The sequence below is a fragment of the Paenibacillus sp. FSL H7-0331 genome, from assembly GCF_001956045.1.
The window spans coordinates 173,015-230,685 of record NZ_MRTH01000012.1 but is presented as its reverse complement, the minus strand read 5'-3'; the positions used below and the strand labels follow the sequence as shown (position 1 = coordinate 230,685).

Annotated in this window: 47 protein-coding genes (2 of these 47 running past the window's edge); 8 read left to right on the top strand and 39 right to left on the bottom strand. The window is 46.0% G+C overall.

Annotated features, from left to right (window positions below; translation table 11 throughout):
* From BK127_RS45555 to BK127_RS19575, 13 genes are all read right to left on the bottom strand, one after another.
* Positions 1–393: the start of an ABC transporter ATP-binding protein gene (locus BK127_RS45555; RefSeq protein ID WP_076233196.1), read on the bottom strand. The gene continues 1,647 nt to the left of window position 1, outside the view; the window shows 393 of its 2,040 coding nt (coding positions 1–393); the start codon lies at positions 391–393; the stop codon falls past the left edge of the window.
* 17 nt (positions 394–410) lie between these two features.
* Positions 411–1,295, bottom strand: coding sequence for an ABC transporter permease (locus tag BK127_RS19635; RefSeq protein WP_076233195.1), 885 nt, complete (start codon positions 1,293–1,295; stop codon positions 411–413).
* A 17-nt stretch (positions 1,296–1,312) separates the two neighbouring features.
* Complete coding sequence (locus BK127_RS19630) at positions 1,313–2,239, bottom strand: ABC transporter permease (RefSeq protein WP_076233194.1); 927 nt, start codon at positions 2,237–2,239, stop codon at positions 1,313–1,315.
* 20 nt (positions 2,240–2,259) lie between these two features.
* Entirely contained in the window at positions 2,260–3,906 is a 1,647-nt protein-coding gene (locus BK127_RS19625) for an ABC transporter substrate-binding protein (RefSeq protein WP_305954312.1), read from the bottom strand.
* Between the two features lie 56 nt (positions 3,907–3,962).
* The gene (locus BK127_RS19620; RefSeq protein ID WP_076233192.1) at positions 3,963–4,454 is read right to left on the bottom strand and encodes a DinB family protein; all 492 of its coding nucleotides are present in this window, start codon (positions 4,452–4,454) and stop codon (positions 3,963–3,965) included.
* A 279-nt stretch (positions 4,455–4,733) separates the two neighbouring features.
* On the bottom strand, positions 4,734–5,801 hold the full coding sequence (locus BK127_RS19615; RefSeq protein WP_076233191.1) for an LLM class flavin-dependent oxidoreductase: 1,068 nt from the start codon (positions 5,799–5,801) through the stop codon (positions 4,734–4,736).
* A 129-nt stretch (positions 5,802–5,930) separates the two neighbouring features.
* Positions 5,931–7,301, bottom strand: a complete 1,371-nt coding sequence (locus tag BK127_RS19610) for an LLM class flavin-dependent oxidoreductase (protein WP_144026505.1) — start codon at positions 7,299–7,301, stop codon at positions 5,931–5,933.
* Between the two features lie 33 nt (positions 7,302–7,334).
* On the bottom strand, positions 7,335–8,330 hold the full coding sequence (locus tag BK127_RS19605) for an LLM class flavin-dependent oxidoreductase (protein ID WP_305954311.1): 996 nt from the start codon (positions 8,328–8,330) through the stop codon (positions 7,335–7,337).
* Positions 8,331–8,495: 165 nt separating this feature from the next.
* A complete protein-coding gene (locus BK127_RS19600) occupies positions 8,496–9,386 on the bottom strand; it encodes a LysR family transcriptional regulator (protein WP_076233189.1) in 891 nt (296 codons plus the stop codon).
* A gap of 294 nt (positions 9,387–9,680) precedes the next feature.
* Positions 9,681–10,622 carry a malate dehydrogenase gene (gene mdh / locus BK127_RS19595; protein ID WP_076233188.1) on the bottom strand — a complete coding sequence of 314 codons (942 nt, stop codon included), beginning with the start codon at positions 10,620–10,622 and terminating at the stop codon, positions 9,681–9,683.
* Positions 10,623–11,424: 802 nt separating this feature from the next.
* Positions 11,425–12,723, bottom strand: coding sequence for an NADP-dependent isocitrate dehydrogenase (icd, locus tag BK127_RS19585; protein ID WP_076233186.1), 1,299 nt, complete (start codon positions 12,721–12,723; stop codon positions 11,425–11,427).
* 138 nt (positions 12,724–12,861) lie between these two features.
* Complete coding sequence (gene citZ, locus BK127_RS19580) at positions 12,862–13,974, bottom strand: citrate synthase (protein WP_076233185.1); 1,113 nt, start codon at positions 13,972–13,974, stop codon at positions 12,862–12,864.
* A gap of 255 nt (positions 13,975–14,229) precedes the next feature.
* Complete coding sequence (locus BK127_RS19575) at positions 14,230–15,072, bottom strand: ATP-dependent DNA ligase (protein ID WP_256711376.1); 843 nt, start codon at positions 15,070–15,072, stop codon at positions 14,230–14,232.
* 118 nt (positions 15,073–15,190) lie between these two features.
* Between BK127_RS19575 and BK127_RS19570 the strand changes: the two genes are divergently transcribed.
* Positions 15,191–15,415 carry an alpha/beta-type small acid-soluble spore protein gene (locus tag BK127_RS19570; RefSeq protein ID WP_076233183.1) on the top strand — a complete coding sequence of 75 codons (225 nt, stop codon included), beginning with the start codon at positions 15,191–15,193 and terminating at the stop codon, positions 15,413–15,415.
* Positions 15,416–15,488: 73 nt separating this feature from the next.
* On the opposite strand, the gene BK127_RS19565 is transcribed toward BK127_RS19570, so the two are convergent.
* Positions 15,489–16,139: a glycoside hydrolase family 73 protein gene (locus BK127_RS19565; protein WP_076233182.1), complete on the bottom strand. Its 651-nt coding sequence runs from the start codon at positions 16,137–16,139 to the stop codon at positions 15,489–15,491.
* Between the two features lie 209 nt (positions 16,140–16,348).
* On the opposite strand from BK127_RS19565, the gene BK127_RS19560 reads away from it, so the two are divergent.
* On the top strand, positions 16,349–17,881 hold the full coding sequence (locus BK127_RS19560) for a Ppx/GppA phosphatase family protein (protein WP_076233181.1): 1,533 nt from the start codon (positions 16,349–16,351) through the stop codon (positions 17,879–17,881).
* On the opposite strand, the gene ppk1 is transcribed toward BK127_RS19560, so the two are convergent.
* The 8 genes from ppk1 to BK127_RS19520 all read right to left on the bottom strand — a co-directional run bounded on the left by ppk1 (position 17,872) and on the right by BK127_RS19520 (position 30,503).
* Entirely contained in the window at positions 17,872–19,965 is a 2,094-nt protein-coding gene (ppk1, locus tag BK127_RS19555) for a polyphosphate kinase 1 (protein WP_076233180.1), read from the bottom strand. The genes BK127_RS19560 and ppk1 overlap by 10 nt on opposite strands.
* A gap of 146 nt (positions 19,966–20,111) precedes the next feature.
* A complete protein-coding gene (locus tag BK127_RS19550) occupies positions 20,112–20,540 on the bottom strand; it encodes an acyl-CoA thioesterase (RefSeq protein ID WP_076233179.1) in 429 nt (142 codons plus the stop codon).
* Positions 20,541–20,696: 156 nt separating this feature from the next.
* A complete protein-coding gene (pyk, locus tag BK127_RS19545) occupies positions 20,697–22,454 on the bottom strand; it encodes a pyruvate kinase (RefSeq protein ID WP_076233178.1) in 1,758 nt (585 codons plus the stop codon).
* The gene (gene accA / locus BK127_RS19540) at positions 22,447–23,427 is read right to left on the bottom strand and encodes an acetyl-CoA carboxylase carboxyl transferase subunit alpha (RefSeq protein WP_076233177.1); all 981 of its coding nucleotides are present in this window, start codon (positions 23,425–23,427) and stop codon (positions 22,447–22,449) included. Before accA ends, pyk begins: the two co-directional genes overlap by 8 nt.
* 1 nt (position 23,428) lies before the next feature.
* Positions 23,429–24,340, bottom strand: a complete 912-nt coding sequence (gene accD, locus BK127_RS19535) for an acetyl-CoA carboxylase, carboxyltransferase subunit beta (RefSeq protein ID WP_076233176.1) — start codon at positions 24,338–24,340, stop codon at positions 23,429–23,431.
* 51 nt (positions 24,341–24,391) lie between these two features.
* The gene (locus BK127_RS19530) at positions 24,392–24,583 is read right to left on the bottom strand and encodes a glutamate decarboxylase (RefSeq protein ID WP_076233175.1); all 192 of its coding nucleotides are present in this window, start codon (positions 24,581–24,583) and stop codon (positions 24,392–24,394) included.
* A 179-nt stretch (positions 24,584–24,762) separates the two neighbouring features.
* Positions 24,763–26,688 carry an S-layer homology domain-containing protein gene (locus BK127_RS19525; protein ID WP_076233235.1) on the bottom strand — a complete coding sequence of 642 codons (1,926 nt, stop codon included), beginning with the start codon at positions 26,686–26,688 and terminating at the stop codon, positions 24,763–24,765.
* Positions 26,689–26,879: 191 nt separating this feature from the next.
* Positions 26,880–30,503 carry a DNA polymerase III subunit alpha gene (locus BK127_RS19520; protein ID WP_076233174.1) on the bottom strand — a complete coding sequence of 1,208 codons (3,624 nt, stop codon included), beginning with the start codon at positions 30,501–30,503 and terminating at the stop codon, positions 26,880–26,882.
* Positions 30,504–30,629: 126 nt separating this feature from the next.
* Between BK127_RS19520 and BK127_RS19515 the strand changes: the two genes are divergently transcribed.
* Both BK127_RS19515 and BK127_RS19510 read left to right on the top strand, forming a co-directional pair.
* A complete protein-coding gene (locus BK127_RS19515) occupies positions 30,630–30,962 on the top strand; it encodes a YtrH family sporulation protein (RefSeq protein WP_076233234.1) in 333 nt (110 codons plus the stop codon).
* Positions 30,932–31,459, top strand: a complete 528-nt coding sequence (locus BK127_RS19510; protein ID WP_083689414.1) for a sporulation membrane protein YtrI — start codon at positions 30,932–30,934, stop codon at positions 31,457–31,459. The genes BK127_RS19515 and BK127_RS19510 overlap by 31 nt, the downstream gene beginning before the upstream one ends.
* Positions 31,460–31,491: 32 nt before the next feature.
* Here BK127_RS19510 and BK127_RS19505 read toward each other — a convergent pair whose 3' ends face one another.
* The 4 genes from BK127_RS19505 to BK127_RS19490 all read right to left on the bottom strand — a co-directional run bounded on the left by BK127_RS19505 (position 31,492) and on the right by BK127_RS19490 (position 36,635).
* Entirely contained in the window at positions 31,492–32,964 is a 1,473-nt protein-coding gene (locus BK127_RS19505; RefSeq protein WP_076233172.1) for a flagellar hook assembly protein FlgD, read from the bottom strand.
* A 108-nt stretch (positions 32,965–33,072) separates the two neighbouring features.
* On the bottom strand, positions 33,073–33,891 hold the full coding sequence (locus BK127_RS19500) for a VOC family protein (protein WP_256711375.1): 819 nt from the start codon (positions 33,889–33,891) through the stop codon (positions 33,073–33,075).
* Positions 33,892–33,953: 62 nt separating this feature from the next.
* Positions 33,954–35,696, bottom strand: a complete 1,743-nt coding sequence (gene cysI, locus BK127_RS19495) for an assimilatory sulfite reductase (NADPH) hemoprotein subunit (RefSeq protein ID WP_076233233.1) — start codon at positions 35,694–35,696, stop codon at positions 33,954–33,956.
* 111 nt (positions 35,697–35,807) lie between these two features.
* Positions 35,808–36,635, bottom strand: a complete 828-nt coding sequence (locus BK127_RS19490; RefSeq protein ID WP_076233170.1) for a uroporphyrinogen-III synthase — start codon at positions 36,633–36,635, stop codon at positions 35,808–35,810.
* A 284-nt stretch (positions 36,636–36,919) separates the two neighbouring features.
* On the opposite strand from BK127_RS19490, the gene pdxR reads away from it, so the two are divergent.
* Complete coding sequence (gene pdxR, locus BK127_RS19485) at positions 36,920–38,365, top strand: MocR-like pyridoxine biosynthesis transcription factor PdxR (protein ID WP_076233169.1); 1,446 nt, start codon at positions 36,920–36,922, stop codon at positions 38,363–38,365.
* Between the two features lie 129 nt (positions 38,366–38,494).
* Positions 38,495–39,586, top strand: a complete 1,092-nt coding sequence (serC, locus tag BK127_RS19480; protein WP_076233168.1) for a 3-phosphoserine/phosphohydroxythreonine transaminase — start codon at positions 38,495–38,497, stop codon at positions 39,584–39,586.
* A 56-nt stretch (positions 39,587–39,642) separates the two neighbouring features.
* Here the strand turns inward: serC and BK127_RS19475 are convergent, their stop codons facing one another.
* The 9 genes from BK127_RS19475 to BK127_RS19435 form a co-directional block, all read right to left on the bottom strand.
* Positions 39,643–40,218: an SCO family protein gene (locus BK127_RS19475; protein WP_076233167.1), complete on the bottom strand. Its 576-nt coding sequence runs from the start codon at positions 40,216–40,218 to the stop codon at positions 39,643–39,645.
* A 14-nt stretch (positions 40,219–40,232) separates the two neighbouring features.
* Entirely contained in the window at positions 40,233–40,559 is a 327-nt protein-coding gene (locus BK127_RS19470) for a c-type cytochrome (RefSeq protein ID WP_076233232.1), read from the bottom strand.
* A gap of 58 nt (positions 40,560–40,617) precedes the next feature.
* Positions 40,618–41,508 carry a heme o synthase gene (cyoE, locus tag BK127_RS19465; protein WP_076233166.1) on the bottom strand — a complete coding sequence of 297 codons (891 nt, stop codon included), beginning with the start codon at positions 41,506–41,508 and terminating at the stop codon, positions 40,618–40,620.
* Positions 41,505–41,831 carry a cytochrome o ubiquinol oxidase subunit IV gene (cyoD, locus tag BK127_RS19460; RefSeq protein ID WP_076233165.1) on the bottom strand — a complete coding sequence of 109 codons (327 nt, stop codon included), beginning with the start codon at positions 41,829–41,831 and terminating at the stop codon, positions 41,505–41,507. Before cyoD ends, cyoE begins: the two co-directional genes overlap by 4 nt.
* Complete coding sequence (cyoC, locus tag BK127_RS19455) at positions 41,832–42,458, bottom strand: cytochrome o ubiquinol oxidase subunit III (protein ID WP_076233164.1); 627 nt, start codon at positions 42,456–42,458, stop codon at positions 41,832–41,834.
* A complete protein-coding gene (locus BK127_RS19450) occupies positions 42,458–44,437 on the bottom strand; it encodes a cbb3-type cytochrome c oxidase subunit I (protein WP_076233163.1) in 1,980 nt (659 codons plus the stop codon). The genes cyoC and BK127_RS19450 overlap by 1 nt, the downstream gene beginning before the upstream one ends.
* Positions 44,438–44,473: 36 nt before the next feature.
* Positions 44,474–45,382, bottom strand: coding sequence for a ubiquinol oxidase subunit II (cyoA, locus tag BK127_RS19445; RefSeq protein WP_076233162.1), 909 nt, complete (start codon positions 45,380–45,382; stop codon positions 44,474–44,476).
* A gap of 171 nt (positions 45,383–45,553) precedes the next feature.
* The gene (locus BK127_RS19440) at positions 45,554–47,014 is read right to left on the bottom strand and encodes an aminotransferase class I/II-fold pyridoxal phosphate-dependent enzyme (RefSeq protein WP_179097535.1); all 1,461 of its coding nucleotides are present in this window, start codon (positions 47,012–47,014) and stop codon (positions 45,554–45,556) included.
* A gap of 58 nt (positions 47,015–47,072) precedes the next feature.
* Positions 47,073–47,702 carry a bifunctional 4-hydroxy-2-oxoglutarate aldolase/2-dehydro-3-deoxy-phosphogluconate aldolase gene (locus BK127_RS19435; protein WP_076233161.1) on the bottom strand — a complete coding sequence of 210 codons (630 nt, stop codon included), beginning with the start codon at positions 47,700–47,702 and terminating at the stop codon, positions 47,073–47,075.
* A gap of 246 nt (positions 47,703–47,948) precedes the next feature.
* Between BK127_RS19435 and hisC the strand changes: the two genes are divergently transcribed.
* Entirely contained in the window at positions 47,949–49,061 is a 1,113-nt protein-coding gene (hisC, locus tag BK127_RS19430; RefSeq protein ID WP_076233160.1) for a histidinol-phosphate transaminase, read from the top strand.
* 575 nt (positions 49,062–49,636) lie between these two features.
* Here the strand turns inward: hisC and BK127_RS19425 are convergent.
* The gene (locus BK127_RS19425) at positions 49,637–52,435 is read right to left on the bottom strand and encodes an alpha-L-rhamnosidase (protein ID WP_076233159.1); all 2,799 of its coding nucleotides are present in this window, start codon (positions 52,433–52,435) and stop codon (positions 49,637–49,639) included.
* A gap of 178 nt (positions 52,436–52,613) precedes the next feature.
* On the opposite strand from BK127_RS19425, the gene BK127_RS19420 reads away from it, so the two are divergent.
* Positions 52,614–53,591, top strand: a complete 978-nt coding sequence (locus BK127_RS19420) for an AraC family transcriptional regulator (protein WP_076233158.1) — start codon at positions 52,614–52,616, stop codon at positions 53,589–53,591.
* 51 nt (positions 53,592–53,642) lie between these two features.
* Here BK127_RS19420 and BK127_RS19415 read toward each other — a convergent pair whose 3' ends face one another.
* The 3 genes from BK127_RS19415 to BK127_RS19405 all read right to left on the bottom strand — a co-directional run.
* Positions 53,643–55,436, bottom strand: coding sequence for a cache domain-containing sensor histidine kinase (locus BK127_RS19415; RefSeq protein WP_076233157.1), 1,794 nt, complete (start codon positions 55,434–55,436; stop codon positions 53,643–53,645).
* A 26-nt stretch (positions 55,437–55,462) separates the two neighbouring features.
* On the bottom strand, positions 55,463–57,052 hold the full coding sequence (locus tag BK127_RS19410) for a response regulator (protein WP_076233156.1): 1,590 nt from the start codon (positions 57,050–57,052) through the stop codon (positions 55,463–55,465).
* 158 nt (positions 57,053–57,210) lie between these two features.
* A protein-coding gene (locus tag BK127_RS19405) for a sulfatase family protein (protein ID WP_076233155.1) crosses the window boundary here: on the bottom strand, positions 57,211–57,671 show its 3' portion. It continues 958 nt past the right edge of the window; the window shows 461 of its 1,419 coding nt (coding positions 959–1,419); the start codon falls outside the window, past its right edge — the gene reads right to left on this strand; its stop codon occupies positions 57,211–57,213.

Sequence of the window (57,671 nt, the reverse complement as noted above, 5' to 3'; positions counted from 1 at the left end):
ACGCGCCTCCTTATTGCTTCGCTTGTCATGACGGCGAATCGTTTCAACGAGCTGGGTACCGATTGTAAAGACCGGATCGAACGCAGCCATTGGCTCCTGAAAAATCATCGAAACCCTCTTGCCACGAATAGCCCGGAGTACACTCTGGGGCAGCGTTGTCAACTCTTCACCATCCAGCTTGACGCTGCCTGTGGCAATGCGGCCTTTATCAAACTCAATCAGCCTCATAATGGCTTTGGATGTTATCGTCTTGCCGCTGCCAGACTCCCCGACAAGGCATACGGTCTCGCCACGATCGATTTGAAAGCTTACGTCGGTAATCGGCGTAATGGAGCCGCCTGAGGACGGAAACTCCACTGTCAACCGATCGATTGTCAATAATGGTTGGCTCATAAGCCGCCTCCTGCGATTTAGCCGCCGCTTTTTTTCGGGTCCAATACGTCCCGAATATAATCACCTATGATGTTAACAGACAGTACGAACAAGGCAATGGTAAGACCCGGGAACGTGCATATCCACCAGGCAACCGTCAAATACCCTCGTCCCTGTGCCAGGACTGTCCCCCAATCTGGTATTTCCTTTATAACTCCTAGACCCAGGAAGCTAAGCCCGGATCCGGCTAGAATTGAAGTTCCAATACCAATCGTTGCCATAACCAGAAAAGGAGCCAGTGAATTAGGGAGCACATGCTTCCAGAATATTCGGATACCCGAGCTGCCGATCGAACGCGAGGCGAGCACAAATGGCCGGTTTTTGATGCTGAGAACCTGACCGCGCATCACTCTGGCGTACCGAGGAATTGTTGCTGCAGCTATGGCCAGCACAACATTGAACAAGCTCGGCCCGAGCGCGGCTGCTATGGCAAGTGCCAGCAGAATACCCGGTATCGTCATAAGCACCTCAATAATCCGCATGATGACTTGGTCAATCCATCCTCCGATATAGCCGGATAACGCCCCTAATGTGGCACCTGACAGCCCGCCAACCACGACGGATGCAAATCCGATCAGAAGTGAATCCTGGCTTCCATACACGACAAGACTGAAAACATCCCTTCCTAAATAATCTGTTCCTAACAAGTGACCCGCACCGGGCGGCTTCAGTAAATTAGCTACATCCATCTTGGTCGGGGAATAGGGCGCAATCCACTGCGGTGCGATCGCACACACGATCAGGAACAGCACAATCAGTCCCGCAGCATACAGAAACAGCTCCGATGTGCCAATATGCCATTTTCGCACAATCCTTTTACGTTCGATCTTCCACATCGGTTTAAGGGCTGCTGCTTCTTTCATTCCGGTTCCTCCTCATCTTATTGCGACCGCCTAATGCGCGGATCGACGAATGTATAGGATACATCCACAAGCAGATTAACAGCGACATAGATGATCGCCGTGAAAAAGACAACACCTTGTACAACAGGCATATCCTTCGCTATGATCGCATCGGCAAGGATTCGTCCGATTCCCTGCCTTGCAAACACGGTCTCAATCACGACAGTTCCACTCAATAGCTCACCGATCATGACGCCTATCATCGTAAGCGCAGGTATGAGCGAGTTTCGTAGGGCATGTCGATACATGACCGCACGTTCCGCCAACCCTTTTGCACGTAGCGTCAGTATGAATGGCTCTCCCAGCACTTCCAGCATTGTATTACGGACCATTCGGACAATAAAACCGGCTCCGACCAATCCCAGGGCAAGACCCGGAAGGACAAGCGTGTCCCAACCATCCGAGCCCATTGCCGGAAACCAACCCAGCTGAATGGAAAACAGCAGCAGCAATAAAATCCCCGTCCAGAACGAAGGCATCGAGATCCCGAACAATCCGACGAACCTCGCCATAATATCGATAATACCGTTGCGATGTATGGCAGAGAGGACGCCGAGCAGGATTCCGATTACGATGGACACTACCGCGCTGACGAGCGTCAAGGCCAACGTCGCCGGAACATGCGCCAAAATTTTGGGAAGCACCTCATCATGATTGATTCTTGATACCCCAAAGTTCCCATGAAGCAGCTCAACGAAGTAGTGTAAAAACTGGACATAGAACGGTTGATCCAGACCCATCTGATGACGCATGTCCGCGATCGCTTCCGGTGTTGTTGCATTCCCGTCCAGCATCTGAAGTACCGGGTCGCCGGGCAACACATACATAATGATAAAGACCAGCATCGACGAACCGACGACAACGAGCAAGGAGGTCAACAAGCGGGTTGCGATGGTTCCGGTCATGTAGCTTTCCTCCCTTTCAATTATTTACGGATACTGACATCATAGAACAGTGGGTAACCAAGCAGATCATATTTCAGTCCTTCTACTGTTTTGGGATGAGCTACCGTATAAGGAAATACGTAGATTGGAAGAATAATAGCCTTTTGGATCAAGTATTGCTGGATTTGCCCATAAATTGCCTTCCGTTTCTGCAGATCGGATTCCGCAGCGCCCTGATCGAGAAGCTTGTCGATTTCCGGATCAGCCAAACGTGCCCAATTCGTGCCTCCTTTAGAAAACTCCTTATCCGAACGGAAAATATTACGAATCACATCCGGATCGGCTTTGACCTGTGAATTGCCCCAAAGGTCATAAGAACCATCCAACAGCGGTGTATTCGTGTCCTTTGTGATATTCAATACGGTATTAATGCCGATTTGCTTGATCTGTTGTTGGACAATTGCGGCAATATCATTGCGCTTCTCACGGTTTGGCGATCCGTCCAGATAGCGAAGGGTCAACTTCTTGCCGTCCTTCTCGCGAATGCCATCGGCTCCCTTTTTCCAGCCCAGTTCGTCCAGCAGTTGGTTTGCCTTTGCTACATCCGGCTTAATGCGATTCTCCAGTGTCGCATCATATCCCAGTAAGCCAGGCGTAAACGAGGACCAGGCACGCTCATAGGTACCTAAATACAGCGTTTTGACAATCGTGTCTACATCTACCGCAAGCTGGACCGCTTGGCGTGCCTTGGGATCGTTCCACGGTTCATTATGTAAATTGAAGTAAAGCGAGAAAGCCGTTCCGTTCGTGGCCGCTTGATCCACCTTGATCTCGGCATCATTTTTGAGAGCTGCTATATTTTGCGGCGGTACAGCTTCGGCGGCAAGCAATTGTCCGCTTTGTACGCTGCCGATCCGGGTCGCTTCCTCCGGTACAATCTTAAATGTCAGCTTGTCGAGGTGAGATGGTCCTTTATTGTCAGCACCCGGTGGTCCCCAGTTATAATCCGGGTTCTTCTCAAGCGTAATCTCATCGTTCTCCGTCCACTTCACAAATTTGAACGGGCCCGTTCCGACGGGATGTTTTACATATTGATCACCAAATTGCTGAATAGCCGTCGGCGAAGAAATACCGAGGAATGCGGAGCTTAACCCACTAAGAAATGCTTCAAACGGCTGGGAAAGATTCACCTTGATCGTGTAATCGTCCACAACCTCCGAGGACGAGACAGGACCCAGCAATGAACGCGCTTGTCCTGTTACTGCTGCGACATGATCAAAATTTGCTTTGACCGCAGCGGCGTTAAACGGGGTACCGTCTTGAAATTTAACGTTTTGGCGAAGTTTGAACGTATACGTTTTACCATCATCTGATTTGGTCCAGCTGGTCGCCAGCCAAGGTTGAAACGAGCCGTCAGCCATTTGGAAAATCAAGCTGTCGAATATGTTCCGGAACACCCGATGTGATACGGCAAAACCACTGGCACCTGGGTCCAGTTTATCGGGCGAAGTTGCCAAAGCGAAGGTCAATGTACCGCCCTCGACTGGCTTGCTGACTTCCGTTTTGTCGCCGCTCGTCTTCTCGGCCTCCGTCCCCCCTTTGTTCGTCGAGCAGCCTGCCAATACTAAGGTTAAAGCCACGAAAAACGCTGTGGATTTGATCCATTTCGATCCCAAAATAGTCTTCATCATCTATCCCCTATTCGTGTTCGTCTTCTCGTCAATCCGTACTACGCAAACATATTCTACAAATGTACAGCCCCTGCATGATTGACAGCCGCCGATGCCTGCTTAATCCGATCTATCTGACCGATATGGTAATGCACGTGTTTGATAAATCCGGCTACGATATCGGTGATGCGTACGGTTTCACCCTTGAAATTGATGCCTGTTTTCTCCCAATCCTTCTCGGTCAATCGACCGAACAGCAAGCTGTTATATTGAAGCAGAGCCCGGAACGCTTCCAAGATTTCACTGATATCACTTTCGTTCGCTTTCTGTCCGCTAACCCAGGCGTCTTGATTAAAAGCGGGCAGTTGAGCTGTAGTATCCGCGAGAATATCACGAATACGAAACGAAACGACGATATTATGGTCCGTCAAATGATTAATGACCTCTGTTACGCTCCATGATTCCGGTGCCGCTTTCCATCTCACTTGCTCCTGACTAAGTCCATCAATCGCTTGAACCAATGAACGATGCGTGTCGAGGTATGCTGGTATTTGTTCTAAACTCATTCGGGTCCCTCCCAACAATTGTTTGTATAATGATTGCCTCATAATTACTACTTATCACATTGTTTTAGTTGGTATTAAGTTAATATTTAACATACCATGACTGTTTCCGACCGTCCAATAGAGTTCTTCTATTCATTAATAACAAATACCGATTGTAAATCGGGAACTTCGGCATCCACAGCCTAATGAAAGCAAACAAAAGACTTTCAGAACGCTGCTGCTGCAGCACCTAAAAGTCTCCGGTTGTCCGGCAGCCTCTTCTTGGTTTCAATTCTATCCTTAATGAGCAACTGGTTGCAGAGTCAACGGTTTGTTATCCCAAACCGTACTTGGAATTTCGCGTCTCAGAACCGGCATGACATCAGCGGCAAACCGTTCTACCTGCTCAAGCTGCTCGGCTTCAGTCAAGCCGTCCACACTGATGCTGAGCACTTGATGACCGTAAGCCTCGTGGTAATTTAGGATCTTTTCGATTACACGATCAGCGCTGCCCACGAGAGTAGGTCCATTCTGAATATTATCCTCAAGATCCTTGAAGGGCGATTGATTGTGCTTAGCCGATGCCGTATTGTGAAAAGCATCGTAATAAGGGCGGAAGCTTTTGATCGCTTCTTCGTTGGTATTCGCCAGATACAAACTCCCTCCACCTGCCCCCACAACTGCGTCTTTGGGATCTCGCCCGTAGTAGGCCCAGCGTTCGCGGTAGTTGTCGATCAGCGCTTTATATTTAGCCTGCGGATGAAAGCCGTTGGATGAGAAAATCGGCTCTCCGTATTTGGCTGCCAACTCAGTGGACAGTGGACTTGATGCGCTGCCATGCCACACCGGAATCGACTTCTGAAACGGTCTCGGCTGTGTAGTGACTTGGTTCAGCGGAGAGCGATAGCGTCCTTGCCAACTGACATTCTCCTCATTCCATAACTGCTTGAGCAGCGCATACCGTTCGGCAAGAGACTCCCACTGCTCTTCCTCGGTAATGCCAAAAAGCGGATAGTGCCGCGGGTCGTTCCCTTTGCCGATAATCATCTCGAAACGTCCTCCAGAGAGATGATCCAGTGTTGCATAGTCCTCGGCCACCCTTACAGGATCGAGTACGCTTAGCACCGTTACCGTCGTAAGCAGCCGAATCTTGGACGTATTGGCTGCGATAGCGGTCAATACCAACGGCGGTGAGGAGGACAGGAACGGTGCGCCATGCCGTTCACCCACACCATAAGCATCATAGCCAAGCTTTTCGGCAAGAGTTGCCTGCTTCAACACGTTCTGAAATTTTTGCTGTGAGGTTAAGGTTTCCCCGGTTACAGCGTTTGGGATATTCATCATCAGGCTAAATAAGGCAAATTTCATCTTTCATTTTCCTCCTTAATCATATGCAATAATTCGTATTGTTTTAGTATGAATTATTCGTTTAACCTACTCTATCACACGCCGCTGCAGACCGTCTAATAGGCTTTTTCTATTTTATAATTTAATAATTCAATTTATATGATGCTCCGCTACAGCTTCAACAGACTCCGTTTTATTCAATTTTGCCAAGGTGTATCGGTTTTGCGGGAAGGGCAAACCCAGGTTGCCACGCAGCGTATTCGCTTCGTATTCGGTTCGGAACAAACCTCTCTCTTGTAAGATAGGAACAACATGATCAATAAAATCATTTAATCCAGTCGGCAGAACGGCACTTCCGATCATAAACCCGTCCGCAGCTCCCTCCTCGAACCAACGTTGTATCGTATCGGCAATTTGTATGGGCGTTCCTGTAAACCCGCCTCTTGGCGAAGCTACTCGGATTGCCAATTGACGTAAGGTGAGGTTTTCTTCTTTTGCTAATTTTTTAATGAAATCGCTCGTGCTCTTAAATCCTTCACTCCCCAAATTCCCGAGATCCGGCAGCGGATCGTCCAGCGGAAACTGACTAAAATCAAAATGATTAAAAAACCGGCCCAAGTAATGTAAGGCGACGTTTATATCCACAAGATTGGCAATTTGCTCATACTTCGCTTTGGCTTCTTCCTCAGTAAACCCGACAATCGGGCTAATACCGGGGAATATCAGTACATCACCGGCAGAACGTCCGAATTTGACAGCCCTTCTTTTCACATCCTGATAAAAGCTTTTGGCATCCTCTATCGTTTCATGTCCGGTAAATATGGCATCGGCTTCTTTCGCAGCCAAATCTCTGCCCGCATCCGACGATCCCGCTTGAAAGATTAAAGGCTGCCCCTGCTTGGATCTGGCTATATTGAGCGGGCCCTGCACCGAATAAAATTCACCCTGATGGTTAACCCGATGCATTTTGGAAGGATCTATAAATTGACCGGATTGCTTATCGCGAACAAAAGCATCGTCCTCCCACGAGTCCCACAGCCCCTTTGTTAGCTGCAAATATTCCTCTGCGATTCGATAGCGCAGCTCATGAGAGGGATGCTCGGTTTTACTGTAATTTAAAGCTGATCCCTCCAAGGGAGAAGTGACTGCATTCCAACCCGCACGACCGCCGCTGATCATATCGATCGTTGCGAACTGTCTGGCAACCGTGTAAGGCTCGCTGTAAGAGGTGGAGAGTGTCCCGACTAGCCCTATGTGTGAGCTCACTCCTGCCAAAGCAGATAAAACGGCAACCGGCTCAAATCGATTCAAAAAATTCGGATGCGAGATTTCGTTAATATACAACCCGTCTGCCACAAAAACCAAATCCAGCTTACCCGCCTCGGCTTTGTGAACAAGCTGCTTATAAAAATCAAAATTTACACTTGCGTCCGCCACAGCATCGGGATGTCTCCAAGCTGCCATATGACCACCAGGTCCGTGCAGCATCGCTCCAATTTTCAACTTTCTTAAGTCTCCTATGGTAAGCACCTCGCAATCGTATAATAGGAATCATTAGACCTTTAATTGTGCAAAAGCCTCCTGCAGCTGCTCATAAGCATACAGCCGTTGTGCAAACTCATTTAATGCCACAGTCACAATAATCTCCCCGATTTGATATTCGTTGTGAATGGCTATCAGCTTCTGGCGCACTGTCTCTTTGGAACCATAGATGATATTTGCCTGCGTTTCCTGGATGGTGTAAGGCTCAGTTGTTTGCCGTCCGTATTCCTCGATCTGCTCCCTATTTTTCACCGTTAAGGTGCGTCCGCTTTCCAAATGAATTTTGAAAATCTTCGAATTAGCAGCGGCCAGCTGCTCTGCCTCCTCGTCGGAATCAGCTATAATGACGGATAACGCGAGAATTGCTTGGGGTTGCTTCAGGTATCCTGACTGAAAATGCGAACGGTATAGCCCGAACGCTTCAACTATCGTTTTTTTCTCTCCATTGATCGATTGCGAGAATACGTAAGGAATACCCAGACTTGCCGCCAGCTCAGCACTTTCTGCACTGGCACCGAGCAAGTATAAGTCGGCTGGCTGCTCTGGTAGAGGGGTTGCTCTGACACCATTCAAGGAATCCTCAGCATCTGGCTCATTAGCCAGCAATCGCTTTAATAATACGAGCTTATCTCCTAACGATGGACTGTTCCCGGATTCGTTCTGCTGAAGCGCTCGAGTGGAACGCGGCAAGCCCCCAGGTGCTCTGCCTATCCCAAGATCGACACGTCCTGGAGCAAGAGCAGCCAGAACATTAAAATTTTCTGCTACCTTATACGGGCTATAATGCTGCAGCATCACGCCCCCTGATCCAACACGAATCTGCTTCGTAACAGCAAATAAGTAAGCTATAAGTACTTCCGGCGAAGAACCTGCCAGTTTATCCGAATCATGATGCTCAGACACCCAGAACCGGTAATAGCCCAGCTCCTCTGCTTTTTGCGCAAGCCTAATCGTATTAAGAAACGCCTGATTTGCTGTCTCCCTTTCTCCTACCGGGCTTTGATCCAAGATACTTAACCTGAGTCCCATCCTCAACATCCTCTCAATCAAAATATTTCCTATAGGTTTTGTTGGTTTAATATCTTACTAAAACTGTATCATTGCCCATTAACAGCGTCAACCGGTAGGACAATAGGTTCTTTCTATCCAATCATTTAAACATTCTATTAAAGGTTAGCAAAGCGCCTTGAATTGGATTCCTTTGACCGTATCCTGAAACAAGGTGTGCCATTGCAGGCCTTCTCCATTTAGTGAGATCAGGTTGGTGCGAAGGGAAAGGCTGTTTAAGGTTGGAAGCTCTATCGGTACCAGCAGGTTTTCCTGAACTTCCTTTTGAACACACAGCTCCGGCAAGAAGCTGATCCCGACACCTTTTAACACCAGTTTTTTAGCCGTTTCCAAATTATCGATATGATACACAATGTTTGGCGGAAGGTGCAGCGATTCGAACAGCCTATGAATTTTCATCCAGTCGAGTGATCCGCATTCAAAAAAAACCATAGGTTCATTAACAACGTCCTCAACAGTAACGGATTCCATCCTGGCGAAGGCATGCTCTTGGCGAACAAAAAGACGAATAGGATCATCAAAAAATTTAACGGAATGAATATGGGGATGAGTAATATTGCGGACAAGCCCTAAGTCGATTTCCTTGCTTAGCAGCTTGTCTAATAAAGCTTCAGATGGAGCGGTGGTCAGCTTAATTTGCACATCCGGCATTCGCTCCTTCAGCACAGGGAGGATCTCGGGAATCAAATAATTTGCAACTGATACTGTGCAACCAATCCGTAACTCATCAAGTGATGTGCTCTTATGCTGCAGCTGCTGTTTACCTTTTTTATAAGATTGCAAGATTTGTTGGGCATATGGCAAAAACTGCTTTCCCTTATCCGTTAAGGTGAATTGTTTGCCTTCTCTTTCAAAAAGCAAAGCATTTAATTCCCTTTCCAGGGATTGAATTCGGGCGGAAATTGAAGGTTGAGATAAAAACAAGGCGTCAGCGGCTTTATTAAAGCTGTTGAAATGGATTACATAGACGAAAGCTTCCAGATTCTCAATATTCATAGCTAGTCCCCTTTCTTAATACCGAGCCTATAGAGCGGTCTTCCCCAAAAATAAACAGAGATACATCCACCTCCAATAGAGGAATGATGCATCTCCAGTTATTTCATTATAAAATAACTAATCCGATATGTTTAGTGTATTTTAAATATAGATTACCTTACCTGTTATGTCAATGCAGTATTTCTCACCATCATCGCAAGCCTGCATCCAGTTAAAGCACAAAAAAACAAGCTGATTCCGATTAAATATCGGAGCCAGCTTGCTGTGTTAAGTGTTATTCATCATCCATGAAAATTAAGCAGATACCACTTTGATTACGTTACGAACGGAATCTGCGGATTTATCAAGAGCTGTCTTTTCTTCAGGCAGAAGCTCCAATTCGAAAATCTTCTCGATGCCATCGCCACCCAACAAGGTAGGTACGCCCATGAACAGGTTGTCATAGCCATATTCGCCTTGCAGTAAGGCAATAGCAGGAATGATACGTTTTTTGTCCTTGATGATCGCTTCAGCCATTTGAACCAGGGAAGCTGCAGGTGCGTAGTACGCGCTGCCGTTACCCAACAGGTTCACGATCTCACCGCCGCCTGTACGTGTACGCTGTACAATAGCTTCGATACGATCAGCAGGAATCAGCTTCTCGATCGGAATACCGCCTACGTTGGAGTAACGAACCAATGGAACCATATCGTCGCCGTGGCCGCCCAATACGAAGCCGCGAACATCTTCAACCGATACGTTCAATTCTTGTGCGATAAATGTGCAGTAACGAGCTGTATCCAATACGCCGGATTGACCGATTACGCGGTTTTTCGGGAAACCCAAAGCCTCGTAAGCTACATATGTCATAGCATCAACCGGGTTGCTCAAAATGATGACGATGGAGTTAGGACTCGTTCTTTTTACATTTTCACAAACGGATCTTACGATACCTGCATTGGTGTTAACAAGGTCATCACGGCTCATACCTGGTTTACGAGCAATACCTGCTGTGATGATTACGATATCGGAGTTCGCTGTATCGTCGTAGTTGGAAGTGCCTACGATGTTGCTGTCAAAGCCTTGAACCGGGGAAGCTTCGAGCATATCCAAAGCTTTACCCTTTGTCGGGTTTTCTAATTGCGGGATGTCCAGCAGTACGACGTCTCCCAGTTCTTTCTGTGCTGCCAAGAATGCAGTTGTTGCCCCTGTGAAACCTGCGCCTACAACGGTAATTTTTTTACGTTGAATTGCCATAATAGTTAGCCTCCTGAAATGGTTTATTTGGGAGTGCGAGGTTAAAGATTAAAGATTTAGTGATTAAGGTCATAACGTCCAAAAGTAGGCTTTCAGGTTTTAGGGATGTGCCTCCAAGCATATGCTTCCGTAGCAAGTTTGCTGCGCAAACTCTTAGCTGTTGAAACTGTGTTCTTATTATTAGATGAAGCGGTGGGAACACAGTTTCAAAGGCGGCGCGTAAACTCTAAGGCACAATCCCTAACTCCTTATCGCACGATTTGGAGTTAAGTCAAGTTCACAAAGTCCATCAACCTTTTCACTCGTTGAGTGTAGAAAGATTCGCCTCAATTATACCCCAGGCGTAACAAAGTCATTAGCAAATCCAGATCAAAGCTATAACTAGCCAAGCACCTAAAAGCCACACACATCAATTCTGTAGGAGCATGAAATGGAAGTTCGTCAATGCGATGCTTCGCAAAGCTGAAGCTCTCATTGACGAACGTGTTTCACAGCTAAACTACCTTCGAGAAGCCGCGGCGCTTGGAAGCGTGTCTGTGGGATGCTTTGCGCAGCAAAGCCAACACAGACGGTCGCGTTCCCAACACCTCAACTTTCTCCACAACGAACTCCCGCATGATAGCGAGTCAGCAGCAAGCTTCGTGTAACGAATCTTGCTGCTGACAGTCGCGTTCCATGTACCCCAGACGCTCAAGAACACCCAATCCCCGAGATCACTCGCAGAAAGATGCTCTATCGTCGTCCAGGGGGCGAAACCCCTGGGGTCCCCCTTACAAAGGGGGATTTAGGGGGATGTTCCCTCTTAGGCCATATGTTTAATGATTTGGTTAGCGAACTCGGAGCATTTCACTTCAGTTGCGCCTTCCATCAAACGTGCGAAGTCATAAGTAACGGTTTTGTTGTGAATCGAAGTTTCCATGCCTTTGTAGATCAGCTCAGCTGCTTCCAACCAGCCCAAGTGCTCAAGCATCATAACGCCGGACAAAATAACGGAACCTGGGTTAACAACGTCCAAGCCAGCATATTTAGGAGCTGTACCATGTGTCGCTTCAAAGATAGCATGCCCAGTTACATAGTTGATATTAGCTCCTGGAGCAATACCGATTCCGCCAACTTGTGCTGCCAAAGCATCGGACAGGTAGTCACCGTTCAGGTTCAATGTTGCGATAACGTCAAAATCAGTAGGACGAGTCAATACTTGTTGAAGAGCGATGTCAGCGATAGCATCTTTAACGATGATTTTGCCAGCAGCTTCTGCTTCTTTTTGTGCCTGGTTAGCAGCGTCCGTACCTTTTTCTGCTTTAATTCTGTCGTATTGATTCCAAGTGAAGGTTTGATCACCAAATTCTTTTTCAGCCAGCTCATAACCCCAGTTTTTGAACGCGCCTTCTGTGTATTTCATGATGTTGCCTTTGTGTACCAATGTCAAAGTTTTGCGTTTGTGTTTGATTGCGTACTCGATAGCGCCGCGCACCAAACGCTCTGTACCTTCGGAGGAAACAGGTTTTACACCGATACCGGAAGTTTCCGGGAAGCGAATGTTTTTAACGCCCATTTCGTTTTGCAAGAAATCGATCACTTTTTTCACTTCAGCAGAACCGGCTTCCCACTCGATACCAGCATAAATATCTTCAGTATTTTCACGGAAAATGATCATATCTACTAGCTCAGGACGTTTAACCGGGGACGGTACGCCTGTGAAATAACGAACTGGACGGGAGCATACATACAGATCCAATTCTTGACGAAGTGCAACGTTCAAAGAACGGATACCGCCGCCAACCGGAGTCGTTAATGGCCCTTTAATAGCCACTATGTATTCACGAATTGCTGTTAAAGTATCGTTAGGCAACCAGCTTTCAAATTTATCGAATGCTTTTTGACCAGCAAATACTTCATACCAAGCGATTTTTTTCTCGCCATTATATGCTTTCTCAACTGCAGCATCCAATACGCGCTTGGAAGCAGCCCAAATATCAGGACCTGTGCCATCGCCTTCGATGAAAGGGATGATCGGGTTGTTAGGTACATTTAGAACACCATCAACGATAGTAATTTTTTCGCCTTCAGTTGGTAATGCGTATTTTTCGAATTTAGCCATGGGTATTAGTTCCTCCTTAGAATAGGTGCATAATTACACAAAATTGAACGGGAGCTACTGCGCTTGTCCTGATTCACACGAATAGGACAGAACAGCAGTAACAACCCGTTGATTGCAGTAATTCGGTCGATCAAAAGATTAACGATTTTCGATTGCAATATACTTTTGGCTCACAGGACCATTGTATTCAGCACGCGGACGGATCAAACGATTATTCTCGTATTGCTCCAAAATGTGCGCGGTCCATCCGGATGCACGGCTGATCGCAAAGATCGGTGTAAACAAGTCACGAGGAATTTCCAGGGAAGTATATACGGATGCTGAGTAAAAATCAACATTCGGCTTCAAGCCCTTCTCGCCAGTGACAATATCTTCGATCTTGATCGACATTTCGTACCACTTCAGGTTACCAGTAATTTTGCCCAGCTCCTGAGACATTTTTTGCAAATGCTTGGCACGTGGATCGCCATTTTTGTAAACGCGGTGTCCAAAGCCCATGATCTTCTGCTTGTTGTTCAGCTTGTCATGAACATAGCTGTCTACGTTGTCAAGCGAATCAATGTCTTCGAGCATCGCCATTACAGCTTCGTTTGCACCACCATGAAGAGGCCCCTTCAATGCACCGATTGCTGAAGTTACACCGGAATAAATATCCGATAATGTCGCAACAGTAACACGAGCGGCAAAAGTTGAAGCGTTCAATTCATGGTCAGCATGAAGCACCAACGCCGTGTCCAATGCCTGAATGGCTACTTTATCTGGTTCTGTACCAATCAGCATGTACAAAAAGCTCTCCGCGATGGATTGGCTCTGTTTAGGCGCAACAGGCTCCTTACCTTCACGAATACGGGCAAAAGCAGCGATGATTGTCGGAATCTGCGCTTGCAGCTTGATGGCTTTACGCAAATTCGACTCAGGTGACATATCGTTGGCTTCTTCATCGTACAAAGCCAAACAGGAAACCGCTGAACGAAGTGCTGCCATTGAATTGGCTTCCTTCGGATAAAGCTTCAGTTGCTCGATAACCTGAGCAGGGATGGGTGCAAACTTATTAAAATCTGCGATTAATTGCGCTAACTCAGAAGCATTCGGTAATTTACCATACCAGAGTAAATACGCAACCTCTTCAAATGTAGCATTCTCGGCCAAATCATCGATGTCGATCCCCCGATAAGTAAGGACACCATCAATGATGGAGCTGATTGAGGATGTTGTTGCGACAATACCTTCCAATCCTTTGGTAGCAGTCAAAGCAATCTCTCCTTTACGTTCAATTCAAAACCTATACATAACGATATAGATAACTATATCACATAACACATATCCTATTGCAACTTGAGCGCAGGATGGCCATTCTCATCAATCTTACTATTCTACTATAAATGATTTACCAAGCAATGTGAACAAATACACACATAAAAGTTCATTATCGGTACAATAAACTTATGCTATCTCTCGATAAATTAAAAACCAAGAAGCCCCGGGCAGCTGTCCCGGAGCTTCCATTCACACTATAAAATCCACAAAGCTCGGTGCTCTGAGCATCCCATGACGCGTCCAGCTGCTAAATTGAACTTTAACTTGAATACGTGGATCTAAATAAACAAAGTTTTGATCTTCACCGTTCTCCAGCTTCTTGCTGATAGTATCAAAAGCTTTTTTATGAGATGGACTCACTCCCTGCTCAATGATGCCTGCGGGTCGCATTTTCCCATTCTCCTTCACGTGGACAAGCCAGCCAAACTCATCTTTACGATAACCTGCCACATACACATCCGTATATTGATAATTCATGATTGCCAGCCAATCGTGGGACCGCCGCGACACATAGACGCTGCTTTTCCGTTTAGCCACAATGCCTTCCATCGACTTCTCTACAATCGATTCATATAAGTCCTCACCGCGTTCTTCAATCTGATTAACCACACTAAAATAATCATTCGGTAATAGAACTGATTCCAGGATGGAACGGCGCTTCATCAAGGAAAGCTGTCGAAGATCTCGACCTTTGTGAACAAGAATATCCCAAACTACGTAGCTAACTGGACTTTGATTTCTGAAAGCCTGAATTTTAGTTTTATTTGTTACTTGAAGCCGCTCCATGACCAACTCAAAATTAAATTGTTCGGATTCCGGATCTCTATAGCAGACCTCCCCATCAAGGACCACATCGCCCTCAATCGGGACGTCCCATAGCTCGGGATACTGTGAAGTGCATTCATTTTGATGTTCTGTAAATAGACGGGTCTCTTCCCCACTCTTTGATAGTATCAATCGGTGTCCGTCAATTTTCGGCTCAAATAAATAAGCCTGATCAGAAAAAGGTTTCTCGCGGGAGTTTAGTAGCATTGGCGCGATAAACATTAGCATCACCCTGTTACGATTTTACCATGTCTGATAGGTATGAATAATCAGGGAAATGATGGGGGAATATAGATTTAGTTGAAAATTTAAAGGAGGGCTTAACATGGCAACAGGTCAGTCGAGAAGCAGCAATCAGTTAGTTGTGCAGCAAGCAGCACAGGCATTGGAACAATTGAAATATGAGGTCGCACAAGAGCTGGGAATTCAAATTCCAGCAGACGGTTATTATGGCTACATGGCTACTCGTGATACGGGAGCGATCGGCGGCCATATGGTTCGGCGGTTGGTTCAAATCGCGGAGCAGCAAATTTCGGGTAACCGCTTCTAATTCTATAGCATGCAATAAATCGCCCTCAATCCTAACAAGGAAAGAGGGCATTGTTATGTGTAAACTTGCTGATCTACTCTCTGGGCAGACCGGATGCATCCCGCAAGCTGTTCGCAAGCCATGCATAATAGTCCCTTTGCTCCTTCCAAGCTGCTGCCTTATTGCTATCCTGAGCGGCCTTGAGCTGTGCATCGGCAGCAGCCCATGAAGGCTTTAAAAACGTATTAATCATCGTAAGTGCCACACCTGGATCAAGCTTTGGCATATCGTCCTCAACCTCCAAAATATCATAGTTGTCCAGCCGGTTTGCCTGAATGATTTGGATCAATTTTACCGCATACTTCGGATCAGTCGCATACCCCGCATTTTGCAAGCAGCCAGCAGCCCCAATATAATCAAGCTCCTTGCAGCGTTCAAAAAAGCCGGACGCCTTGTACCTGCTGTTCGCTATCAAAAATTCGCTATGATCGATCACAGAGCCTTCCCATGTATCATAGGTCCGGAAACCGCCAATTATTTTGACGAAATGACCATTGGTATATTCTGTTGTCACGAATTCCTGTCCGCTTCCTTTGATCCCAAACAGGTTATTCCCTGGTGCTGCAGCACCCCATCCCGATTCAATTGCGCCCTGTGCAATCGTAATACTGGCCAGAATGCCGGTACGCCTCTGCTCAGAGACAGCCATAGGGGCTAGTATATTGATAAAATCCTGTACTTTCACCTCGCATCATCTCCTTTATACAGGGTATTCAGCTTGTACCTTATTGATTGTATGGCAGCCCCGAACGCACTCTCCTATATGCCAATGCCTGCATTCCTTCAGGATGTTCCGCTGGATGGCTTGGGCCTGGTTCTTAAAAAACTTGCGCTGAGGGCAAACGATGGTAAAATAAACTTGTTTGCAATACTAAAATGTCATGGGGGCTCATCATGGGAAACAATCGCAGAATCGGCATCATTGATATCGGTTCCAACTCGATTCGCCTTGCCATTTACGAACTCAACCACCATCAGGCTCACCGGGTTATCGGCGAGTTCAAGCAGTCTGCACGCTTAAGTTCAAGGATCGGCTCCGATCAAATACTGCATACGCCAGATATCCGGGATATCGTTGATATTTTAATCCAATTTAAACAGATCTGTCAGACCAATCAGGTCACTGAGATCCGCGCAGCAGCTACAGCAGCTATTCGCAATGCGGCCAATTCCCAAGAAATTATCGATCAACTGCTGCAAGAAAGCGGAATAGAGGTTGAGCTATTGTCCGGAGAGGATGAAGCTACAATCGGATTTCTCGGGATGAGCAATTCTCTTGATATCGAGGATGGCATATTGGTTGATATTGGGGGCGGGAGTACAGAAGTCAGCCTTTTTAGAAATCGCAAGCTGGAACAAAGCGTGTCCTTTCCTTTTGGAGCCGTCAATACGGCAAGGAAATTTTCTATGGATGGCAACTTGAACGAGGAACAGCTCAAAAATATCCGACTTATGGTGCTTACTGCGATTACAGAACACCCCTGGATTGAGCAGCATCCTCAACTTCCGCTTGTCGGCATGGGCGGTACGATTCGCAGCCTGAGTAAAATCAGCCAGAAGAAGCGAAAGTATTCTTTGTCTCGCACTCATAATTATAAAATGGAAGCTGTCGAAATGGAGCAGTTGGTGAAGTGGCTGCCGTCCCTGTCTACCGACAAACGGAAAAAGGTAGACGGACTGTCCAAGGATCGTGTTGATATTATTATTCCAGGCATGCTTATTTTGGATACGATCTTTCAGGCAGCCAAGTGCAGCCATTATGTGATTAGCGGCGCAGGTCTTCGCGACGGGCTTTTTCAAGGAAAATATTTGCCAGCCCCACAGTCAACAGCGTCAAGCATTCTGAGGCAAAGCACAACGAATTTGCTCGGACTGCACGCAAGTGCCCCAATCGAGCATCTGGAGCAGGTTGCAGGTCATGCTGTGCTATTGTACGATGCACTTCAGGGAATTCATCAATATGACAGCAGAATGCGACTATGCCTGCATACAGCGGCTCTGCTGCACCGTATCGGCGTGTCGATGAATTATTACCAATTCGCCAAGCATTCCTTTTATATGATTGCCCATTCCCCTCTTAATGGCTTGAGCCATCGGGAAATTCTGTTATGCGCATGCATCGCTTCTTACAAAACAAAAGGCAAAGTTCATCAAACCTATCAGCAGCACAAAGATGTTTTGCATGAAACCGATGTCGACGTTATCACCAAGCTGGGCACTTTACTGCAAATTGCGATCGCTTTGGATGCTTCTGAAACACAAGCTATCGCTTCGATCTCGACAGCGGTGGAGGGGAAACAGCTTCATATTGCTGCCGCAATTAAATATAACCCCTCTGTCGAATACAGAGAGGTCGATAATGCAGAAAAAGATTTTCATAAAATATGGAACATGAAATTCTCATTCCAAACCTTTAATCAGGAGTGAGATTTCTTTTTCCAGACTTTGATTTTCATCGCTTCAAACTGGCTTCTTAGCGGCGGTGCCTCGTTGATGACTCTTGCATACATGCCATTGGACTGCAGCATCCGAGCCTTCACGTTATCGCCCAGGCTCAACTCCAGTATTCGCATCAGGATCTTGCGTAAATCCTGATCGAATACCGGGCAAGTCAGTTCAATTCGTTTCGTCAGGTTTCTTGTCATCCAATCCGCGCTGGACAGGTACATCTCGTTCTCTCCGCCGTTTTCAAAATAAATAATACGCGAATGCTCCAGAAAACGGTCCACGATACTAATCACACTAATATTTTCACTCAAGCCCTCTACACCCGGCCGTAAACAACACACTCCGCGAACGATAAGCTCGATTTTGACACCTGCCTTGGATGCCTCATATAACTCGTCGATCATTTCCTGATTGGATAGTGAATTCAGCTTGGCAATGATACGGGCTGGTCTACCTTCGACTGCATGCTGGGCTTCACGGCGAATTTTCTCAAATAGTCTATCCTTCATCACCGTAGGCGCAACCCCAAATGCTTTCCAGTTATGAGGTGCCGAATAGCCGGTAACCTCATTGAACAGAGCCGACGCATCCTCACCAATGATCGGATCAGATGTAAACAGACCAATGTCTGTGTAGAGTTTAGCCGTGCTATCATTATAATTTCCCGTACCGACGTGGACATAACGACGTAAGCCATCTGGCTCCTGACGGACAACCAAGGTGATCTTGGCATGCGTTTTTAAGCCTACCAATCCATAAACAACATGACATCCGGACTGCTCCAGCTTTCTTGCCCATGCTATATTACGTTCTTCATCAAAACGGGCTTTAAGCTCAACGACGACCGTTACCTGCTTGCCCGATTCAGCCGCTCTTGCCAATGCCTGGATCAAAGGAGAATTGCCGCTGACCCGGTACAATGTCATTTTGATAGCCAACACATCGGCGTCATACGCTGCCTGCACGACAAAATCGGTTACCGCGTCAAAGGATTCATATGGATGATAGAGCAGTACATCCTGCTGCCTCAGCTTCCCGAATATGTCCTCCACTTCCAGCAGCTCCGACGGATATACAGGCTCGATAGGTTTGTATTTTAGATTATCGTAACCCTTTAGAGAAAAGACCAGCTTCATCAAGAAGCTTAAATCTAACGGGCCATCTATCTCAATAGAATTATCGGTGACCTCAAATTCGTCCATCAATTGAGTTAGCGCGTAAGCATGAATGCCCTTTTGTACCTCAAGTCTTACAGGCGCGCCCCAGCGACGACGGCGAAGCTCCTTCTCGATCTCTTCAAGCAGGTCCTCGGCGCCTTCCTCATTCAGCGTTAAATCGGCATTACGTGTCAAGCGGAAGCCATGCACCGAAATCGGCGTATAACCGGAAAATAAAGTCTTAATATGATGTTCAATCAAATCCTCAAGCAATACAAATTCATGCTTCTTGCTGTTCGATCTTGCTGGCACCTCAATACAACGGGCCAAATTGGAAGGGACCTGTACAATCGCAAAATACGGCTCCTCCTCCGGATCATCGCCCTCCTTCATCAACACAACAGCGAGGTAGACAGCCTGTGTATGCACCAAAGGAAACGGGCGGCTCTGATCCACAGCCATCGGTGTCAACACCGGAAACACAATATCATGAAAATAAATATCCATCGCTTTGCGCTGACTGATATTCAAGTCCTCATAATCCGTAAATATAATACCTTCTTTAGCCAATTGTCTGGAAACATCCCGGTATGATTTATACTGCTCGGATACCATTTTCGCTGACCGCTTCATAATACGTTTGAACAAGCCCGCTGGGGTATAGCCGGTAAAGTCTTTTTTTATGTAACCCGCTTTAATCTGATCTTTAATACCCGCAACCCGCACACTCATAAACTCATCCAAATTGGACGCTACGATGGCCAGAAACTTGGCTCTTTCCAGTAAAGGCGTTTCCGCATCCTGAGCTTCTTGCAATACACGCCAATTAAACTCAAGCCAGCTTAAATCACGGTTAATATAATTAGACGATGCTTCTCTTTCTCTAGGCGCCGCGATCTCTCTCATAATGTTGCGTAACCTCCATAGAATTCGACCAGTTTCAAAATGAAATTCGATAGCTTTCGCGCTATTTCTACTCTCATTCTGCTATTTTCATCGTAGCTCGACAATGTCAACAGAAGATGCGATTTATGTTAATTATTTGTAAACTGTCATGGTTGGTTATGTATCAAAGCATATAACTCGGGTAGGGCCCTGTCAATGCGCGTCGGTTTCCATGCCCGATTGACCCATACATGCTTGGTGCACCCGCTGACCAGCAATTCTTCCCCACGGCGGATCTCGGAATCAAAATGCAATCGAATGCTCGAGTATTCCGCAATCCGGGTTCGTATCGTAATCAGATCATCATAATTGGCAGGAAGCTTAAACTGCATCTGCAAATCAATCAGGGGCAGTAATACGCCCTTTTCCTCTATCTCTTTGTACGTCATGCCCATAGAACGAATGAGCTCGGTTCGTCCGATTTCAAACCAATTGACATAATTCGTATGGTAAACAACGCCCATCTGATCCGTTTCCTGGTAACGTACTCTTAAAGTATATGCAAACCATGCCGATAATTCCATAGTTTCATTCATACCTCCTGCCTTCTATCATCCCAAGTTAGCTTTCTTCTCACTCTTCCGGCTGCAATCCATCATTAGAACACGTTCTACTGCTTATATAGTCGCAAAAAAAGAGTGAAACCGACATGCTTATCGAGTTCACTCTTTTGATTACGGTATACCTGTTAATTAAAGAACGCGTGCGCTTCCGGAGTAGATCACACCAACCTCTGGATAAATCGACACTTCCGTGCCGTCTTTAATGAGCTCCAAAGCACGTTCAACCCCAACAACAACAGTTTTGCTGAGCGAGATACCAACCACTGCTGCATGTGAGGTGATTCCACCTGTTTCGGTGATAATCGCGGATGCTTTTTCGATCGCAGGCATATAGTCCTTATCCGTTGTTACGGTAACCAGGATGCAGCCTTCAACTGCCTTGGCATTAGCTTCTTCTGCACTTTTGGCTGCAACTACTGTACCTGTTGCAATTTGTGTTCCGATGCCTTGACCTTTAGCAATCATATCACCAATTTGATGAACCTTAATCAGGTTCGTCGTTCCAGAGCGGCCTACTGGCACACCAGCCGTAATAACAACCAGATCACCAAGACTAACGAGTCCTGCATCCAAGCTGCTGTCAACCGCGCGGCTGAACAGCTCGTCCGTTGTTTCACAATGCTCGCCCTTAACCGGGATAACGCCCCACACCAGCGATAAGCGACGCAGTACATGGTCAATTGGAGTGACTGCAATAATCGGTGCTTTCGGACGGTATTTGGACACCATACGAGCAGTATAGCCACTTTCCGTAGAAGTCAATATCGCTTTGGCTTCCAGATCCAGTGCAGAATTGGCTACCGCTTGCGAGATCGCTTCGGTTACCGTTTTTTGTTGTGCATTGCTTTGACGAATAAAAATTTCACGGTGCTCCAACGCACTCTCTGCACGCTCAGCAATACGAGCCATCATCATAACGGACTCAAGCGGATATTTCCCGGCTGCTGTTTCACCGGACAGCATCACAGCATCTGTTCCGTCAAAAATCGCATTGGCCACGTCACTTGCTTCCGCACGGGTTGGGCGCGGATTGCGCTGCATGGAATCCAGCATCATCGTCGCTGTAATAACCGGTTTACCGGCTTGATTACATTTCTTGATCATCGCTTTTTGTACGATAGGCACATCTTCAGCGGGAATTTCCACACCAAGATCGCCACGAGCAACCATTAAGCCATCGGAAACCTCCAAAATTTCATCCAGGTTATCGACACCCTCCTGGTTTTCGATTTTGGAAATGATTTGGATATGAGTAGCGTTGTGACGCTCCAAAATTTCACGAATTTCGATAACGTCGCTAGCCTTACGTACGAATGAAGCAGCGATAAAATCGACACCCTGCTCGATACCAAAGATGATATCGTTAGCGTCTTTTTCCGTAATACCCGGAAGATTAATTTTAACGCCTGGTACGTTAACACCTTTTTTACCGCCCAATAGACCGCCATTGACAATGCGGCATTTGATTTCAGTAAAGGTTTTGTCTACAACCTCTAAACCGATTAAACCGTCATCGATCAGGATGGTTGCGCCGACTCTGACATCTCTTGGCAAATCGGCATAAGTGATATGCACACGGTTCGCATCTCCGATAATTTCCTCAGTTGTTAGCGTGATAAATTGATCCTGCACAAGCTCAACCTTCTGATCGTCCTTCAGCTTGCCTGTACGAATTTCCGGGCCTTTGGTATCCAATAGAATAGCAACGGTCTTATTCAGCTCCTCAGCAGCCTGACGAACGTTCTTGATCCGGTTGCCGTGCTCTTCAAAATCGCCGTGCGAGAAGTTCAAACGGCATACGTTCATTCCGCCGTTGATAAGCTTTTTAAACATTTCCAGTGACTCACTTACCGGACCTATGGTACATACTATTTTCGTTTTACGCATGATTGTGATTACCCTCCTGAGTGTAAGTAAACCTTCCGATTTTCCTGAATTTCTTATAACGGTCTTCTACTAGCTCTTTCTCTGAAAGAACAGCCAACTCCTGCAAATTATTTATTAAGGTTTCTTTAATGACCTCTGCCAAAGACGCCAGATCGCGATGGGCACCGCCGCGTGGCTCAGGGATAATCGCATCAATAACCCCTAATTTCAAAATATGATCGGCGGTTATTTTCATTGCCTCGGCCACTTCACCTGATCTTGTAGCATCCTTGTACAAAATCGAGGAAGCCGCTTCCGGCGTGCTGACTGAATAGATTGAATTCTCAAGCATAAACACGCGATTGCCGACACCGAGAGCCAACGCCCCGCCGCTGCCGCCTTCACCGATGACCACACATAGAATCGGCACGCCAAAAGAAGCCATCTCCATCAGGTTTCTGGCGATAGCCTCGCCTTGTCCGCGTTCCTCGGCTGCACTACCTGGATAAGCTCCCGGTGTATCAATAAAGGTAATGATAGGTCGCTTGAATTTGTTCGCCTGCTTCATCAAGCGCAAGCCTTTACGCAAGCCATCTGGATGAGGCATGCCGAAGTGGCGGGCAATATTATCCTTCGTATCCTTGCCCTTTTGATGCCCGATCACAGTAACGGGAACGCCGCCAAGCCTCGCCAAGCCACCAATAATAGCCAGATCATCGCCGTATAAGCGGTCGCCATGCAGCTCCATATAATCGGTAAAAATAAGCTGTATATAATCAAGTGTTGTCGGCCGCTGCGGATGACGGGCCAGCTGCATTTTTTGGGATGTGGTCATACTGCTGTACAGCTCGGCCGCTAATTGCTCGTAGCGATTCTCCAAGCGGGCAATCTCATCGGAAAAATCCATTTGCCTTTCAGATCCGAAATTACGCAATTCCTCGATCTTAGCCTTCAGCTCCAACAAAGGCTGTTCAAAGGGTAATTCACCTGCCATTCTACAAATCCCCCTTTACGACATGCAAATCCAGCAAGCGGATCAAAGTGCTTTTCATATCCTTACGTACCACTACCATATCCACCTGACCGTGGCTTAAGTTAAATTCCGCGGTTTGGAAATTGTCGGGCAGCTTTTGACGAATGGTTTGTTCAATAACACGGCGTCCGGTAAATCCGAAGGCTGCACCCGGCTCAGCAATAATATAATCGCCCAGCATAGCATAACTAGCGGATACGCCCCCGAAGGTAGGGTCCGTAATCACGGAAATAAACAAGCCGCCCTGCTCGTTCAATTGTGCCAAGGCAGCACTTGTTTTGGCCATCTGCATCAGACTGAGGATACTCTCCTGCATCCTCGCGCCACCCGAGGTGGAGAAGATGATGATCGGATACTTCTTCTGTATCGCAAGCTCAATTGCTGATGTCACTTTTTCCCCAACAACCGAGCCCAGGGTACCGCCCATAAAATCGAAGCTCATCACCGCGGCAACAACCGGAAACCCACCTATTGTACCTTCACCGGTAATAACGGCATCGTTCATGCCAGTCGTGTCCACTGCTTTACGATATTTGTTCACATAATCCGGGAATTCCAGCGGGTCCTCGGAAATCATTTCACTGTCATATTCAAAAAAACGGCCCTCATCCATGACCATCTGGATCCGCTCAACCGCACTTAATTTGAAATGGTATCCACATGTGCTGCACACCTTGAGATTCTTTTCCAGTTCCTTGGAAAATTGAATCGTTGCACACTTCGGACATTTATTCATCAAGCCTTCGGGAATTTCCCTCTTGGGCTTGTCGTCAGGAATGTTTTCCCCGTTCTCATCGACCCGCGGCACTGTAGTTCTATTGGCGCCTGGAATGGTCGCATACTTTTTTTTCTGAAAAAAGTCTTTAAATTGCACGGCTACACCTCACTTGCTGTTGTTGTTCAAATGCGGTCCTTCATTCTCACGTTAATGTCTATGCAAAATGGAGTTGAGTACGTCCTGCACTTCTTCCACTTCACCTTCAGGAACCACGATTTCAAATTGATTCTTAGTCATGTTAATCGCCCGTACTTGAACAAGAAAGCCTTCTTCCGTCAGCTTTTCCTTAATTCGATCTGCAATTTTGGCAGTTGGCGCAATATAAATAACGGTCCACATGAAACAAGACCTCCCGAACATAATGCACTAATGATAGCATAACTTATCTTTTTATCGCAAGAAATTAACTTTGGAGAGAAAACAAGCAGACATTCTCGCTGCTTGGACCGCTCGTTTGGGCATAAATGCTCCATCAAACAAGACAAATCTTAACAGAAATCATGCCTGCCAACCCCTGATTACTTTTGGTAATAAACGCTTTTTGTCACCGTCGAGCTCTTTCCAAGGTTATTAACAGCCTTAAATACAAACGTGTTTTCACCCGCTTTTAAGGGAATATCATACTTGGAAAAATAGCTGCTGCCACCGATTTTCTCATCATTTAAATACACAAGCGGAAACGAATCGTTCTTATCTGTTACTGTTCCTGATACCGATATCTTGCTAGACGAGGTTTTCTCTGGAATATAATCTACCTTGAGAATGGGACCTCCCGCTGTAAAGGTGATCCTTTTGGTTACTGTGGTCACTTTACCCACGCTGTTTTTCGCTTTGAAAATCAGAATGTTCTCACCCTCAGCCAGTACGATGTCTCTCTTTGAAAAATAACTGCTGCCACCGATCTTCTCATCATTTAAATAGACGGTTGGAAACGAATCATTCTTGTCCGTCACCGTTCCTGATATGGATATCGTCTGTGAGTTCGTTGTCTCCGGGATATCATCTACCTTGAGAATCGGACCTCCTGCTGTAAAAGTAATCTTTTTTGTAATTGTCGTCACTTTATCCACATTGTTTTTCGCTTTGAAGACCAGAATGTTCTCACCCTCGACCAGCACAATATCACTCTTCGAAAAATAACTGCTGCCGCCAATTTTCTCATCATTTAAATAGACGGTAGGAAACGAATCGTTCTTATCCGTTACCGTACCCGATATCGATATCGTCTGTGAGTTCGTTGTCTCCGGGATTTCATCTATCTTAAGAGTCGGACCTCCCGCTGTAAAGGTAATCTTTTTTGTAATTGTGGTCACTTTATCCAAGCTGTTTTTCGCTTTGAACACCAGAATGTTCTCACCTTCGACAAGTACAATGTCACTCTTTGAAAAATAATTGCTACCGTGGATTTTCTCATCATTCAAATATACGGTAGGAAACGAATCGTTCTTATCCGTTACCGTACCCGAAATCGATATCGTCTGTGAGCTTGTGGTTTCTGGAATATCATCAATCTTTAACTCTGGACCTTCGATTTCATACGTCACTTTTTTGACTATCGTGTTTGTTTTTCCACTGGATAATGTGGCAATAATAGTAAGTTCATAACTACCTTCCTTCTCTAACTTAAACCCTTCTTTAAATTGACCGTCTATGATCTTCGTTACATCTTTGCCATTGATCGTTACCTTTGCATTGTTACTAACTGTTCCTGATATGTATACAGTAGAATTTGACGTTTTTTCAGGAACACTTACTTTAAGAAGTGGTCCATCACCTTGATCTTTAGCCGATGTCTTAATGGCTCTATACAAAAGCGTGGCGATTTCTGCGCGAGTTATAGGCTTGTCAGGACGGAATGTACCATCTTCATATCCACTGATTAAAGATCTTTCGGTAGCTATCGCAACATAATCCCTTATTCCGTAGGAAACTTTGCTTACATCTTTAAATTTTCGATCCAATATATTTTTGTTGGTAAGGTCGTTGGTGGTGAGTCCCAAAGTTTTGACTAGTGCAACTGCAACATCTTCGCGAGTAGCTTTAATTTCCGGGCTAAAAAACGCTTTGCCTCCAGGAGGATAATAGCCGGTTAAAAAATCTTTGGCTGCTTCCACATACGGATACGACCATTTGTCAGTTTGAACATCATAATAAGAAGGTGCTTTGGGTGAAGGTATATCCAAATAAAAAGTAGTCGCAATGAGTTTGGCAAATTCTTCTCGGGAAATAGAATTGTCAGGTTTGAACGTTTCATCCTCATAACCGTTGATGTATCCTTTTTTGGACAAATCGGATATCGCCTCATATGCCCAATGATCAGTCTTCAAATCAACGAACACAATATTTTGATTAATCACACCACCATTGACGGCCTGATTTTGCAGCACATTATCAACTGCTGCTGCGGTAAAGGTGGAGCACTGAAACAACAACAAGGATAGCATTATACAAACTAACCTTTTACTTTTCATTACCATCTTCCTCTCTCCTTCAATTCATAACATTCCATACACTTAAGAAGCCTTTAGAACCATTACTTTGGAACCACAACAACTGTTATTCAACAATATATGGTAAATTCCTGCTAAAAAAATAAAATCCGGCATTTTCCCGGATTTTTTGTGATCACACGCTGCTATTTTACTCTCGCTGTATCCTTGCCCAATAAATCTTCGATAACCTGAATCAGCTTCGGAGACGGCTTTACGTTAAATTGATCGTTTAAGCTGAGTGTTTTTTGGCTGCTTTCGTAATAGAGAACAACAGATAACGATCCCTGATGCTGCAGCAGAAGCTCCTTCAGACTGGATAATATGCGCTGCCGCTCATGGGCAGGCGAAATTTTGATATAAACCCGCTGGTTCGAAGGGGGACTTACTGCCTTATTCGGCTGTACCTCACGCGCAGCAGGTGGAGTCACGGTTCGTTCATTTGTGCTTTTTCCTTTATCCGGCTTGCTGACTGTCCTGCTGCCTGGCTTATGGGTAGGGGCAGCTGGACGTCGCATTGCGTTCGCAAGCAGCTCAGGATCATTTAAGGCAAATAACTGATCCGCCAGCAGCTTAACCTCCTCATCACCCTGCTGCAGCTTAGCTTTAATGAGCACCGGCTTCCCCTTTTGAACGAGCGGGGCATATTGCTTCCAAACCTCCGGGAACAGCACGACCTCGACCTTGGAAACGCGATCCTCCAGCTCCATAAAGGCCATCGGCTGGCCCTTCTTGGTCACGATTGTTTTGCTGGAGAGCACCAAGCCCGCTACTATCACCTCACTGTGATCCGGCATTTCCGGCAAGTAATGCAGCAGATCGATCTCCAGCTCTCTCAGTACCTGCTCGTAATCATCAAGCGGACTGCCCGAGATATAGAGACCCAGCAGCTCCTTTTCAAACTCCAGCTGTTGAGTCATGGTGTAGGGCGCAATCTGCGGATATTCGACATCCCAGTTCACATCCTCAACAAAGCCAAACAAATGCAGCTGAAGATCGTCGCGTTCCTTTCGCCATTTGAGCGCAGCATTGATCGTATCCTCAAGCATCGCAAGCTGCTGGGCGCGATGACCCGGTAAGGAACCAGCAGCGCCTCCTTGAATGAGTGATTCCAATACACGTTTGTTGCACACTCGTAAATCCACACGACGGCACAGATCAATCAAGCTTTCAAAAGAGCCTTCATCGCTGCTGCGCTCCTGCATAATGGTTTCAATCGCATGCGTGCCTACATTTTTGATGGCAGCTAGTCCAAACCGTATGGCTCCAAAACTGACCGGATTATCCTCCGACTCTTCGAGCGATTGCGGCTGCTTTGCTGGAGTGAAGACGATCCCGCTCTCGTTGACATCAGGCGGCAGTACAGCAATACCCATCCGACGACATTCATCGACATATTCAGCTACTTTATTGTGATTACCCATCACAGCTGTCAGCATCGAGGCCATAAACTGAACCGGGTAATGAGCCTTGAGATAAGCCGTTTGAAAAGCCAGCACTCCATAAGCGGTAGCATGCGCGCGAGGAAATCCGTAGTCGGCGAAGCGGACGATCATATCGTAGACCTTGTTCGCTTCAGCTGCACTATAACCAAGTGATTGGCTGCCTTTAACAAAATGCGCACGTTCCTCGTCAAGTACCTCACGCTTCTTCTTGCTTACGGCCCGACGCAGCAAATCCGCTTCGCCCAGACTAAAGCCGGCCATTTGGGAAGCAATTTGCATGATTTGCTCTTGATACACAATAATTCCGTACGTATCACGCAGGATCGGCTCCAGATCCACATGCGGGTATTCCACTTCGATTTCCCCGTGCTTACCTTGTATAAAACGCGGGATGAATTCCATTGGGCCTGGACGGTACAGCGCGACTACTGAAATAATATCCTCAAACCCCGACGGTCGCAGCTCCTTAAGCACCTTGCGAACCCCAGGAGACTCCATTTGAAATACGCCTGTTGTATCTCCTCGACCCAGCATTTCGTAGGTAGCCGGGTCATCGATAGACAGCTTATGAAAATCGAGCTCAATTCCCGTCTGCTCCTTGATCCACATCAAAGTACGTTCGATGATCGATAACGTTCGCAGTCCGAGAAAATCCATTTTTAACAGCCCGATGGCTTCCAGATGCTCCATGGAATATTGCGTTAATGCCGTCTGCTCATTACCTTCCTGCAGAGGTACATATTGTGTCAATGGTTCTCGCGAAATCACGACACCTGCGGCATGTGTCGATGCGTGACGTGGCATTCCCTCCACCTTCATGGCCATATCCAGCAGCTCTGCCGTCTTCGGCTGTCTGGCTGCTAATGCCTTCAGATCAGGATTGGCTTCAACCGCCTCCGCCAGCGTCATCCCGAGCTGATGCGGAATCATTTTGGCTGCGCGGTCCACTTCGTTATAAGGCAGGTTTAATACACGGCCCACGTCACGAACGGCAGCCTTGGCAGCCATCGTTCCAAACGTAATAATCTGCGCGACATGCTCGGGACCGTATTTGGCAACAACATAGTCAATAACCTCATCCCGCCGCAAATCGCTAAAATCGATATCAATATCCGGCATCGATATCCGTTCGGGATTCAAAAACCGTTCAAACAACAGCTTGTAGCGGATCGGGTCGACATCCGTAATACGCAGCACATAGGCAACCAGACTTCCTGCAGACGAGCCCCGTCCCGGTCCTGTTGCAATCCGCTGCTCGTGCGCAAAGCGAATAAAATCCCATACGATGAGAAAATAATCAGAAAAGCCCATTCGTTCAATAACCGACAGTTCGTAAACGAGACGCTCCTCAATCTGCTTGCAAAAGCTCGGGTCCTGCCAGGAATCCGAGTGCTCATATCGCGTTCTGAGCCCCACCCTACACAATTCGGCAAGGTATTCTCCTGCGGTCGAATGGTCAGGAATGGGCTCGAAACGCGGCAAAATGGAACGGCCGAATTCGATCTCCAGCTGACAGCGTTCCGCTATAATCGACGTATTGGCAATCGCCTGGAGTACGTGAGGAAACAATCTGTTCATTTCCTCAGCGCTTTTCAAATAAAGCTGGCTCGACTGGAACTTGAGACGATCCGGATCGTCCACCGTTTTGCCAGTGCCAATGCACAGCAATATGTCCTGTACCGCATGGTCCGGCTCACGAACATAGTGAACATCGTTGGTGGCAACTAACGGAATTCCCGTATCCTCACTCAGACGCAGCATGCTTTGGTTCACTTTTTTCTGCTCCAGCAGACCGTGATCCTGCAGCTCCAGAAAGAAATCATCCCCGAATATGGCCCGGTAGCGAAGCGCTGCTTCCTTGGCTTGCTCATATCGCTCATGCAGCAGATGCTGGGACACCTCGCCACCCAGACAGGAGCTTGTGCAAATAAGTCCTTCCGAATATTGAGCCAGGTGCTGCGGATCAATCCGCGGTTTATAATGATGGCCCTGCAAATGTCCAATCGAGCACAGCTTCATCAGATTCTGATAGCCCACCTGATTTTTGGCTAGCAAAATCAGATGATAGATCGGATGTTCCTTGCGTGTGCCCTTATCACGAATGGAGCCAGCCGTATAATACATCTCACAGCCAATAATCGGTTTAATGCCGTGCCGTTTGCATGCTTTATAAAAAGGAATCGCTCCATACATGACGCCGTGATCAGTCAAGGCAAGTGATTTCATGCCCATGGCTGCCGCTTGCCCGACCATATCGTCGATACGCGCCGCACCGTCCAGCAAGCTATATTCGCTATGTACATGCAGATGCACAAAGTCGCTCATCTGCCTCGCCCCCTCCATATGTGTCCGAATACCTATATATAAATATCTTATCATAATACGAACACGTGTACCATACAATTTACAATAGGAGAACAAGCTTCGAAGATGAAGAGGGTGAAAGAAACGATGACAAGCTTTTTAACCAAATGTGCAATGGATTGGTTTATTGCGTTCGGAGTTGTGCTTGGAGGCACGCTGCTCGGAGGGATCGGGGCCGTCCTTATCATGGAACCGCCAACGACGAGAATGCTGCTAATTTCGGAACAAATCAAAATCTGGGCGGTAGTAGCTGCTGTAGGCGGAACCATCGATCCGATCCGAGTCATTGAAAGCAATTTGACCGAGGGCTATATATCCCCGGCCATTAAGCAAATTTTGTATATTGTGTTCGCGTTTATCGGGGCACAGGTCGGAACCTCGCTGATTCAATGGATTTGCAAGGGAGGCAGCAGCAGTTGAGGGTGCCGCCTTTTGAACAATTTACCGGACTGCTGCAGGCTGCTGGCTTGCTAGCGGCGGGAGCGATCATCGGTTGTGCTGTATTTGTGAGTATTTACCATCATCACCTGAATGCCACGCTCCTGGAAAATCGTGAGCTGCGAGCGGAAAACGAACAACTGATTCAGGACAATAATTCCTATCGGATTAGCAAAACCCAGCAAAATCGAATTAATCGCCTTGACGTGATTGTCGAGTCGGGTGAAGACCAGCTCTTCGACAAACTGACCGAGCAAGAGCTGGAACGCAGGATCCGCAATGACCTGAATATTGTTAAAGGTCAAAAAATCAGCAGCATCGCCGAATCCCCCCAGCTTTACCGGTCACTGATTGCTCAGAAAACCTATCATGCGATTATGGACAAGGACTACACGGTCAACATTACAACCATGCTGCTGCTTCAAACAGAGCTGAAGGTTTGGGTTACCGCCAAGGAAGCCAAGCGCAGTCCTGGTTAAGAAGCGGCGGACTCTAACAGTCTATCTGGAACTCAAGGAGCACCGATACGCAGTGGAAAGTGGGTAAGGATGGCCGAGCTCGCTTCCTGATGTTGAGTGGCTGTCGTGTTGTTAATCATGTAGCTGATGGTCATCGGCAGCTTGATTTGCACACTATACAGTCCAAAGGGTACCTGCTTGCCAGCCGCATCCTTTTGATCCCAATTGAAGGAGATACCGGCGCTGGACCCGCTGTTAAACAGCCCCTTCGGAGCCTCAAGCGTTCCTGACCAAACGAGCTGCGGCTTCATACCGTCATCATTTTCGCTTTGACGTACAATTTGGATTTCAAAAGAAGTAGATGCGTCCAGGGTGAGTTGATCTGGACTTACATTTTTTACGTTAAAGTGAATCGTAGCCAGTTGATCGGACGTAAAGGTAGCTTCAGGATCAATTTTCTCGCCATTGGATACGATGGCAGTCAAATCAAATGGATAATTGCTCCGTCTGGTGCCAATGACAGATTCAACCATCGTCCAATCCACCGGGATGAGCTTTGGTTCGATAGCGGCAGGGGGTGAATACGTGTCTGGATCATAGTCGGGTGCCGCTTGATAGATCCACACGTCCCCAAGCCATTGGCTATGAATGTGATGCCAGCCGCTGCCGTGCTCGAAAGCTTCGACCGTCTGCGGTGCCAGTGTGCCCAACACCCGAGCTCTTCGATCAGGGTGCTCATACACATTCACAGTAGCCTTTAACGTCACACGGGTATCCTTCTTTTGCAAATCCTTGGGGTAGCCAGTGTTCGTGTGGACCCACCGTTTTCCTTCCCAGGTGTCAATGTAATACCATTCCTTGTAAAGCGTTATTTTACTTTGTATCCACTGCGGCTGCAGCCATCCCACGACCTCGCTGCCTAAATCCGGTGCGTTGAACATCGGCGTCATCGTCCTTAACTGTGCTGACCACCCCGAGCTGTTGCTGCCTTCTGCATTCACATCGTCAAATATCGGCTGCTCAGGATGAATCCACTTGTAGCCCATCCAGGTCTGGATGCGGTAATAGCCTTGATCCGAATAAATGGATCGCACCACCTGCGGTGAAATGGTTCCAAGGCTGCGAGCACTCCCGGATCGTTGATCATACAGATGTTCACTTCCCGTAAGGGCTATATACTGATAATCAGTATCGTCCATTTCCGGACTTTGCACATGAACCCAACGATCACCGTCAGTCGTCTGGATTCGAAACCAGGCCTCGTCATGCGTGCTCAGCAGCTTCCGGTCCCATCCATCCTCTGCTCCTGTCACTTGAACCTTCTGCGGGGCTGCTTCATAAAGCTCCACACCATTGATGGTATCGTAAACCGGAGTAACCTTATCCTTAAGGTTGAGTGCTTGGGGAAGCTTCATACCTGTCGAATTCGAGTCCGCCGCTAGCGCGTCCTGAGGGAGCCAGGACAAAGTCAGTAACAGCAGCAACACAACCCTTATTGGTATATTAATAAAAAAATGCGATTTCATCAGCATCTTCCTCTCGACTTTGTTGGTCATTAACTAAGACGCATCATTCAAGAGAAAGGTTTCTAAACGAGAGATCATCATCGAACTTATATTTACCAGTCTGCCGATCTATTTCCTTGCTAATGGCAAGTTTAACAAGGCAGCGGTTTCCTCTGGAAATGCTGTCACAACGAGACGAAGCCTGTATCCATTGAAGCTAAAGCTCAGTTCCTCATCATGACCTGCATTCGTATGATTGACTATCCCCTGCTCCTCCAACGAGGTACGAACCTGTTGAATAAATCTGGAATCCGACACTCCCAAGCTTACGGTCATGCGAGGTGGCATTGCGATCATCGCAATTGGAATCCAACGCCTTTGGGTTGAAGTTATAATCGTATGCGCTGTACCCCCGATAACAAAGTTAAAGTTGTCTTGCTCCTTGATCGTTTTTAATTGCAAGTTGCCCTTCAGCCATTCTCGAAACCCAATGACATCATCAACGGGAAAACCAATTTCACGGAGATACATCACTTTAAGGGGACCGCAGGGAGCCAGCACACCTTCATTCACATAGGAATGGGTTATGATTTCTAATAAATTACCGTCGCCGTCACGGAAATAAATATTTCTACCTGTCTCAAAGTCATCAATTTCGTGCCCTGCAGGCCATTTTAATGGTGAAATTCCAGCACTCCTGACAAAGGCAGCACTGGCCTCAAATTCAGAATAAGGTACCTCAAATGCAATATGGGCTGGGGCTATCGGCTCAAAAGCTTCCGTGAATGTTAATGCGAAATCAGCGGTCGGTTGAAAAGTAATGGCCGTTTCCGATTCGAACACAACGGGAAATTGCAGTTGATTGTGATAAAACTGCTTCACGGCAAGCTTGGAGACTGTATGTAATTGTAGTCCTGCAAAATGAGTAATCATTTGTCCTCGCTCCATTTCACTTTTTATAATTTACAATAACAGCATCCATAGCAAGCCACAACCATATTCGTTTCAATTCAATCATGGAAATCCAGTCCAGAACGGACTTCTCTAACGTAACCGGTTCGAATGACAAAATCACCGAAATGCTCGCCCGGATTTCGTTCATTGGCATATCTGTGGATGATAGGTGTTAACTCTCCCAGAAGCTCCGCTTCATTCAGGCTTTCCCGATAAAGCTTGCTCATTCTCTCACCTGCGAACCCCGCACCCATATAAAGATTGTATTTGCCGGGAGACTTGCCAATCATGGCAATTTCGCCAAGCACTGGCCGTGCACAGCCGTTCGGGCAGCCAGTCATCCTGATAACGATTTCCTCCTCATGTAAGCCTGCGTCGTCCAATACCGTCTCTATCTTCTCCAGTAATGCGGGCAGATAACGCTCAGCCTCGGCCATCGCCAGGCCGCAGGTAGGCAGCGATACACAAGACATCGCGTTTCGACGAAGAGCAGATTGCTGATGACCATCACTGAGTCCGTATTTTTCCACCAGCCTCATCACTTTTCCCTTATCTGTACTGGATACATTCGCGATGATAAGATTCTGATTTCCCGTCAAGCGGAAGTCACCTTTATGAATTTTGGCGATTTCGCGTAAGCCGGTCATCAGAAGATAGCCCTCCTGATCCTTGATTCGCCCGTTCATGATAAACAGAGTCAGATGCCACTGATTATTGCTCCCCTTTACCCAACCGTAACGATCACCGTGATGCTCGAAATAATAAGGACGCGCACGATCTAACTCCCATCCCAGCCGATCATGCAGCTGGCTAATAAACCAGTCATATCCGTATCTGTCGATTGTATATTTAAAACGGGCATTTTTGCGGACCGAACGATTGCCATAATCCCGCTGAATTAATACGGTTTTCTCCGCTACCTCAATGACCTGCTCTGGACGGCAGAAGCCGATTACCTGTGATAATTGTGGGTACGTAGTCGTATCACTGTGCGTCATACCCATTCCCCCACCTACGGCCACATTAAAGCCCTTCAGCTCTCCCTCTTCAATAATGGCGATAAAACCCAAGTCCTGCGAAAACACATCTATATCATTAGAAGGCGGAACGGCCATCCCGATCTTGAACTTACGCGGCAAGTAAGCGGGCCCGTAAATCGGCTCAACCAATTTGCCCTGCAGGCTGTCAACCACCTTCTCGTCATTAATCCAGATTTCATGATAAGCAGGAGTGCGTGGTGACAAGTGGTTGCTGATCGCTCGTGCCCAACCGTATACCTCTGTATGAATATCGGACTGATACGGATTGGGATTGCACATGACATTACGATTCACATCCCCGCAAGCTGCTCGTGTTGTCATCAACGCATCGTTAACTTCCCGGATGGTTTCCTGCAGGTTCCATTTCACGATTCCATGGAGCTGAAAAGATTGGCGAGTTGTCAAACGCAGCGTATCGTTGCCGTACAGACGAGCAAGGTTATCCAACACCAAATATTGTTCTGGTGAGGCCACACCTCCGGGGGCAAGCACACGCAGCATGAACTGATAGGCTGGTTCAAGCTTCTTTTTTTCCCGCTCATTACGCTGATCCCGGTCATCTTGCATGTAGCTTCCATGAAATTTAAGAAGTCTGTTATCATCCTCTGGAATAGAGCCTGTAATGCGATCACGCAATGCATCATAAATGGTGCCGCGCAAATATTCACTACCCCGTTTAATGTGCTCGACCTCGCTTGGCGGTCCTCCCGGTGGAGTTACTTTCGGTGGATTTGCCGGAACCTTCAAAGAACTTCCCATATTCCTCAGCACGCTACTTGAAGAAGTCGCTGGCTCCACCTCTATCGAACTCATGGATGGTAAGTATCGTACGTGATCCTCTTTATCTGGTGCCATTTCTATTAACTCCTTTCATTGTTGGATGTCTGTAGATGGATTCTGATAGTAATGGGAGAGTTCAACGATCATGGCACCCATCCGTTCGGTTTCAGGTGTTAATACTCGTCTCACGCCCTCCTCCTTCAATGCTTCGGCCGTCACTCTTCCAACTGCCGTCGCGAGCACCTTCATATTGAAGCTTTCATTAATCCTCGGATAATAACCATTCTTTTTTGCAAAATCATACAAATAGCGAACCTGAACCGCTGTCGTAAAACAGACCGCATCGACGGAGCCATCCATAATCTCCTGGCATAATTGACGCGATACCTTATCATCCGGAGCGATATGTTTATAAGGCAAAAGTGTCCTGGTTGCTGCTCCCTTATTTTTCAAAAAAGCTACTAATAACGGCATAGGCTCACCATGCAACTGAATGGTTACCCCTTGACCTTCAAATGCATAGGATTGCAGTTCTCGAATAAGTCCTTGCGTTGTACCATCATCATCAATGACAATCGGCTTAATCCCGATTTTTTTCAGCATGGCAAATGTTTTATACCCTCTTGCTGCGACTTTGGACTGTTTCACAACTGTGAGAAGGCTTTGCGTCACACCAATTCGTTCTGCCTGCTGAAGTAAAGCTTCAAGTCCGGTTCCCGTTGTGAAAATCATCCAGTCGGTTCCACTCTCCACCAGATTAAGCAGGTCACGCTCCACTTCATTTTCAGCAAGGAGCAAGGTCCCTTGTTGTGGACGAATAACGGGAATACCTTCATGTTTTTCAATAATTGCACTCAGTTCACTTAATTTACGGGAACCGGTGATAACAATCCGTTTTCCATCCAAACCTCTAGCCATTCTGAATACTCCCTTCTGTATGATGCAGTTTAACAATGAATTCCGACTTGATAACTATGATAAAAGAAAAGGACTTAAAGGAAACCATCCAAAGTTCATGAATTTATAACCATCCATTGCACTTGATAACCTATTGCATGCAACATCAAAGTTCAACAGATTGATAGACATTTGTCATTTTATGATGAAAAAATGAGGCTTACTGTATCCTTACAAATGGTATGATAAAAAACACAGTATTCATTCATCCTATATACAAAAAGATACCTGGGGAGGTCTAGTTCATGTGGAAACCTGATCGTTTAAGCGACCAAACTTTATTTCAACAAATTGCTGATGATCTCGAACGGAGAATTTCTTATGGCGAGTTTCCAGCTGGAAGCTTGCTTCCTTCCGAACGAAAATTAGCGGAGCAGTTGGGAGTGAACCGCAGTACCGTGATTCAGGCCTACGCGGAGCTGCGGGCGCATGGGATTATTGAGAGCCGATCGGGAAGCGGAACGCGAGTAAGTAAATATAAATGGGGAGCTACGCCCAAACATACCCCTAACTGGCATCGATACGCAGAAGGCGGTAACTTTTTGCCTAATTTGCCCTTTTTGCGACGTATCCGTGAAGCTCTGGGGCACAATCAAGCCTTGATTGATTTTGCCAGCGGCGAATTGGCAGGAGACTTATCCCCTGTCGAAGAGATCAATCTGCTCATGAGCGAACATGAATACACCTCCTACTTGGGCTATGACAACCCGCAAGGGTACATTCCGCTCAGACAAGCATTGGTAGCGTACTTGAAGCAGTACCGGGGAATTCAAACGACAGAGGAGTCCATTCTCATCACATCGGGTTCACAGCAATCCTTGTATTTAATTACACAGTGCTTGCTGTCTCCTGGAGATGCGGTTGCCATAGAAGATCCTTCTTATTGCTATTCATTGCCTATGTTTCAATCAGCCGGTCTCCGCTTGTTCCGTCTTCCCGTAGATGATAAAGGAGTTCGACCTGATGATATCCGTTCACTCTACAAGAAGCATCGGATCAAGATGGTGTTTATTAATCCGAATTTTCAAAACCCAACCGGCGCTGTTCTTGATGCTGAACGCCGTAAGGAACTGCTTGATGTGGCGAGCGAGCTGGGTCTCCCCATTGTAGAAGATGATCCCTTTAGCCTGACTGCCTATGACGGGGTACCTCCAATGCCGCTCAAATCGATTGATCCCATCGGATCCGTTCTCTACATCGGTTCATTTTCCAAAATAGCCGCTTCAGGATTGCGTATTGGATGGATGGTTGCTCCCCATTCCGTTGTCGAGCGGTTGGCCGATGCCAGGCAGCAGATGGATTTTGGACTTAGTGTAATCCCACAAAGGGTGGCTGCGCAGTTTTTGAAATCGGCTTATTTCGTTCCTCATTTGGAGCGTTTGCGCATGCATCTGCTGTATAAACGGGATTTGTTGATTGAAGCACTGCATAAGGAATTACATGAGCTTGTCAGCTTCACAGTCCCACAAGGAGGCTTGCATCTCTGGTGCAAAATTATACCCGAGGTGAATGATAACAAGCTGTTGGAAGAAGCCATTCGAAGGGGTGTTATCTTTGTCCCTGGAAGCGTCTATGGTTCCGAATCAGGATATGTACGATTCACTTATGCGAGAGCGCGAGCTGATGAAATCGGTCCAGGAATATCGAAATTTGCAGCGGCTCTTCAGGAAGCCATGGTGAATAAGTACTGAAATAAACCTTCCACTCGGCTCACAGGAACTGGATGGCTAAAAAAGCGGGAGATTGGAAGGTTACTTAGCTATGCACATCCTCTATAGTTAACCCCATAAAATATATAATTATAGAAGGTGACGATGAGAATGCGAATACGTCCATACAATTTTTATGCAGGTCCTGCTGCACTACCTATAGAGGTATTAGAGCAAGCACAAGCGGAGATGATCGATTATAAGGGAATAGGCATGTCCATTATGGAAATTTCGCATCGTTCCAAAGAATATGAAGAAATCCATAATGAAGCACAGCAGCTCTTTAAAGAACTGCTTCAGCTTCCGGCAGGGTATAAGGTGCTTTTTCTGCAGGGCGGAGCGAGTACGCAATTCTCAATGATTCCGATGAATTTTCTCTCACCAGGCAAAACTGGAAACTATGTGATGACAGGGGCCTGGGCGGACAAGGCGATCCAGGAAGCTCGAAAGTTCGGGGAAACAGTCATAGCGGCTTCGGGAGAAGCAAATAACTATATGGAAATTCCATCCATTTCAGACATACAGGTTAACCCACAGAAGGCTGCTTATCTGCATATTACTTCAAACGAAACGATCAATGGCTCACAGTTCCACAGCTTCCCGCATATGGATCATGTCCCCTTGATAGCGGATATGTCCAGTGATATCCTGTCACGTCCCATAGATGCCTCACAATTCGCCTTGATCTATGCCGGAGCTCAAAAAAATCTCGGTCCATCCGGAGTCACGGTGGTCATATTGCAGGAAGAAATCATTAGAAATATTCCTGCACATTTACCTGTGATGCTGAACTATGAGACGTATACCCAACACAATTCGCTGTTTAATACTCCACCCGTTTATTCGATTTATATGGTCAATCTGGTTTTGAAATGGATTAAGCAGCACGGTGGTTTGGCAGGTTTGGAGAAACGAAATGCGGAGAAAGCCAAGCTGATTTATGATGCTATCGATCAAAGTGGCGGATTTTACACAGGTATGGTCAAACCAAACAGCCGATCATTGATGAATATTACTTTTAAAGTCCATAACGAACAATTGGAGAAGCTCCTATTGCAGAAAGCGAACGCCGAGCATTTCATTGGATTGGAGGGGCATCGCAGCGTGGGACATCTCCGTGCGTCAACTTACAATGCAGTGCCATATGAAGCATGCCAAGCGCTCGCAGATTTGATGATTGATTTTCAAAAGCGCAATGGATAACACAAAAAGGTTAGCATCTCCTAATGCTGACCTTTTTCGCTCTCCACGCGTATTGCCTATCGTTGCAGCGCTTTGATATCCTTTATGATTTTATCGTAGGGTGTGTCCATGCTCCCATCATATTTGGCCACTACCGTGCCTGACGAGTCGACCAGATAAAACAGGGTGCCGTGAATGACTTGATTGGAGGACGCATCCCTGGTTACGATAGATTTAAACGACTTGAGGGCAAATGTTTGGATTTCATCAAACTCATATCCGGTTAACGCATGCCAATTGGAAAAATCAGCGTCAAATTTAGATAAGTATTTTTTTAAAGCCTCCGGTTTGTCCCGCTCCGGATCTACTGAAAAAGAAACGATTTGAGCCTCAACACCTGCTGCCTTCAATTGCTTTTGCAGCTTTGACATGTTAGCAGTCATTGTCGGGCATACCGTAGTGCAATAAGTAAAAACAAAGTCGGCAATCCAAACCTTTCCTTTTAAATCAGATAAAGCGACGGGTTTTTCATCCTGATTGATGAAATTGAAGGGTGCCACCTGATAATGGAGTTGATTCGGTTTGCCATTGCCGCATGCGGCTGTAAATATAAGGATCAGACCTAACCAACCAACTAAAATAACTTTTTTCATAACTGCCTCCCCCTTCATTGATGGATTGAGAGCCATTGTGCTAAAGCTTCCATTTCTTCACCATTTAATATGTTGTTAAAGGCAGGCATACCTACAGCACCACCTTGAATGATACCCAACAACTCTTCCTTGGTCATATTCGATCCAATATGCTGCAAGCTTGGACCTACCCTACCGCTTAAGTCAGCAGCGTGGCAGGATAAGCACTGTTTTTTATACAACGCTACTGCGCCAGCCTCACCAGGTAAGGTTGTACTCGAAGCGTCATTTCCTTGATTACATGCGGTTAATACAACACCGAGGAACATCATAAGAACTAAATAACCTTTTCTTCTATTCATCCCCAACGATCAGTTCCTTTTTGGGCAGTTTCAATTTGAAATCCCCTCCTTGTTTATGTTAAAAAGGACGGCCTGTCGTATCCACTATCATCATGACAAACACCACCATCAAGTAATTCACCGATATCAGGAAATTGGTTTTGGCCCATCGGTCCATATTCATTGCTGTTCTTCCACGCAGCGTATGCCAGAACCAGACGATACCCGCAAGTAAGGATACAATCAGAAAGAGGCTCCCGGAATAATCATACATATACAGCAGGAGGACTGTCGGCAGCAGCAGCGCGACGTATGGGATCATTTGTACTTGGGTACGTCGTATTCCTTTGCGAACAGGCAGCAGTGGATAACCTGCCGCTCTATATTCCTCCACACGCCGAATGGCGAGCGACCAGAAGTGAGCAGGCTGCCACAAAAACAATAAGGCAAACAAGAGAACAGCCCCTGGGTCAATCCCATTTGTACTTGCACAATAACCGATCACTGGCGGCATAGCACCGGACACACCGCCGATGGATGTGCTCCAGGTCGAGCTGCGCTTCAGCCACATCGTGTAAATGACAATGTAGACGAACATTCCGACCAAACCGAGCCAGCCGCACAGCGCGTTCACTCTCCAGAACAGGATCACTTCACCCGTTATGCCAAGCGTTAAGGCGTACAACAGTACGCCTCTTATTTTCAGTCGACCGGCTGCAAGCGGCCGATCTTGGGTTCGCTTCATCTTCCTGTCCAGCTTATAATCCCAAATATTATTGAACACGCACGAGGACGCCATCGTTAAGACGGTTCCAAGCAACGTCCATATCAATAGGCTCCACTCCAACGACCATTTGGAAGCCAGCCAATAACCTCCAAAAGCGGCAAACAGATTCAGCTGAAGAATGCGGGGCTTGGTCAATTGAATCCAGTCTTTGAATGTACCTGCAACTTCACTTGCTCTACTCATAAAGCCACCATATTGTACAACATGATCCACATCGATCCCGCAACAATTACCAAAAGAATGACCAGACCGAGAATCAGGGAGATCAGGTTATAACGCGGTTTCTTCTCATCACGCAGATGCATGAAAAAAATCAGCTGTACGCACAATTGCAGAACGGCTGCCGTCATAAGTACAACCGCGTTCATCGTCCCCTCCAGCCAGCCATTCATCACAATGACAATCGGTATTACCGTCAGGATAAGAGAACAAAGAAATCCGAGCGTATACGATTTGAACGATCCATGTGATTCATCCTGCGAATGAGCCATTTCAACCTGTGCCATTCAGCTCACCCCCATTAAATAAACAACTGTGAATACAAAAATCCATACCACGTCAAGAAAGTGCCAGAACAAGCTGATCACATTGACTTTTCGCTTCGTTACTGGCGTGATTCCCTGCCTCGATAACTGAATTATCAGTCCGATCATCCAGACCAGTCCGATCAATACGTGCAGGCCATGGGTACCTACCAGTGTATAAAAAGCAGATAAAAAAGCACTTGTGCCCATTGTTGCGCCTTCATTGACCAGATGAATAAATTCGCTGACCTCCAGCCCGATGAAGACTGCGCCTAAAGCTGCTGTAACACCAAGCCAGCCGATCAAGGCTTGTCGTTTCCCTTTATGCATCGCTAATAAGGCCAATCCGCATGTGTAGCTGCTAGCAAGTAATATGAACGTACTGACGATCACCCCGCCCAGCTCGAACAACTCAGCCGGTCCTGGCCCGCCGTTGGTATTGCCGCGAAGAACGATATAGGTGGCAAAAAAAGTGCCGAATATCATAACATCAGTCATCAGGTAGATCCAGAATCCGAATGTACGCATCTCCTCCAGATCCGGATGATTGTGATGCTCTGCATGTGACTCAGGTTGAAAAGCATGCCCTGACAAATTGGATGCAGCCATTAGCTTGTCACCTTCCTTATTGCAGCTTCCGTGCGTTCGATTTCATCCACCGGGACATAATAATCGGTATCATAATTAAAGGAATGGACAATCATACAAATCGCTACCCCCGCTAATCCTGGTATTGTGAACCAAAGCCAATGAAATACGAAGCCAAAACCGGTCATAAACCAAAAGGCTGCCATAATAATCGGGATTGCGGAATTTTTAGGCATATGAATGGGTTCCAGCTTCGCAGGTTTAGGCGACGGCTGTCCGCTTTCCCTGCGCAGCTTTTCTTCCCACCACTCATCCTGCGCGGAGACTTGCGGGAGTACCGCAAAGTTATAATGTGGCGCTGGAGAAGGGATAGACCATTCCAGTGTGCGCCCGTTCCATGGATCTCCCGTTGTATCGAGATTGGCTGCACGGTGTTTGACGCCATGGGCAATTTGCCATACCTGAAACAGGAATGCGATTCCCATCAAGCCAGCACCAATAGTGGAAACCATATTCATTTCCCACCAGCCCTTGTCCCATCCGTAGGTAACGACCCGCCTGGTCATACCCATCAGACCGAGCACATATTGCGGCATAAAACACAGGTAAAAGCCGATATTCCAGAACCAGAACGCCCATTTGCCAATCCGCTCATTCAGCTTGAAGCCGAATAATTTGGGCCACCAATAATACAGACCGGCAAAGTAACCGAACACCACACCACCAATAATGACATGATGAAAATGGGCTACCAGAAAATAGCTGTTGTGAAACTGAAAATCCGCCGGGGCTACCGACAATAGCACCCCTGTAAGCCCGCCCGTGACAAAGCAGGGAATAAATCCGATCGTCCAAAGCATCGGTGTTTCAAACGTAATCTTGCCTCGAAACATCGTAAACAGCCAATTGAATACTTTGGCACCTGTGGGAATCGCGATCAGCATCGTCGTCAGAGCAAAGAAGGCATTGACATCTGCGCCCGAACCCATCGTAAAGAAATGATGCGCCCACACAAGAAACGACAGAATGCTAATAATCATCATGGCATACACCATCGATTTATAACCGAACAGCTTTTTCTTGGCAAAGGTTGAGACGATCTCCGAAAAAATGCCGAAGGCAGGGAGCACGATAATATACACTTCAGGATGTCCCCACATCCAGATCAGATTAATGTACATCATGGGGTTGCCGCCACCGTCCAAGGTGAAAAAATGCGCACCCGCATAACGGTCCAGAAATAGCAGTGCCAATGTTGCCGTCAAAATCGGAAAAGAAAAAATAATCGCGATACAGCTCGATAATACGGACCATGGGAACATCGGCATTTTCATCAGCTTCATGCCGGGAGCACGCATTTTCAGAATCGTGACGATGAAGTTGATCCCGGTCATCAAGCTGCCAATCCCCGATATCTGGATTCCCCAAATATAGAAATCCTGTCCGACACCCGGGTTATGCATAAGCCCCGAATAAGGCGGATAAGCAAGCCAGCCCGCATCCGGTGAACCTCCGATCACAAAGGACATATTGAAAAGCATCGCACCCGAGAAAAACAGCCAGAAGCTTAACGAGTTAAGGAACGGAAAAGCCACATCTCTCGCCCCGATTTGTAAAGGAACCATCACATTAAACAAGCCAAACATAAAGGGCATCGCCATAAACAAAATCATAATGACGCCATGGGTCGTGAATATTTGATTGTAGTGATCCGGTGCCAGGAAACCAAACTCCGGCACAGCCAGCTGTGTCCGCATCAGGAGCGCATCCACACCTCCGCGGAACAGCATAAGAAAAGCACAGATGATATACATAATGCCGATTTTTTTATGATCGACGGTTGTTAACCATTCACGCCACAACCAACCCCACTTTTTGAAAAACGTTAGCACGAATAACACCGTTATGATAGTAATAACAATACTGACATCCGCCCCGTAAATTAACGGATCGCCCGTAACAAAGAAATCCGCAGCGAAGCTTTTTATTTTCTCCCACATGGGCAACTCTCTCCTTACTTTTCGATTCCGAGCCTGTTACTCTTTGACCTGAATCTTTTGAATATCTTTCCATGACAAGCCGTGATTGTGCGATGAAGCATACTTCGTGACCGTCATCTCAAACAAGCCTTCTGGAAAAGCAGAAAATGTCCTCACATCCGATGCAGCCGGTTTGGCTAACTGTTGGTAACCGTCCAGAGTAAGCTCAGGTGAGGTCGCTTTAACACCCTTCACCCACTGTTCAAAATCCGCCTGGGTTGTCGATTCCACATTAAAATACATCTTTGCAAAATCTTTTCCGGTGAAATTGGCGCCAGATCCCCAATAATGCCCCTGCTCATAGGCTTGCAAATATAGGGTCATAGCCATACCGGACATTGCGTACATTTGACCGCCAAGCTGCGGAATCCAAAAGGAATTCATTGGAGAATCGGCTGTGATCTCGAATCGGACAGGCACACCCTTCGGGAATTTCACTTCATTCACTGTCGCGATTCCCTGCTCCGGATATTGGAACAGCCATTTCCAATCCAGTGAGGTCACCTGAATGGTTATCAGCTTTTCGTCCGACGCCAGTGGCTTGGAAGGCTCCAGCGCATAGGTAGCCTGCACGGTAATTACCGCCAGCACGCCTATAATCACAATCGGAATACCCCACCAGATCACCTCCAGCCGGGTACTGTGCTCCCAATTTGGCGTATATTTGGCTGTGCTGCCTTTTCTGTCACGGTACCGCCAAACAATGAATGCCGTAAGAAACAGAACAGGCACGATAACCAAACAACACAATACGGTTGAAATGAGCATTAAATCTCTTTGCTGCTCCGCAATCGGTCCTTTTGGATCTAACACGATAATGTTGTCTGCGCATCCGGTAGTCGTCAATAATACAAGCGTCAGCAAGTAAAACGACGTCATCCATCGAAGCACATGGGGTAATTTCATATTTCTCAGCTCCTATCAACTAACCTTCGTACTTGAATTACGTTTCACTTTATAAGAGAACACTGGGTGTGTCACCAGCCGCTTGCCAAGATATCCAACCGACCATGTTCAAGAAAATGAAACAAAGAAGACATGCTTTGTCCATAAAGAAACCTTTCATAAGGACCCTCGTTATGGGATGGAAACGACCTTAACTGCTTGTATACTTGAATCCTCCGGACCTTTAACCGGAAGACCTGCATCCAAATGCCTCATGATATAGTCAATAATTTCCTGAGTTATCAGCTGACCCGGCATTAAAATTGGAATCCCGGGAGGGTAAACATAAATGAATTCAGCGATAATTCGATCACACGATTGTTGAAAACACACTTTTTCAGTACATGCATAGAAAGCATCTCTTGGCGATAGTTCAAAGCTCGAGGCAGCAGGAACATCGACAGCTTCGATGTAGTGGACCGCTGCAGTACGATGGAATACCGCTGACATCTGCCGCAATGCTTGCAGCAAGCGATTCACTTCCCGCTCTGTATCTCCCATCGTAATGAGGCACAAAATATTCGTCAGATCGCTCAATTCGGCCTCTATCCTGTGTTTATCCCTCAGCCACTGCTCGGCTTCATATCCGGTTATGCCTAGTTGACCCAGATGAATACAAAGCTTTGTAGAATCGTAATGAAACACGCCGTCAGTACGAAGGATATCGTCTCCATAACAGTACAATCCGGGAATTTCATTAATTTGGCTGCGGCCATAATGGGCTAAATCTATCGCTTTCTGAGCCAATACTTGTCCATTCACAGCCAATTGCCTTCGGGCAGCATCAAGGGAAGCCAGCAGCAAGTAGGAGGTCGAGGTCGTCGTCAGCATGCTCATTACCGTACGTATTCTCTCTATGCTTACCAGATTGCCCTTCACATTTAATATCGAGCTCTGGGTCAGCGAACCGCCGAGCTTATGCACGCTCGTTGCCGCCATATCCGCACCCGCTTGCATAGCCGATATCGGCAGCCTTTCGTGAAAGTGGATGAGTGTACCGTGTGCTTCATCAACAAGAACCGGGATGCCGTGACTGTGCACGAGTTCGACCATCTGGGATAAATCGATGCTTGTTCCATAATATGTCGGGTTGATGACGAGTACTGCTTTCACATCCGGGTTGAGCTTCAGCGCCTGCTGGATCGATTCCTTTACAACTCCATGCTCGATTCCAAGCTTCTTATCCCTTTCGGGATATACCCATACCGGGATTGCTCCTGCAAAAATAACAGCGGATAAAATGGACTTATGTGCATTTCGGGGAATGATAATTTTATCGCCCGGTGAACAAACCGACATTATCATCGTCATGATAGCTCCGGTAGTGCCTTGTACGGAAAACAGTGTATAATCTGCACCAAATGCATCTGCCGCGAGCCGTTCCGCTTCACGAATCACGCCTGTTGGCTGATGAAGATCATCGAGCGGCATAATATTAATAAGATCAATCGATAAAGCATTATCCCCCATAAAAGCTCTGAATTCAGGGTCCATCCCTTTCCCTTTTTTATGACCCGGGATGTGAAACGGTAGTGGATCGCTTGAGGCATGCTCTACCAATGCCGTAAACAAAGGCGTCTTCTGATGATTCATGTTGATCTTTCCTTTCACTTAAACATCCTCTTCGTATTCAGGGCTCATCCAAACCAGTCTATTCTTTAACCAAACCGACACATTCACTCGCCAGTTTCGTCATTGCGGCATAATTCCCGGCCTCAATCCACTGTTTATTTACCAAATGTCCACCCATGCCTACAGCACACGCCCCCGCGGCAATAATCTCACGAATGTTGTGTAAACCGACACTTCCTGAAGCGATCATCGGTATCTTATCTAGCGGAGCGCGAACTTCTTTCAAATAAGAGGCGCCACCCAGTGAACCCATTGGGAACACTTTTACAGCTTTGGCTCCTGCCTTGCTCGCTTTCACAATCTCTGTTGGTGTCATTACTCCCGGATAGACATCGATCTGATGCCTGATTCCATATGCAATCACTTCTGCATCCAGATTGGGGGAAACTAGAAATTGTGCTCCAGCGTCAATCGCTTGTTTGGCCATGTTCACATCGAGCACAGTTCCAATACCGATGTATAAATCGTCGCTATATGCGGTTCTCCAACGTGAGACCAGCGCATAAGCCCCTTCTGTATTTGTGGTCACTTCAATAAACCGAATTCCTCCATTGGCCAACGCATCCAAGGTCCGGTCAGTTGTGGCTGGCGACAGTCCTCTGATCATGGCCATTATTTTTTCCTTTTTCAAAACGTTCAGTATGCTCATCTGATTCAACCCCCTGCATAATCAAGCTTCTATGATAACCGCTTGTACAAACCGATCGTAAAGGATGGGAGTAGAAACGTAACCATCCATTTCTTTTCTTTACGTGCCAGCCATTAGACAACACAAATGAACCTATAAACTGGATCGGGAGAAATAAAACCGATTGGATGGTTACTTTACTTAGAGGAAGTTTTACATTAAAAGGAGCAGTCACCGCCTGAAATTTATATGAAAAGGAGATTTATTATGTCTGGAAACAATGAAGTCCGAGCGAGAAAGGCCATACAAAACATTAGTCCCTATACACCAGGAAAGCCTATTTGGGAGCTTCAGAGCGAGCTGGGGATATCCAGGATCATCAAACTAGCTTCAAACGAAAATCCGTTGGGACCTTCTCCCAAAGCTTTGGAGGCCATTATGTGTTCTTTACCGGACATTCATCGCTATCCAGATTCAAGCACAACGAACTTACGGCAAGCTATTGCCGAGAAACTTGACATGAAACCGCAACAATTGATTATCAGTAATGGAGGCGATGAGTTAATAACGCTTGTCTCCGAGGCTTTTCTGGAACCTGGCGATGAAATCATTGTCCCTGCTCCATCATTCAGCGAATATGAATTCGGGGCACTTCTTATGGGAGCAAACGTCGTTAATGTCCCGCTCGGGGAGTCGTACACCTTCGATATTGATGCCATCGTAAACGCGGTTACCGAGCGAACCAAACTGCTCTGCATTTGTTCGCCTAACAACCCGACCGGCACCTATCTATCACAATCTGTCTTGCATCATTTGCTGGACGTACTGCCTAAACATATCCTGATGCTGTTTGATGCGGCTTACAGTCAATACGCTACAGCTGCCGACTACACAAACGGGCTGGAATTTGTTCGCGCCGGATATCCGATTGTCGTACTTCAGACGTTTTCAAAAATATATGGTTTGGCAGGATTACGAGTCGGTTATGGGGCGGCTCCAGAGTCCATTATTAAGCAGATCCTTAAGGTGAAGGAGCCTTTTAATGTCAATGCATTAGCTCAAGCCGCGGCTTCGGCTGCTCTTCACGATACTGAGCACTTACGCCTGTCTTTACAAGTGAATTCAGAAGGCAAAGAACAGCTCTACCGTTCATTTCGGGAACTCCAGCTACCGTTTGTTGAAAGCATGAGCAACTTTGTGTTGGTTGATCTGGGCACGCATGCCAAATTTATTTATGAGCAATTGTTAAGTAAAGGAATTATTGTTCGTTTCGGGGGAATATGGAATCTTCCAGGCCATATTCGGGTTTCGGTGGGGAAGGAAGTAGAAAATTCAGCCTTTATACAGGAATTAAATGAAATCTTACACCTACGAATGTAGGTTCTGCAGCGCTCAAGCAGCTCATGCCATCGCCAACTGGGTGTCTACCCCCTCCTAACCAAACTGGGGCTGTCCTAAAAAAATGGTTCTAAGGGAGAGAGCGGGCTGCTTTTTCTCTATCAACTAACCATTCGTTTCACATTAGCGACGAATGCGGTGAGGTGAGCCTGTATTCGCATGCCAGAAAGCCCACGGTATTTGGCTGCGTCCACACCGCTCGAAATTTGATCTGTGTTGGTTGGACGACTCCATCTTTACTTCAACATTGTAGCTGGAGGATATTATATCGATAGAATTCTGAACGATAGATGATGGGATTTTTTAATGGTTACATAAAATGTTAATTTGACAAATTGATATTATTAAAATAAGGATGAACATTATACTCATCCTTATTTTTAGTAAATAGAGATTTAGTTTATGTGGTTAGTTGTCGTACTTTCTGTTGAATCGCGACGAAATATCCAATACTTCTCAAGCAATAATAGTGACCATGAACACACTGGTCCAGCCCTCCACACCTTCTCTCCCCTTGTTGAAGCCGAAGACGACGAAGAGCCTGAAGGTTGTGAAGATTATTCTAGAGAATAAGTAAATCTATAGTTCCCACTCCCGAGCAGAACAGATACACCCAAATTCATTTGTTGAAATGAAATAAACCCTAAGGTCTCTCTTAATGGAATACCTGATTCCTTCACATTTTCAAGATTTGCACTTGGAAGCATTACAGTACCCGTTGTATTCGTCGGTATAATGACTTCAACGGTGAACTGCCGCCCCTGTTTGCTCCAACCTGAGACAATGGTCCCGTACCGGGATTCATATTTCGCCGATGCATAAGACAACCCGCAATCAACAGCCGGCTGGATGTTAATTTTCTTATATCCCACTTGTTCTTTATGGAGACCCCCAATTTCACGGTAAAGCCAATCGCCAACACAACCAAACGCATAATGATTAAAGGACATGGAAGATACTTTGCCATCTGGCTGGATCGCGCTCCATGATTCCCAAATGGTAGTAGCGCCTCGTTCCACTTCATACAGCCATGATGGACACTCTGTTTGAAATAATAACATATACGCAATTTCTCGTTTGCCATATTTACAGAGAACATCCAATAAGAAAGGAACGGAAACGAATCCCGTATCAAGCCGATAGCCATTACCTTCTATAAGGCTAACTAATTGCTCTACGACTTTGATGCGAGCCATCTCTGGAACAAGTCCAAACTGTAGTGCCAAAACATATGCACCTTGAAAATGTGCCGACAGCATCCCTTCATCATTAAGGTATTCTTCTGAAAATGCATTCCGAATATGCCCATTCAGGACCGAATACTCCTCTGCGTCTGAGTGTCTGCCTAGTATGGCGGCAATTTTAGAAAGGAGCAGCGTAGAGTAAGCAAAGAAAGATGTCGATACAACTTCTTTTGTCATCATGGCGCTCTCCGTTGGAGTGGCGGCACTCGGGAACAACCAGTCGCCAAAATGATATCCGGTATTCCATAAATATTTCTGTCTTTCCTTTTGCTCATCATCCATTTGTTCATAGTTGTCCGGCATCTCATCTTCCGCTGTCCGGCGAATATAACTGATCCAACGAACCATGGAATCATAAAATTCCTCAAGCACTTGAACATCGCCATAAGCTTGAAATAAAGCCCATGGGACGATAATAATGGCATCCCCCCAACCTGCTGAAGAATCTTTTCCCATCAACGTATGGTCTATATATCGAAAACTTTTATGGTAAGGAGCTCCATTCGGTATCTCTCCATTTGGCAGTTGTTCAAGCGCAAGATTGCGGAGCCACCGTGTTAAAAATACGTGCACGTCCATATTGAATGCCGCGGTGGGAACGAATACTTGAATATCTCCAGACCAACCGGCACGCTCCCTTTGCGGACAATCCATGGGTATCGACAGCATATTCGATTTCTGACTCCATACAATGTTTTGCTGTAAACGATTAATTCTCTCATCAGAACATTCAAAAGAGCCCGTATATCTCATATCTGAAGACAGTACAATAGCCGTAAAGTGTTCAGGTAGAACGATCCCCGGATATCCTGTAACCTTCACATAGCGGAACCCGTGAAAAGTGAAGCTGGGTTCAAAAGTTTCGGGTTCACCTCCGCGAAGAATATAGATATCCTTTTGATCTTTATGCCTTCCCATAATATTGTTGAGAAAATTCCCTTGTTCATCCAACACTTCGGAATGTTCCAGTATAATTTCGGTGCCTGCCAGCCCTGTTACACTCATGGAAACACGCCCCGCCATCACTTGCCCAAAATCGACTACCGTTTCTCCTTTAGGAGTCGTTATCACTTGAACAACAGGAAGTTTTTCAACAACCCGAACGGGCTCACCATAATGTGCCACTAAATTGGAGATATCAAAATGTGCTACGTCAACATGATCCCAACTGGAATCGTCGTAATCCGGTAGTGCCCAACCATCCTTCATCAGTCTGGCGTCCACTTTTTCACCAATAAACTGATCTGAATAAAGGATATGGCTGAATGATGATTTAACGTTGTGATCGGAAATGATAATCTCCTGTGTACCGTCCTCGTATTCGAGTTCCAACTGAAACAAAAGACCAAGTCTATCGCCATATTGGCAGCTGTTTCCAGAGAGACCGATTCTTCCGGCATACCAGCCATCCGACAAAATAGCACCTAGAGCATTTGCACCCTTCTTCACCAGATCTGTTACTTCGTAAGTGTGATATTGAAGATATCGATCGTAAGATGTGAACTCAGGCGCAAGTTCCTGGTTGCCTACTTTTTGTCCATTGATTTGGAACACATAAGTGCCGTGTGCTGTTGCATAAAGTCTTGCCTTACGTAAGTTGGATGGAATAAAAAATGATTTTCTCAGCAAAGGGCATGGGTGCAAAATGGACGTATCCGTCGGTTCGTTGTATTGCAAGGCTTCACGTAAGCTTAATATAGAGTCTTCGACTACAGGTTCTTGTTTGGGCTCGATCCACAGGGCTTTCCAATCTTCCCGCTGCATGAGCCCCATTTCCCAATAAGCTACCGTGCTCCATTCTGATTCCGCCCCTGTCTGATCCCATACCTTCACACGCCAGTAATACCTTTTTCTGGATATTAATTGTTCACCCTCATAAGCGCAAAATACCGATTCGTCCGATTGAACTTTACCTGAATCCCAGATTAGATCGGTACCTTGCGATAGTTTTTCTTCAGTATCGGCGACCATGATGCGATAAGCCGCTTGAAGCACCCCTCGCCTGACTGATTTCAACTGCCAGCTAAACCTCGGGACCAGAATATCGATTCCGACCGGGTTTACCATTGACTCGCATAAAAGCTGTCCTACCTCTAAATCCCCCAATGCCATATTGCTTATCCTCCTCGTTAATACGTTTTCAACAAATGTTAGCAGCATTATTATCCGAATCAAATATAGACTTTTTTCTGATATATCCTTATGATACAATAGTCTAAACTTCATTCAAATATCCATACCAAGTTTATTTATTAACCATTTCAAACATTCGTACGCAAGGAGAGATTTTGTGGACATACAGGAAGTGGCTCCATTCCTCTGGAGTATTGATGAATTGGAGCGCAAGCATTGGGGACAGCCTTGGCTGCTGCAGTTTCCCGGTGACGTATCTGCCGACAAAAAAATTAGCGAAAGCTACTTTTTTAAAACAGACCAGCTCATCGTCATGAACAAACATCCCCGATTTGCCATTGTTCAAGAACATCGGCATGAATTCATTGAAATAAGTTACGTCTATGCTGGAACTCTTACTCAAACGATAAATAACAAAAGGATAACTTTGTCGGAAGGTCATCTCATTATTTTAGATACCAATGTTGTTCATTCTATCGAAGCATGCAGCGAGAACGATATTATCATCAATTGCTTGATGAGAAAAAGCTATTATGACAGCCATTTAATCCACAGCTTAGCCGGTAACAATTTGCTCTCCGAATTTTTTGTAAATGCCGTATATAAAAGCCAAGAGCAAAGTGAGTACATGATATTTCCGTCAGAAGGCAACTCCAAAGTTCGATATTTCATGACTGAACTGATCTGTGAATACTATAGTTCAAACATTTGTTCCGAAGAAGCAATTAATAGTTACTTGGGGCTGCTTTTCACTGAATTGCTGCGTCTCTATAAGGATACCAAGTACGAAAACGATACCGACAGCGGCAAGAAAACTGTAAAAATGGCGGATATCCTTCATTACATGGAGATCAATTATCAAACGATAAACCTGACTTCAGCAGCAGAGCACTTTCATTTTCATCCGAATTATTTAAGCAAAATCATTAAAGACTATTTCGGACAGAGCTTTATCAAAGTCATTCAGAATATTAGGCTGAAAAAGGCATGCTTACTGCTAAAAAACACAGATCTTAATATCGCCCAGATTTCAGCACATATCGGATACAAAAACATCCATTTTTTCTATAAAAATTTCAGAAAGCATTTTCAGATGAGTCCTGCAGAATACCGTGCAGTTCATCGAAATAATTGAAAAGGGCCTTTCCCAAAGGCCTAAAAAAACTGAGAGATGGCCCTGTTCTTTCTATTGAGTTACGGGAAACACTAGCGACACAGTCGTTCCCTGACCGAGCTCACTCGTTATGTAAATGCCATATTCAACTCCGAAATACAATTTAAAACGCTCATTCACATTGTATATACCGATACTCTCATTGCTTCGGTGTGCCCCATCCTGCAAACGTGAGAGCAGCTTGGATTGAATTGCCCTAAGCTTGTCCGGCTCAATACCGCGACCGTTATCCCGAATATGAATACGAACGATTTCAGGGTCGTATTCGCCATGGATCCATATTGTCCCCCCATCCGGCAGCGGATCCAAACCATGACGAATGGCATTCTCCACCAGAGGCTGCAAAACAAGGCGGATAATGCTGAATTCCTTTAACGCTTCCGATACGTCCATGCAGAATTGTATTCGATCCCCATAACGGCACTGTTGAATGGTTATATAGTTTTCAAGGTGTTCCATCTCCTCACGGATGGTAGCAAAACCTCCATTTTGTTTCATTGCATACTTAAACATGTCCCCCAAAGCGACCACCATCCTGCTGATATCCTCATTATCGGATAACATCGCCATGGCATTGATTGTGCCTAACGTGTTGTATAAAAAGTGGGGATTGATTTGGGACTGCAAAGCCATAATATGAGCTTCCTTCTCCTGGATCTCCGACCGATATACGGAATGAATAAGCTCTCTGATCCTTGACACCATTAGGTTAAAGCTTACGGTCAGTTGGCTAACTTCATCATGGCCCGTCACCTGGATATTGCTATGAAAATTATTTTTTTCAATGTTCTTCATGGAGTTCTTCAGACACTTAAGGGGAGTTACAATTCTTTTAGCAAATATAAAAGAGATGAGAACCGCCATAATACAAGCGAAGACACCTATCAATAATATGAAGCCACTCAGCTTTTTTGCGTCGGACGAAAGAACTTCTGCACTGGTGAGTGTAATGTAATTCCAGCCGGTGCTCGTTGATGTGAAAATGTTGACAAGGTAACTATGGTTTCCTTCCTGCACAATTGAGCTACTGCCGGGTGACAGCCCTGTAATGATCCGGCTAAGCTGCAGTTCCGGACTCTCTATTCCACGAGAATATATGATTTCCTTGGATTTATCTATGATCATCAGACCTGTGCTGTTATCGAGATTCAGTTCACTCATGATTGCATGCATATCATACATCTCAATTCCCATGACTAGAACCCCAAGTGAATCATTCTTTTGTAAATTATAAACCTTGCGCGCGATAGCAAAATTTAGGCTACCGTTCCGTAAATTGGGATAAATTGTATATTCACCCAGTTCCTTGGGACCGAGCAGCACTTTTGCACCATCCGCTTCGATCGCGTCTTGGTACCAACGTGCCCGATCAGTTGAGAAGCCTTTTTGAATAACAGTGTTTTCCGAATTAAAGAAGACTCCCTGTTCATCAAGCAAGGTTATGCCGCGAACACCGCCGTTAAATCCTAAAAATCCAATCCAACTATTCAGCTTAATCTTCATGTCGATCTGCCACGAGGCGTTTTCCACCGGATCCTTCGGAATGTTGTTCAGAAGCCTCTGCACATCATCCAAATACACAAAGTAGGAGATTCGGTCAATCTGAGTCACGAGATTATCAATCTTTTCGTTCATTAGCTGGAGCATTCTATTGTTATACTTTTCCGTTTGATCAGTCACGATGTGTGTCGCTCGTTGATATAGGATGAACGATGTGAGAACAAGAGGAATCACAATGACCAGAATATAACTTAGCATCAGCTTGCGCTGCAGACTGTAATTCAACCATTGAACGAGTTTTCTCATTTGTTGTCCTCCCTGGTGCAGGCTCGTTATTCATCGAATTCCTCTTCTGCGACATTCGTAGTTGAATTTGAAACCAGTTGCTTGAATTCGGACGGCCGATATCCCGTTTTCTTATGGAACAAGGTGGAGAAATAACGAGTATTTCCGTAACCAACAAGCTCGGCTATTTTGTTAATACTGAGCCAGGGGTTCTCCTGCATCAGAGCCTGGGCTTTTTTAATTCTAAGAGAGACAACATAATCTGTATAATTAGATCCTGTTTCTTTTTTAAACATTTCCGATAAATAATTAGGATTTAAGCTCACGTGTGAGGCAAGCATCTCGAGAGAAATATCTTTTGTATAGTGGCTTTGGATAAACTCTAAAGCGGCTGAGATGGCTTTAAGCCCTTTGTTTTCTTTGGCGGACGATATTTTACCGGTGATGGTGATTAGAATTGAAATTAAATAGTCGGTTAATGAATCGATGCCCTCCAAATATTCCAAATCCCTTTCTTCATAGAATTTTTCCTGGATCCCGTAGCGGAGTGCCAGCTCCACAGTTGCGTCAAGCAACCGTGATACGAGCTTCGCTACAGTGTCATAACAGATGGGTCCCAAATTGACGATGCTGCTGAGAACCACCTGTACTCCCAGCCGAATCCCCTTAATGTCAGAAAGCTCCACAGCCATGCATGTCGATTTAATGTGGTCTTCCGGAACAGCGAATTGACCGGAAGCTACCGTTAGCGGAGTAATAATTTTATCACCGCCGATAATGAGCTTTTCCCGATAGGCTTTCAAAGCTTCATTATAGGATTGTTTTATTTGTGAAACATGACTGTGAATATTTCCAGCCCCGATCGTTACCGAGTACGCTGTACTCCTAATTTCTGACAGTATACGCTTTGCTAACGCAAGATGGATCGGTTCACGGTCACTTTTCAGACCAAGAATGACAACAATCCGGTTCTCTTCCCTCTCAAATACAATACCTTCATCACATTTCATTAATATCGCTTCGATGATAGCGAGAGTTCCTTTAATATCTTGCTTAATATTTTCTCGATTTACGTTAATTTTTAAATAGTTGTCAAACCCTAACACAAGTACAGCATAATAGGGGGAATAGGCGATATCCTGATGAGACGTACTGTTATCCCGTCCCGACAAATAATCGAACATAATTCGTTCTTTTATCAGCGGAATGCCGACGTTCAATTGCTTTTTCACCTGTTCCAGATTAGTCCGCATTTCCCGTTCCATATGAATAACCTGGCATGCTTTGGCCAAGGTTTCGTTTACTTCCTCACGTTTGATCGGTTTAAGTAAATAAGCAAAGGCCCCGAAAGAAATTGCTTTCTGTGCATACTCAAAATTATTATAGCCACTGATAATAATAAATTTCGGTTTAAATCCCTCAGCCGCCCAATGTTCCATTAGCTGCAAACCGTTAAAACCAGGCATATGGATATCTATGAGGATGATGTCAGGATTAAGGCAGCGTACCCGTTCAAGCGCCTTATTTCCATCAGAAGCTTCGGCGACTAATTCCAGGTCAAGACGCTCCCATTCGACGCACTTCACAATGCTTTTCCTGATCCACTGCTCATCTTCCGCAATGATGACTTTTAGCAAAGCGCAGGCCCCCTACATCTCTTTTAATAAAATTATATCAAATTCCCACAAAGGCAGGATATAAAAGTCGCCATACGAACGTACCGTTCGTATGGCGACTCAGCATTTACATTGTATAAAGGCCTCTGCCTGTTGCAGGCTGACAGCTGAGCACGGATTTATCCTTGTTCTGCAGCATTCGGAGCTTTAACAAGACCCGGCCAAATATTTAAAAAATGCGCTTGACTTTCATCCCATTTATCTTTAAGTCCCGTTTGTTCAGCCAAATCATCCCACGGCACAAGCCCATCATGCTTGGTTATATACTCGTCTAATTTTCGGTTCAATTCCTCTTTACTATTTTGTATTTCGGGATGGCTAACTAAATTTTTCATTTGATAAGGATCCTCTATATTATCGTAAAGCATCCAATCTTCATTATGCACAGTTTTCGCATACGTGTAACGTTCGGTTCGAATTCCTCTCCACTGTGGTGTTCCCCTCACTACTGATATGTGACAAGCCGTAAGATCATGGATATAACAGGATTCTTTTCCTTGTGCTTCTTGGTTAGTAAAAAGATTATGCAGGTCTTCCCCATCCACATTATTGGTGAAATGAAGACCCATAAGTCCAAGCA

Coding starts and splice junctions, on each gene's coding strand:
- BK127_RS19440 (WP_179097535.1), bottom strand. CDS start 47,014: ATGAATCATCAGAAGACGCCTTTGTTTACGGCATTGGTAGAGCATGCC.
- BK127_RS19510 (WP_083689414.1), top strand. CDS start 30,932: ATGGATTTGCAAGGGAGGCAGCAGCAGTTGAGGGTGCCGCCTTTTGAA.
- ppk1 (WP_076233180.1), bottom strand. CDS start 19,965: ATGAGAGAGATCGCGGCGCCTAGAGAAAGAGAAGCATCGTCTAATTAT.
- BK127_RS19500 (WP_256711375.1), bottom strand. CDS start 33,891: ATGGAGCGAGGACAAATGATTACTCATTTTGCAGGACTACAATTACAT.
- accA (WP_076233177.1), bottom strand. CDS start 23,427: ATGGCAGGTGAATTACCCTTTGAACAGCCTTTGTTGGAGCTGAAGGCT.
- BK127_RS19435 (WP_076233161.1), bottom strand. CDS start 47,702: ATGAGCATACTGAACGTTTTGAAAAAGGAAAAAATAATGGCCATGATC.
- BK127_RS19475 (WP_076233167.1), bottom strand. CDS start 40,218: ATGAAAAAAGTTATTTTAGTTGGTTGGTTAGGTCTGATCCTTATATTT.
- hisC (WP_076233160.1), top strand. CDS start 47,949: ATGTCTGGAAACAATGAAGTCCGAGCGAGAAAGGCCATACAAAACATT.
- BK127_RS19520 (WP_076233174.1), bottom strand. CDS start 30,503: ATGAGCGACTTTGTGCATCTGCATGTACATAGCGAATATAGCTTGCTG.
- cyoE (WP_076233166.1), bottom strand. CDS start 41,508: ATGAGTAGAGCAAGTGAAGTTGCAGGTACATTCAAAGACTGGATTCAA.
- pdxR (WP_076233169.1), top strand. CDS start 36,920: ATGTGGAAACCTGATCGTTTAAGCGACCAAACTTTATTTCAACAAATT.
- BK127_RS19630 (WP_076233194.1), bottom strand. CDS start 2,239: ATGACCGGAACCATCGCAACCCGCTTGTTGACCTCCTTGCTCGTTGTC.
- BK127_RS19470 (WP_076233232.1), bottom strand. CDS start 40,559: ATGAATAGAAGAAAAGGTTATTTAGTTCTTATGATGTTCCTCGGTGTT.
- cyoA (WP_076233162.1), bottom strand. CDS start 45,382: ATGAAATTACCCCATGTGCTTCGATGGATGACGTCGTTTTACTTGCTG.
- BK127_RS19525 (WP_076233235.1), bottom strand. CDS start 26,688: ATGCTATCCTTGTTGTTGTTTCAGTGCTCCACCTTTACCGCAGCAGCA.
- BK127_RS19415 (WP_076233157.1), bottom strand. CDS start 55,436: ATGAGAAAACTCGTTCAATGGTTGAATTACAGTCTGCAGCGCAAGCTG.
- cysI (WP_076233233.1), bottom strand. CDS start 35,696: ATGGGAAGTTCTTTGAAGGTTCCGGCAAATCCACCGAAAGTAACTCCA.
- BK127_RS19575 (WP_256711376.1), bottom strand. CDS start 15,072: ATGCTACTAAACTCCCGCGAGAAACCTTTTTCTGATCAGGCTTATTTA.
- BK127_RS19425 (WP_076233159.1), bottom strand. CDS start 52,435: ATGGCATTGGGGGATTTAGAGGTAGGACAGCTTTTATGCGAGTCAATG.
- BK127_RS19515 (WP_076233234.1), top strand. CDS start 30,630: ATGACAAGCTTTTTAACCAAATGTGCAATGGATTGGTTTATTGCGTTC.
- BK127_RS19635 (WP_076233195.1), bottom strand. CDS start 1,295: ATGAAAGAAGCAGCAGCCCTTAAACCGATGTGGAAGATCGAACGTAAA.
- BK127_RS19490 (WP_076233170.1), bottom strand. CDS start 36,635: ATGGCTAGAGGTTTGGATGGAAAACGGATTGTTATCACCGGTTCCCGT.
- icd (WP_076233186.1), bottom strand. CDS start 12,723: ATGGCTAAATTCGAAAAATACGCATTACCAACTGAAGGCGAAAAAATT.
- BK127_RS19620 (WP_076233192.1), bottom strand. CDS start 4,454: ATGAGTTTAGAACAAATACCAGCATACCTCGACACGCATCGTTCATTG.
- BK127_RS19550 (WP_076233179.1), bottom strand. CDS start 20,540: ATGAATGAAACTATGGAATTATCGGCATGGTTTGCATATACTTTAAGA.
- BK127_RS19600 (WP_076233189.1), bottom strand. CDS start 9,386: ATGAATATTGAGAATCTGGAAGCTTTCGTCTATGTAATCCATTTCAAC.
- BK127_RS19530 (WP_076233175.1), bottom strand. CDS start 24,583: ATGTGGACCGTTATTTATATTGCGCCAACTGCCAAAATTGCAGATCGA.
- cyoD (WP_076233165.1), bottom strand. CDS start 41,831: ATGGCACAGGTTGAAATGGCTCATTCGCAGGATGAATCACATGGATCG.
- mdh (WP_076233188.1), bottom strand. CDS start 10,622: ATGGCAATTCAACGTAAAAAAATTACCGTTGTAGGCGCAGGTTTCACA.
- BK127_RS19625 (WP_305954312.1), bottom strand. CDS start 3,906: ATGAAGACTATTTTGGGATCGAAATGGATCAAATCCACAGCGTTTTTC.
- BK127_RS19560 (WP_076233181.1), top strand. CDS start 16,349: ATGGGAAACAATCGCAGAATCGGCATCATTGATATCGGTTCCAACTCG.
- BK127_RS19505 (WP_076233172.1), bottom strand. CDS start 32,964: ATGAAATCGCATTTTTTTATTAATATACCAATAAGGGTTGTGTTGCTG.
- BK127_RS19450 (WP_076233163.1), bottom strand. CDS start 44,437: ATGTGGGAGAAAATAAAAAGCTTCGCTGCGGATTTCTTTGTTACGGGC.
- BK127_RS19570 (WP_076233183.1), top strand. CDS start 15,191: ATGGCAACAGGTCAGTCGAGAAGCAGCAATCAGTTAGTTGTGCAGCAA.
- cyoC (WP_076233164.1), bottom strand. CDS start 42,458: ATGGCTGCATCCAATTTGTCAGGGCATGCTTTTCAACCTGAGTCACAT.
- pyk (WP_076233178.1), bottom strand. CDS start 22,454: ATGCGTAAAACGAAAATAGTATGTACCATAGGTCCGGTAAGTGAGTCA.
- BK127_RS19615 (WP_076233191.1), bottom strand. CDS start 5,801: ATGAAATTTGCCTTATTTAGCCTGATGATGAATATCCCAAACGCTGTA.
- serC (WP_076233168.1), top strand. CDS start 38,495: ATGCGAATACGTCCATACAATTTTTATGCAGGTCCTGCTGCACTACCT.